We start from the raw sequence: 51,091 nt of genomic DNA on the forward strand, positions 1-51,091 counted from the left end.
CCCTTCACCCTGGTGGTGGTGGGCCTCATGGGCTTTCTGATGGGCTGGATCACCGAGAAGAAAAAGAGCTTCCCCCTGTACATCCTGGCTATGGTGGTGGCTTGTGTGGTGAAGATTGTAGGCTATTACATTGCCGAGGGCTTTATCGTGGGGAACTGGATTGCCCCAGTGGCGTCGATTCCCGGGAATCTGGTGCAGATTGGGGTAGCCGCGGTGATTACCCTGGTTATCATTGAGCCGCTGCGCATCGCTACGGAGCATACCATTTTGAAAAAGGTTTAGGGCAGCAAAAAGCGGTATCCAGCAAGGGACTGGATACCGCTTTGTCTGCGCCATGCCCTTACGCCACTGCGGAGAAGGGGACGCGGGCTTGGTTTTGTTGTTGTTGGGGTTGTTGCTGGGCTTGCTGTTGGGCTTCGGGGTTGGCCTTGGTTACGGTGCGGGTGGTGCCGCCGGAGACATAGACGTCCCCGCACTCCGGGCAGATGCTGGTGTGGTAGGTCACGCTTTGGCTGACCACCCGCCGGTCCTCCTGCCGGGCCTTGGCCTGCTCCCGGGTTACGTGCTCCATCTCATGGCCTCGGACAGCGGAGGCGGCTTGGGAGGGGTCCACGTTGGTGGGGGTCTTGAAGGACACCCCGGGGTCGTCAGAGCCGTCCTGGTATTTGCGCTCCTTACAGGTCTGGCACTCGCCCTCTTCGGCGACCTCCTGGGCAGTCTTGGCCTCATCTCCCGCCTTTCGGCCGGGGATGGCTGCGTCCTCCCCAGGCTGTTGGCCGGGAAGGGTGGGGGTTTGCCCTGCTTTGGGCGCCTGCTGCGCGGCTGCGCCCAGAAGAGAAGCCTGGCCGGCGTTGGCGGCCTGTTGGGCGTCCTCCGGGGTCTGGATGCGCATACGCACCGCCATTTCCGCAGGGTCAGCCCCTTGGCGCTGGGCCAGGGTGATGGCGTCTGTGGCGTTGGCGTTCACGGCCTTCACCGGCGTTACAGGCTGGACAGGCACCTCCGGCTGGGCGGCCTTGTGGGCCGTCATGACCGAGGACATTTGCCGGGCGTTTTGGGCTGCGGCTGTGCGTTCCATCCCCTGGGGCTGGTTGAAATAGGGATGATACGTGACGTTACTGATGCTATTGATGCCGCTGATCATATCTGTCACCTCCAAGAAGAAAGGATTCCTATCTATTGTCTATTATAGCAGATTTTCACCCCTTGGCAAGGGGGATTTTTATAATTTCAGGGAATGTCTGGGGGCTCGATGAGCTCGTCGGGGAAACCATAGTAGAGCTCCTTGGGGTGCCGGGAGGCTTCCAGTTTGCGCATGGTCACCGGCTGGGGGTGGGAATAGATGCCCGGATAGAGGAATTCCGCAAACTGGGGCCGGGGGGGATAGGCCAGGATGGGGTCGCCCAGGGAGAACTGGGCGTCGATGCCCGGCTTGTTCCCCCGGGCGTCCAGGGTTACCCAGTGGCTGCCCAGATACACGGCGTTGAAGGCGTGGGTGCAATAGCCCATGGATTCGTCCTGGGCGGCGTAGGTGATGCGCTGGAAGGAAAAGCCTGTGGGAATGCCCTGGATGCGCAGCAGTGCCGCCAGGAGGTTGGCCTTGGCGTGGCAAATCCCCGTGCGGTGGTGGAGGACCTCCGAGGCCCGGACGGTGACCACATTGGCCCGGCAGTCAAAGGAGTGGAGCATCTCGTCCCGGACAAAGTGGTAGGCGGTGCGGGCCTTTTCCACGTCGGTCATGCCCGGGGCGAAGAGCTCCCTTGCGGCGGCCTGGATGTTCTCCGCTTGGAGGTCTACATAGTATGAGGCTTGCAAAAATCGCTCCATGGGGAACCCCTCCAGGTTGAGAAGATTGGTCAGCGGGCCAGGTATTGGGCGTACTGCATGAAGATGGTGGCGGCTTGGGCGCGGGTGGTGTCGCCGCCGGGGTTGAGGGTGCCGTCGTTGTAGCCGTTGAGAATGCCCTGGGACACCGCCCAGCGCACGGCGTTCTGGGCATAACCGCTGATGGCGGCGGCGTCCTGGAAGGACAGGGTCTGGTTAGAATTTACGCTGGGGCTGCCGGCGTAGCGGTAGAGCATGGTGACCAGCTGCTCCCGGGAAATGCGGCCGGTGGGGTCGGAACCGTCGCTGATGCCGTTGGCTACAGCCCAGGCCATGCCCTTTTCACTCCAAGTAGACCCGCCAGAGGTGTCCACCCCGTCGAAACGGGCCAGGACGGTCATGAGCATATCCCGCCCCATGGGGCCGTCGGGGGTGAAGGCCGTGGTGGAGGTGCCGGAGAAAAGGTCACGGGCGGAGGTAAAGGCAATGGCATCCCTGGCCCAGTGCTGGTTGGTGTCGGCAAAGGTCTTGCCGTTGTCCAGCACCTTGATGCAGGCTCCGTCGGGGACGTCCAGGACCAGGCTGCCGTTTTGAATCACGGAGGTTTTGACCACCGTTTCGCTGCCGTCGGCCTTCATCAGCACGGCCACGGTGCCGGGGCTGGTAGTGCGGGTGGGGATGGCTACCGACACCGGATAGCTGCGGCCGGTGTGGAGGGTGAGGGAAGAGGCGTTTTGGCTGTTGTACGCCACCTGGACGGCGGGGATGGGCAGGGAGACGGCCTGGCTGCCGCCGGTGAGCTGGGCGGGAAGACGGACTTCCCCGGTGGACTTGCCAGAAGCGTCTGTGGAAATATTGGCGGAGAGGCCGTTGGACTGGTTGATGGCGGTATCACTGGAACCGTCGGTGAAGGTGATGGTCTGGGTGGTGGAGCCGTTGGCGGCTTTCTCCGTGGTGACCACGGTGCCGTCCTTGCGGCTCTCCTCCACCCGCTGGGAACCGTCGGGGCGCTTGGTGGTGACGGTGACGGTGCCTGTGGCCTTGTCGGTGGTGGTGGTGACGGTGCTGCCGTCGGGTTTGGTGACAGGCCTGCTGGTAGAGCTGTTGCCACTGTTGCTGCTGCCCGGTTTGTCAGGATTGGGATTGTTGCCGGGATCGCCGGGGTTGGTGGGTTTATCGGGGTTTGTGGGCTTGTCGGGGTTGGTGGGCTTATCAGGGTCTGTAGGGGGTTCAGGGTCTGTGGGGGCGAAGGCCGGGACTGTGACAGTGGCGGCTTTGCCAGCCTCGTGGGTGTCGGTTGCTTTCAGGCGGACATAGTAAGTTCCGGCAGCCAGGCTGGTGGTCACTGTATCGGTGCAGGGAGTGGAAGTGGTAAAGTTTGCGTCGGTGGAATACTCCATGTCGGCGGTGGTGCCTTTGATCGTGCCGTCGTGAACGTCTGGGCCGGTGGGGGCTGTGGTGGAGAAGCCCTCGGGGGCTGCGGGGCCGTTGGCTTTGGCGATGGACCAGGGGATGTCTTTTTCATCTGTGGAACCGTCTATCCACTGGTAGCCATCTTGTAGGGTAGCTTTGGCTGTATAGTTGCCAACATTTGTTCCTGTGTTACCGGTGAGGGTGTAGCCTTCGCCGGTGGAAACGCCGGTTTGTTCGGCGCCCGTCCATTTGAGGCTGAGAGCGGTGGGGATGGTGGCGGTTTTGAGGTTAGGGTCGAGGTCGGCTTTGGTTACAACAAGAGAAATTGTATCGCTGAGGCTTTTCCCGGTTGTGGTGTATTTTCCGGGAATGGAAATTCTGATGCTATATGTGCCATTGGCGGTAGAATCAGGGGTGATGTGAAGGTTATTGGTGTCAATCAACATAGATAGCTCACCAGAAGAATAACTATAGGTGTAGTATGGGTTTTCCTCGCTGGTAATGGGGACGGGGTTGAGTGTAGTGTTGTTGACATCGACGGTTAAAGGGATATCATCCAGATAGAAAAAGGGTTTTGTACCCTCTGGAATGACTTCCAATGGAAGGGTGATTTTTTCCCCAGCGGTGGTTGTTGGATTGGGGTTCGCGTCCTTATTGAAACGGAAGCTCTTTACAAGGGTTACATCACTATCGCCATCGCCGCTTTTGGTGGAGGCTGTCCAAGCGCCGGTTTCGCTACGGACAAGCTTCATGGTGGGTTGATTTTTGTGGGGGAGCAGACGGAAGGACTGCTCGTTGGAATTTGATGCTTGGATATAGGTGAAGTTTTCCTCGGCCTCTTCAGTGGAAGCATTGCTGAAAATTGCGCCGATACCAACGGCTGTTTCGCCTGATACTGTGTCAGTGATATTCAGCAATTTGTTTTTAGCCAGCACCAGAGAGCCGCCGCCGGTAAATTTGGTGATGGAGGAGATATCTGAATCAATGATGTTTAAGAGCGCCCCGCTATTCACAGTCAGCGATTTCGCAAGGCTGGCATCTTTTAGTTTTAGATTGCCGCTTTCTACAATCAGATCATTTAGATCATAGAGTTCAGCGGCCACTTCGTAGCCCTTGCCTGCGTCCTTGTAGGTCACGTTGGTGGCGGTGGAGCCTTTGCCGTATACAGTAACGCCTTTGCTCAGGGTGACGTTGACGGTTCCGTTTACACGGTAAATGTCAGGTTTGGCTTGGATAAACTTACCGTTGTTATCCTTCTGCTGTGCGCCGCAGGCATAGATTTCGCCAACATTGGAGTTCGTATTGCCATCAATTTGAATGGTAGCGGTTCCGGCAAACTCGTTGGCGGGTCCGTCTTCGTTGCTTGTGTTGACATTCATGCTGCCTAAGCACAGATTGCCTGCGTAGATATTGGCAAGGTTTGTTTTTCCTTGGAGATTGGTGCTACCTTTAATGATGATGGTTCCGTCAGTACCGGGATTGAGAAGGTCGGGGCTAAAATCTTCTGTCCCGGAACTCCTGCCTGCATATCCACCGCAAAACAGGTTGATCTCATGGGCGCTTTCATTGCTGGTTACATTCTCTAGTGTCAAGATGTGGCCGTTGGCAAGGATGGCATTTCGGACAGGATTGGGGAAATCAATATCAATGTCACGAAAAGTTACGTCATTATTGAGGGCAATGCCTCCTGTCCGTAGGCTCAACTTACCACCTTGGATAGTTAATTTTTTGCTGATAATCAAGGGGATATCAGAGTTTGCATTGCTTCCATTTAGTGACACTGTAACAGAACCACTTATTTGAATGGTATCTCCATCGTTTGCAGTAGTCAACGCTGTGTTGAACTCTGTATCGCTGGTGACAGTGTGGGTCGTCCCGGTCTCCGCCGCCCCGGCGGTGACGCCGGTGGATAGGGTGGTGGCGGCTAGGCAAAAGGCCAGGAGTACAGCCGTCAATCTGTGTGTTCGCTTCATAAAATTGTCCTCCATTTAGAACGTGGTTTTGTGGGGCTATGATACCAGATTTTTCGCGGGAAAACAAGGGCCCGGGAGATAACAAAGTAAAACGATATGTTTTTGCCCCGCCCAGCTGCCCATTGACATTGCCGGAAAAATATTTTATAATGACTTGTACATTTTATGACCCTGAAAGGAGCTGCGCCTCATGAAGAGAATCCAGACCTTGGAGACCCGCGACCTGGCCAAGAGCCTGCGCACCGGCGGCTGCGGCGAATGCCAGACGTCCTGCCAGTCCGCTTGCAAGACCTCCTGCGGCCTTGCCAACCAGCAGTGCGAGAACGAAAACCGCTGATGAAAGCTGCCGCTACTCTGTCCAGAGGGCGGCACTTTTCATGTTATGGCCAGACAACGAAAGAGAGACACAAAGGTTTATGATTCATCAATATCAATTAAATGGTTATAATATCATCCTGGACGTCTACAGCGGCAGCGTCCACCTGGTGGACGAGGTGGCGTATGATATGATCGCCGGGTATGAGACAACCCCGCCGGAAACCCTCATCCAGACCGTTCTTGAAAAATACGGCCAGCGGGAGGACGTGGACGAAGGGGAGCTGCGGGCCTGCCTGGAAGACATTGCCGCCCTGAAAGACGCGGGCAAGCTGTTCTCCCAGGATTTGTGGAAGGACACGGAACAGTTGGCCTTTGAACGCAGCAAGCCCGTGTTAAAAGCCATGTGCCTCCACGTGGCCCACAGCTGCAACCTAAACTGCCACTACTGCTTCGCCAGCCAGGGCAACTACCACGGGGAACGGGCCCTGATGCCCTTTGACGTGGGCAAGCAGGCCCTGGACTTCCTCATCGCCAACTCCGGGTCCCGGGTGAACTTGGAGGTGGACTTCTTCGGCGGGGAACCGCTGATGAATTGGCAGGTGGTGAAGGATTTGGTGGCCTATGCCCGGAGCCAGGAGCCCATCCACCACAAAAACTTCCGCTTTACCCTCACCACCAACGGCCTGCTGCTGGACGATGAAGTGACCGCGTTCTGCAACCAAGAAATGCACAACGTGGTGCTGAGCCTGGACGGGCGGAAAGAAGTCCACGACCGCCTGCGGAAAAACCTGGCAGGCCAGGGGAGCTATGATATCATCGTCCCCAAGTTCCAGCGCTTTGTGGAACAGCGCCAGGGCAGCTATTACATCCGGGGCACCTTCACCCACGACAACCTGGACTTCTGCGAGGATATCCTCCACATGGCCGACCTCGGCTTTTCCGAGCTGAGCATGGAGCCCGTGGTAAGCGCCCCAGACGAGCCCTGGGCCCTCACCGAGGCGGACAAGCCCCTCCTCTTTGCCCAGTACGAGCGCTTGGCAAAGGAAATGCTCCAACGGGAAAAAGAAGGCCGGCCCCTCACCTTCTACCACTATATGCTGGACCTGGAAGGGGGGCCCTGCCTCCACAAACGCATGTCCGGCTGCGGCTCAGGGACGGAATACTTGGCCGTCACCCCCTGGGGGGAGCTGTTCCCCTGCCACCAGTTTGTCAACGACCCGGACTACTCCATGGGTGACGTCTGGAAGGGCATTATTAAGCCGGAGCTGGGGGAGAAATTCCACCGCTGCAACGTGGTGGCAAACCCAGACTGCCGGGACTGCTGGGCCCGGCTCTACTGCGCCGGAGGCTGCGCCGCCAACGCCTACCACGCCAGTGGGGATATCAATGGTACCTACCACTACGGCTGTGAGCTGTTTAAGAAGCGGGTGGAGTGCGCGATTATGATGAAAGCGGCGCAGGCAGAAAAAGATTAAAGTTTTCGTCAACCTTTTTCAAAAGGTTGCGGAGTGCAGAGGCGGCGCCTCTGCCGGGTGCGGGCAGCGCCCGCAATCGCCAATGTCCCGCAGGGACGAGGCCCCCCATTTAGAACCAACAAAGGAGACCAACCATGGAACAAAAGAAAATCACCTACAGCGGCAGCAACACCGAGGACGTTACCGTCCAGCTAGAGGCCGGCAACGCCAAGCTGGCAGAAAAAGGCTGGCGGGAATACCGGGTGGATATGCTTAGCTCCTCCACCGTGCGGGTGACCTACGTGCGGGGAGAGCTGGAAGAGGACGAAGAATTGGTGCTGGACGAGGAGCTGTAACAGAGAAAGGACAGGGCCTATGTCACAAGGAATCAAAGGTATTGGAGGGAAGATTTTGCTGCTGCTCCTGGTCCTGGCCATTTTGGCCGGGCTGACGCTGGGGCTGAGCGCCTATGTGGTTTCCAGCACCCAAGCCAGCTTCCTGGACCCAGACGGACCTGCCCCAGAGGGGTTGGATTGCGTGCTGGTCCTGGGCTGCGGGGTGCGCCCCGACGGGAGCCCCTCGGATATGCTGGCCGACCGGCTGGAACAGGGCATCGCCCTGTACCAGGCCGGGTGGGCGGACAAGCTGCTGCTCTCCGGAGACAACGGCCAGGAGAATTACAACGAGGTAGGGGTCATGGAGGCCTACGCCCTGGAACGGGGGGTGCCGGGGGAGGATATCGTTTTGGACCACGCGGGCTTTTGCACCTACGACAGCGTCTACCGGGCCCGGGACATTTTCGGGGCCAAACGCCTGGTGATTATCACCCAGGCCTACCACCTCAGCCGCGCCCTGTACATAGCCCAGGCCCTGGGCCTGGACGCCTGGGGGGTGGGGGCAGACCTGCGGCCCTACCGGGGCCAGGCTGTGCGGGAGCTCCGGGAAGTGCTGGCCCGGGACAAGGATTTCTTCTGGGCGCTGGCCCAGCCGGACCCAAAATTTCTGGGGGAAAAGCTCCCCCTGCATCCGCAATGAGCGCCCCCCTGGGAACCGGCTTCCCAGGGGGCGGCTTTTCAGGCTTGACAAAGCCATTGCAGCGGGGCTATACTATAGATAGTTGAATGGATATTCAACTATTGAAAAAATATGGCCCAACACATACTAGGGCAAAGCTCTTGCCCTGGAAGGAGGTTTGCAATGGAGAAATTTTCTGTCAGCGGGATGAGCTGCGCCGCCTGCTCTGCCCGGATCGAAAAGGTGGTGGGGCAGCTGCCCGGGGTGGAGGAGGTGGCGGTGAGCCTGCTCACAAACTCCATGACCGTGGACTTCGCCGCCCCCGCCAGTGCCCAAAGCATCTGCCAGGCGGTGGAGAAAGCGGGGTATGGGGCAGCCCCCGCCACCACCGCCCAGGCCCCGGCCGCCCCGGCGGAAGGGGAGGAGACGGGGGAGTGGAAAAAAGTCCGCACCCGGCTCATCGCCAGCGTGTGCCTGCTGCTGCCGCTGATGTACGTGTCTATGGGCCACCCCATGGCGGGGTGGCCGGTGCCAGAGGCGTTGATGGACCCGGCGGTGTCGGGGCTGTATCAGCTGCTGCTGTCCGGGCTGGTGCTGGTGGTGAACCAGAAGTTTTTCATAGCCGGCTTCGGCGGCCTGCTCCACCGGGCCCCCAATATGGATACCCTGGTGGCCATGGGGGCGGGGGCCGCCTTTGGCTACAGCACCGGGCAGCTCTTCTCCCTGCTCAGCGGGGGGACAGGGGAGCTGTCAGGGCACAGCGGCTACTACTTCGAGAGCGCCGCCACGATCCTTACCCTCATCACCGTGGGGAAGATGTTGGAGGCGTATAGCAAGGGCAAGACCACCAACGCCATCCGCGGCCTGATGGACTTGGCCCCCCAGGAGGCCACCCTGCTGCGGGAGGGACAGCCGGTGACGGTGCCCATTGAGGCCATCCAGCCGGGGGACCTGGTGCTGGTGCGGCCGGGGGAGAGCATCCCTGTGGACGGGGAGGTGGTCTCGGGACAGAGTGCCGTCAATGAGGCGGCCCTCACCGGGGAAAGCCTGCCGGTGGACAAGAGCCCCGGGGACCACGTCACCGCCGCCACCCTGAACCAGAGCGGGGCCCTTACCCTGCGCACCCTCCGGGTGGGGGCGGACACCACCCTCAGCCGGATCATCCGCCTGGTGGAGGACGCCTCCGCCACCAAGGCCCCCATTGCCCGGCTGGCAGACCGGGTCTCCGGGGTGTTTGTCCCGGTGGTGCTGGTATTGGCCCTGATCACAGCCCTGGTGTGGCTGGCCCTGGGGGAGGGCTTGGGCTTCGCCATGGCCCGGGCCATCAGCGTTTTGGTGATCTCCTGCCCCTGCTCCCTGGGGCTGGCCACCCCGGTGGCCATTATGGTGGGCAGCGGCGTGGGGGCCAAGGCGGGCATCCTGTTCAAAACCGCCACCGCCTTGGAGAGCGCCGGGAAGGTGGACACGGTGGTGCTGGATAAAACCGGTACCGTCACCAAGGGGGAGCCGGAGGTCACAGACCTGAGTTGTGCCCCAGGTGTGACGGAGGAACGCCTGCTGTCCCTGGCCGCCGCTGTGGAGGCCCAGAGCGAACACCCCCTGGCGAAAGCCATCACCGCCCATACAGCCCAGCGGGGCCTGGCCCTCCCCACCGCCCAGGATGTGGAAGCCCTGCCGGGCAGCGGCATCCGGGGCCAGGTGGAAGGAGGGGAAGTCCTGGGAGGCAAGACGGGCTGGTTCCAGGACCAGGGCCTGCTGGACCCAGATTGGGTGGCCCAGGGGGAGGCCCTAGCCGCCCAGGGGAAAACGCCCCTGTATTTTGCCCACCAGGGGAAGCTGCTGGGGCTCATCGCCGTGGCGGACGCCATCCGGCCGGAGAGCGCCGCCGCCATTGCCCAGCTCCGGGGGCTGGGGGTGACGCCGGTGCTCCTCACCGGCGACCAGGAGACCACCGCCCAGGCCATCGCCGCCCAGGCAGGGGTGGCGGAGGTCATCGCCCAGGTGCTGCCCCAGGAGAAGGAGGCCCACATCCGCCGCCTAGCCCAGACAGGGCAGGTGGCCATGGTGGGGGATGGCATCAACGACGCCCCCGCCCTCACCCGGGCCCAGGTGGGCATCGCCATCGGCGCCGGGGCGGACGTGGCCCTGGACGCCGCCGATGTGGTGCTGATGAAGTCCTCCCTGGCGGACGTGCCCGCCGCCATCCGCCTGTCCCGGCAGGTGGTGAAGAACATCAAGGAAAACCTGTTCTGGGCCTTTTTCTACAACGTCATCGGCATCCCCATTGCGGCGGGGGCCCTGGTGGCCTGGGGCATCACCTTAAACCCCATGCTGGCGGCGGGGGCTATGTCCCTGTCCAGCCTGTGCGTGGTGGGGAATGCCCTGCGGCTCAACGGCTTCTCTCCCTATGCCAGAGGGCAGGTTCCTCCCGTCCAGGGAGAGGCAGAACACAAACCAACAGGACAACCGGTTCAGCCGGAAGCGAAAGGAGACCATCTCATGAATAAGACTTTGACCATTGAAGGCATGATGTGCAACAACTGCCAGCGGCATGTGGAGAAAGCCCTCAACGCCATCCCCGGCGTCAGCGCCCAGGTGGATTGGCAGGCGGGGAAGGCCACCCTCAGCTGCCCGGAGGGCCTGGCGGACCAGGTGCTCACCGACGCGGTGCAGGAGGAGGGCTACACCGTCACCGCTGTGGAATAAAAAACAGTGGGGGAGAAAAAGCCCCGCCAGGGGGAGCGGCAAATCTGGGGCTTTGTGCGCACGGTGGCGATTTTGATGGCCTGCTTTGCCGCCACGATATTGATCCTACAGCTAGAGCTGGACAAGCGCAACGAGCGGGAAGCCCTGGCGGCCCTGCCCGGGGTGGCCAGCCAGAGCGGGGCGGGGATTGCCAGCCACCTCAGCGGCCTGGTGAGCCATTTGCAGACCGCCGCCCAGGTCCTGCCCGTCCAGGACGGGCAGGACAGCACCACCGCGACGGTGCTGGAAACCTTGACCCGCTCGGTGGACTTCGTCCAGACGGGGCTGCGCCTGCCTGACGGCTCGGCGCTGCTGGACGATGGCCGCCGCCACGATACCTTGGCCTGGACAGAGCGCTCGGCGGGGGAACTCCCCGGCGGGCGCTTCCTCCTGGGGCGGGCGGAGCAGATCGACCTGGGGTCGGGCCCCTTGTGGGTGGTGCGGCTGTTTGTGGAGGTCCCCAACAGTGGCGGCTGCCTGCTCTTTGGCTCTGTGGCCCTGGACAGCCTTTCGGCCAAGGCCCTGCCCTACGCCCAGGATGGAACCCAGAGCTTATTGCTCTTTGAAGCCGCCAGCGGCGCCCTGCTCCTGGACCACCTCCACGACCCCCCAGCGGTGGGGGAGGTGTTTTATGACGCCGTCTGCATGGACCAGGACCAGGCCGGCTTGCTGCGGCAGACAGGGGAGCAGGAGGGGGTCCAGGCCATCAGCCGTCCCGACGGGAAGCGGCTGTACCTGTGCATCCAGCGCACCCAAATCCCCGGGTGGAGCCTGTGCGTGGCCGTCCGGGAGGAGGCGGTGGGCAGTGCGGTGAGCATCCCCTCCACCTTCGCTTACGGGCTGCTGCTGGTGCTCTACGGGGTGGCGGCGGTGGCGCTGCTGCTGTATCAGTCCATGCGGGAGCGCTCTGTCCGGGGGGAGCTGGACCGGGAGGTGGCCCGGCGCAACTCCGTGATGAACGCCGCCCTGCCGGCCTCTGACGTGCAGGTGTTTGAACTGCTGACCACAGGGCTGCTGCGGCTGTTTACCCCCCAGTCGGGACAGCGGGAGCAGCTCAAGGCCACCGTGGGCACCCACAAGGAACTGCTGGCCTACATCAACTGCTCTGGGCAGTGGGAGCCAGCCTTTGCCGCCGCCCTGGAACGGGCCGCCTGGGGGCAGGACAGCGAGGTGGAGCTCCAAACCCAGGGGGACGAGGGGGCATGGCTGCGGGTGCGCATGGAACCTCTGCTCAACAATGAGGAAATCCGGGCCATTGGCACCATCCGGGATATCACCGGGGAGGTGCTGGAACGCCAGCGGCAGGAGACCATGAACAAGCTCCTGGACCGGATGATGGAGGGCACTGTGGCGGGCATCGAGGTGTCCTTGGAGACGGACCAGTGGAAAATGCTCTGGGGCTGGGAGAACTACCGGCATATCCTGGCGGTGGTGGCAGAGGACCAGCCCTACAGCAGCTTCCTCCTAGAGGGATTGCTGCCTACGGTCCACCCCAGGGACCGGGAGGGATACCGCCTGCTCATGGACCGGCGGGCCCTTCTCAGCGCCAGCATCAACGGGAAGAACCGCCTCGCCCACGACTACCGGGTGCGCACGGAACAGGGCCACGGCTATGAGTGGCACTCCACAGAAATCTATTTCTTCCGGGATTCCATGAGCCGCCAGGTGAAGTGCAGCTTCTTCATCCGCCCGGTGAACCAGGCCAAGCAGCGGGAGTTGGAGGAGAAGCGCCGTTTGGAGGAAAAGGAGCAGGCCCTCTTCCTACAGGCCAAACAGCTGGTGGAGTCTGAGGACGAGCTGGACTTCGTCCACGTGATTGCCGACTATTACCAGGCCATTTACGCGGTGAACCTGGATGAGGACCGGGTCCGGGGGATCAAGCTGCCGGAGTATTTCGCCGCGCTCTTGGAGCGCTCGGACAACCGCCTCAGCAGCACCTTTTCCGCCTACTGCCAGGAGCTGTTGGACCCGGAGTATGTGGCCGCGTTCCAGGCCGCCACCGACTTTGACGCCATCCGGGACGCCCTGGACCTGGGGCGGCAGGTGGAGCTGACCTATCGGAAACAGGACGGCACCTGGGTGGGGATGCAGGTCTTCCCCATGCCCGAGTATGGGCCCCAGACCCCGGAGACCTTGTGGGTCTTTGAGGACGAGACGGAGACGGTGAACCTGCGCAAGCAGGAGGAGCGGGCCTCCCTGGCTGCCCGGGCCGCAGAGGCGGCCAACGAGGCCAAGTCCCAGTTTTTGGCCAACATGAGCCACGACATCCGCACCCCCCTCAACGCCATTTTGGGCATGAGCGAACTGGGGCTGCGGGAGGCGGACCCGGAGGGGAAGGACAACTGCTTCCAAGACATCCGGGGCAGCGGGCGGATTTTGTTGGAGAACATCAACAGCATTCTGGACCTGTCCAAGATCGAGGCGGGGAAGGTGGAGCTGCACCCAGTGCGCTATGGCATCCTCTCCACCCTCCACGACTGCATCACCACCCTGCGGATGCGGGCCCAGGAGAAGGGCTTAGCGTTTTCCGCCCAGGTGGAGGAGACCATCCCCGCCACCCTCTTTGGCGACGACGTGAACATCTGCCACATCATCATGAACCTGGGCAGCAACGCGGTGAAGTATACCCAGGCGGGGGCTGTTACCCTGTCGGTGGGCTGGCTGCCAGGGGAGGGGGAGCGTGGCAAGCTGGTGATCCACATGAAGGACACTGGGGTGGGCATCCGCCAGAAGGATATCCCCTCCATCTTCCGCAGCTATTTCCGCCTGGAACAGGGGGGCAACCGCCGCATTGAGGGCACGGGCCTGGGGTTGTCCATCTGCAAGCAGTTGGTAGAGCTTATGGACGGAGAGCTGGGGGTGGAGAGCCAGGTGGGGATCGGCAGCGATTTCTGGGTGCGTATCCCCCAGACGGTGATAGACCCCGCCCCCTGCGGCCCCTATCAGGGGCAGGTGAGCAGGGAGGAGAGCCTCTTTGTCAACCGCTTCACCGCCCCGGAGGGGGTGGTGCTGGTGGTGGACGACCACGAGCTGAACTTGCGGGTGATCCAGGGCCTGCTGGGCCCCTACCAGTTGGAGGTCCACACCGCCCGCTCCGGCCAGGAGGCCTTGGAGCAGGTGACCCAGGTGTGGCCGGACTTGATCTTTATGGACCACATGATGCCGGACATGGACGGGGTGGAGGCCACCCGGCGCATCCGGGAGATGGGGAAGAAGGACCCCTACTTTGCCGTGGTGCCCATCCTGGCCTTGACGGCCAACGCCATGAAGGGCGTCAAGGAATACTTCCTGGCCAACGGCTTCAACGACTTCCTCTCCAAGCCTGTGGAGCTGCCTGCCCTGGATGCCATTCTTCAGGCCTGGCTGCCCCAGGACAAGCAGGAGCCGGTGGAGGCCACTGGCCAGAGGACTCCGGAGCCCCCGCCCCCGGAGCTCACCGGCCTTCCGGGGGTGGACGCCCAGCGGGGGATGGGCTACTGCGGCACGGCGGCGCTGTACCGCAAGACCCTCCTGCTGTTCCGGGACCAGCTCCCAGGCCGGGGGGAGCGACTGCGCACCACCCTGGAAGCCGGGGACTGGGCGGGCTATACCGTGGAGGTCCACGCCCTCAAAAGTGCCGCCCGCTGGGTGGGGGCCATGGACCTGGGGGCCCAGGCGGAAGCCCTGGAGCTGGCCGCCAAAGCCGGGGAGACGGCGCGGCTTCAAAGGGAGACCCCGGCGCTGCTGGAGGCCTGCGGGGCCTTGGAAAAGGCCCTGGGGGACGTGGGGGGCTGAGGGTTCCTGCCACAAGCAGCAGATAGAAAAAGGCCAAGCCTATGGAAAAATAGGCTTGGCCTTTTTGGCGCTTTTGCGTACCCTCATACTGGGGCTGGTCTTTTAGGATAGCTCCCTGTACATCAGGGCGGCATTCTCCTTGCCCTTGAGCTCTGTGGTGGAGAGGACCTCCACCTGGACCGTCCGGGCGCCGAAGCGGATTTCTAGGGTGTCCCCCTCCTTCACGTCGTAGGAGGCTTTCACAACCCGTCCGTTGGCGGAGATGCGCTCGTTGTCGCAGGCCTCGTTGGCCACGGTGCGCCGCTTGATGAGACGGGAGACTTTGAGCCATTTGTCCAGTCGCATGGTGACACCTCCTTATACCAGCATCCGGAAGTCCTGGAAGGGGAGCAGGACGCAGATGGCCCGGCCTAAGATATAGCGGGTGTCCACGGTGCCCAGGTCCGCGTTGCGGCTGTCGGCGGAGGCGTTGCGGTTGTCGCCCATGACGAACACCGAGCCCTGGGGGACCTCCCAATAGGTGCCCCGCTCCTTGTCGCTGCTGGGCATGAGCATGGCCTCGTTGATATAGGGCTCGTCCAGGGGGACGCCGTCCACGTAGACGGTGCTGGTGCTGTAGTCAATCTCCACCGTCTGGCCGCCCACGGCGATGACCCGCTTGACGATGGGGCTGTCAATCTCGGCAAAGGACTTGCGCAGCACCACGATGTCTCCCTGCTCCGGCTCATAGTTGATACATTGGAGGAAGAGCAGGTCTCTGTGGTGGAGGGTGGGGACCATGGATTCGCCATCCACGTTGATGACGCGGGCGAAGAATGCAAACACCACCACCAGGAACACCAGGGCCATGGTGAGGGCTTGGAGCCAGGTGAATAAATCGGTGGCCAGGTCCGTTTTTTTCTTTTTCTCATCCGTTGGAGGGGTGGGAGCTGCGGCGTTGCCGTCGGGCTGGTTGGCCCCCTCTGGCAGATTGGAGCCGTCGGGAAGCTGGGGGTCCTCAGGCAGGGGCGCCGCAGTGTTTTGGGTTTCAGACATAGCGAGACTCCTTCAAATCATATTTGCTCTCATTATACGCCAGTTTCCCGGCAATAGCAATCCCAAGTTGAATGGGTTGTCTGTCTCCCGTTGTCCCCGCTGTCTGGGCAACCGCTCGCTGGCAAGGAAACGCCCCACCGCTAAGAAAATCACCCTCTGCGGGAGTGTTTTGTCTGTTGGGTCAAAAGCCGGGGAGCTTGAGGGTGGTGAGGTCCCGGGCGTTTTCCAGGAGGGCAAACTCCCGGTGCTGGCAGGTGAAGAGGATCACTTGCCGCTGTTTGGACAGCTCCGTGAGCAGCTCCATGGTGATGGCCAGGTGATGGTCGTCGAAGGTCAGCAGGGCGTCGTCCAGGACCAGGGGGGTGGGCTGCCCTGGGGGGAGGAGCAGTTGGGCCACCGCCAGGCGCAGGGATAAGTAGAGCTGGTCCGCGGTGCCCCGGCTGAGATAGGCCAGGGGGCGGTCGCTGAAGCTGCCGGTCTCCCGGACGGTGACGTTCAGGCTGCGGTCCAGGTTGATCTGGTCGTATTTCCCCTGGGTGAGCTTGGAGAAATACAGGGCGGCCTGCTGGCTGAGCTGGGGGGAGAAACGGGCGTGGAGCTGTTCGTCGGCCTGGCTCAACACCTCCCGGGCCAGGGAGATGGCCTCGAAGTCTGTCTCTAGGCGGCTGCGCTCCTCTTGCAGGTTGTCCAGGCGGGCTTCCAGGAGCACAGGGTCCCCCAGGGCGGAGAGACGGCCCTCCAACTGGGAGATTGCCCGCTCTTCCGTGTGGAGGGCCTCCCGGCAGGATTCCGCCTCCGGGGAGCGGGTGGGGGCCTCCTGGCTTTGGGTGGATTCCACGGCCTCAAAGTATTTCCGGGCCTGCTCCCGCTGGGCCAGGGCGTCTTGAAGCTCCTGGTGCTGTTGGGCGTGGTTGCGCTCCTCTTCCAGGAGGTCTTGGAGCTCGTCCAGCTCCTGGCGGTCCCGGCGGTCCTTGCGCAGCTTGAACAGGCCGGTGAGAAGCACCAGCAGCCACAGGGCCCCCACGGCGGCGGCCAGGGGGATCAGGGGGGGCTGGGGCCAGGTTAGGGGATAGTCCGGCAGCAGGGGTTCCAGGTACATGGGATTTACCACAACGTACCAGGCCGCTGCCGCCAGGGTAATCAAGAGGGATAAGAGGACGAAAACCAGGTGATGGCGGCGGCGCAGGCGCAGGGCGTATTGCAGGTCCTCCACGTCCTCCTCCATCTCCCGCTGCCCCTCCACGTCCGCCTCCGCCTGGTATTGGGACTGAAGGGTGCGGACCCGGTGCTCCGCGGCGTCCAGCTCAGTGCTGGCCTGGTCATAGCGCTGGCGGCTGCTGGCTTTGCGCTGGTCCAGCTCCTCTTTCCACAACGCATCCCAGCGGGCTTGCTCCTGGCGCAGGGCATCGGCCCGGGATTGGGCCTGGTCCAGGTCCTGGCGCAGGCCGTTGGTCTGGCGGAGGGTCTCGTTGATCTCCTGCTCCTCCTGTTCCAGCTGGGGGAGCAGGCCGGCGTTGTGGAAGCGGCGGCGGTGCTGCCAGCTTTTCAGGGCTTCGTCCGCCTCGGACCAGGAGCCCTCCTCCTCCCCGGTGGACACCAGGGCGGAAATCCGCCGTTCCAGCTCCTGGCTCTGGGTGACGGCCAGGCTGCTCTGGCGGAGAAAAACCGAGCGGTCAAAGACCTCCCGCCCTACACCGGTGAGGGTTTCCCCCAGGTTTTCCCCGGTGAGGCCGGGGACGGGGCGGCCGCTGTCCACATACACCGCGGAGAAATCCCCCATAGGGACCCCGCCCTGGGAGGTGCGGCGGACCTCAATGACGGAACCGCTATATTCACAGAGCATGGAGCCCTCCATAGGGGCCCCGTTCCAGGGGCGGTAGCGGTTCTTGTCGGCGGGGGCCCCCCGCTTGTCCCGCTGGCGGGTATCCAGGCCGTAGAGCATGGCCCGGAGGAAGGCACACCAGGTGGACTTGCCGCTGCCGTTGGCGGCACCGATGAGGGTCATGCCAGAGCCGAAGGTGAGGGTCTCCCCTTGGAGACAGCCGAAGGTGGCGGTGAGTTTCAATAGCTTCATCGGGGTTCCTCCCTTCCCTCTAGGGCCGCCAGGCCAAAGCGCACCGCCCGCTCCAACAGGGGCCGCTGGGCGGGGGAGGCCTGGGTGAGGCGTTGGTACATGCTTTGCAGGAAGAGGCCGGTGAGGGTATCCTCCTCCATCCGGGCCCAGAGGGCGGCGGCGAGGATGGTGTTGTCATAGAGCTGGGCACTGTAGAAGTGGGAGGAGGCCAGGGCGGTGAGGGCCGTCAAGTCCGGCTCGTTGCCCTCCTCCCGCTCCCCGGTGAGGATGAGGCGGACGATGTCCTTGGAGTCCGCCTGGGCGAAATAGGCTTCCAGCACCTGGCGGGGGTCCTTGCCGGTGATGTCCAGCTTGGGGGCCAGGTAGCGGCGGTGGGCCAGGGGGACGAAGTCCAGGCTCACCCGGCCATCCTCAATCTGACCCAGGTAGACCCCCTTGTCCCCGGTCTCGTCAAAACCACGGCCCTCGGGGCAGCCGGGCCAGGCGTAAAAGCTGTTCCCCACCCGCTTGAGTCCCGACGCGCTGTGGATGTGGCCTAAGGCCAGGTAATCCAGCCCGGAACCGGCGATGTCCTCATAGGAGACGGGGCCGTAACGGCTGTTGGGGGAGCTGGGGTCCCCGTGGAAGCAGCCCACCTTGACGAGGTCCTCCTTCTGGGCCTGGAAGTTTTCCAGGGGGCTGCCCAGGCGGTGGGAGCTGGTAAAGGCGCTGCCGTAGACCACTACGTCCAGGGCCGGCAGGGCCACCCGCTCCGGGTCCTCCTGGGAGAAGATATGTACGTTGTCCGGCCACTGGGCGGTGCGGTAGGGGGAGCGGTCGGTGTAGGGGTCGTGGTTGCCGGGGGCCAGGAATACCACGGAGTCCAGGCTGTCAAAGACATCGTAGAGAATCTCCAGGGTTTCGGGCCGTACCCGCTGGCTGTCGAAGAGGTCCCCAGGCAGGAGGAGCAAGTCGACCTCGGCGTCTTGGGCCAGGTCTGCCATGCGGTAGAGCAGTTGGCGCTGCTCCTGCCGCCGCTGGGCCGCCTGTTCGGGGGAGAGGGCGCGGAAGGGGGAATCTAGGTGAAAGTCCGCGCCGTGAAGAAAGGTCAGCACGTAAGCATCCTCCTTTGATTGGTTGATCGGTGTGGGGTCATTCCCGGATGTCGCAGCGCTGTACATCCACACAGACCCGGCGCTGGGTGTCAATGGTGAAAAGGGCTGCGTTGAGCTTGGCGGCACCGGGGGCGGCCTCGTAGCGGGTGGGCAGCCCACCTAAAAAACGGTTGATGGAGTGCTCCGGGCGGATGCCCAGAACGGAACGGTCCGGGCCGGTCATCCCCAGGTCGGTGAGAAAGCCGGTGCCCTGGGGGAAAATCTGGGTGTCGGCGGTGGGGACGTGGGTATGGGTGCCCCACACCGCCTGGACACGGCCGTCCAGATACCAGCCCATGGCCCCCTTTTCGCTGGTGGCCTCGGCGTGGAAGTCCACCAGGAGCACGTCACACTCCTGCCCCGGACCCGACAAAATCCGGTCGGCGGCCCGGAAGGGGGAGGAGAGGTTGGAGTCCAGCTGGAAGCGGCCCATGAGGTTCAGCACCCCTATGCGCAGGCCCTCCGGCCCGTCATAGGCTCCAAAACCCCGGCCAGGAAGGCCAGGGGCGTAGTTGGCAGGGCGGAGGATGGCGGGGGAGCTGTCCAGATAGTCACAGATCTTCCGCTTGCTCCAAGTGTGGTTGCCCAGGGTAATGACGTCGGCACCGGCGTCCAACATCTCCTCGGCGTGGTGGGGCAGCAGGCCCAGGCCCGCGGCATTCTCGCCGTTGACCACGGTGAAGTGGACCCCGTGCTCTTTTTTCAGATGGCGCAGGTGGCGGCGCAGGCAGTCCAGCCCGGTGTCGGAGACTACATCCCCTACCGCTAGGACACGAAGCAGCATGGTGGCATCCCTCCCTTTCGTTGGGCTCCGCCGGGGGCGGCGGGCCATGTATTAGACCACTATTATATGCCATTTTGGGGGAAATCGAAAGGATAAAAACGAAATTTTGCAAAAATTATCGAATTTCCCCCAGTGATTGCCAAATCCAACCATCCCGCATAGGATAGAGAAACGGAAAAAGGAGGTATTGCGCCATGGATGAACGGCTGAACGCCAGTATGCCGGAGGACCAGAAGGAGGTCTTTGAACGGGTATGGAAGCGGGTGATGACAGGCAGCCGGGAGAGCTGCCCCATCGCCTGGGGGGAAGAGATGGAGCCCAAGGAGGCCCAGCCCCCGGCCACAGAACCCGCGCCGGGACCAGGGGACACAGAGGGGGAGCTCCCCCCGGAGAACGGCCCAGAGGAGGGGACACCCCCCAGCCAGACCCCGGAACCGCCCCAGGAGGTGCTGCCGGTGCCCCCCTGCACGGACCATCCCAACAACGATTTCCCCGGCTGGGAATCCCTGTGTGTGCTGGGGCCCAGCTGTATGGACTGGGTGCCCCTGATCCAAGAGCTGATCCGCCGCTGTATCGGGGATTGGAAGGAGTACCAGCGGCTGTCCCGGCGGGTGGGGGGTGGCCCAGGCCGGGTGTTCGCCACCCTGGGGAAGGAAAAGCTCCGCCAGGCCAAACGGCTCTCGGCGGCAGAGTTCCTCATCTCCGGCGTGCGCTACTGGCCGGAGGGGGAGGGCTTCCCCCCGGCAACTTCGTACTTAGGCACCCTGCGCCGCCGCTTTATGCGGGAGCAGGCGTGCATGGCCGCCTGCCTGGCCGGGGCAGACGGCTGCGGGGACCCCAGCTTGTCCCAGCTGTTTCTGGAATTGGCCAAGGAGGATTGGGACTACGCCGGGCGCATCCGGAGCCTGCTGGAACAGGTTTAAGGCTGGCGGATGTTTTCGGAGATGTCCAGAAGGGCCCGGGAGACCTCCATCTCATAGCGGCCGCATTTGGCCAAATCCCCCAGGGAGACCATCCCCACCACATGGCCCTGCTCCACCACCGGCAGGCGGCGGATCTGCTTGCTTGACATGAGCTGGGCCGCCTGGCGCACGTCGTCCTCCGGGGCGATGGCGCAGGGATAGCGGGTCATGATCTCCCCCACTTTCAGCCCGGAAGGGTCCTCCTCGGTGGCCACGCAGCGCAGGACGATATCCCGGTCGCTGACGATGCCTTGGAGGACCCCCTTGGAAGAGCAGACCGGGAGGGCCCCCAGGTTGTGCCGGGCCAGGAGCCGGGCGGCCAGGGCGGCGCTCTCCCCAGGCTCAATGCTGACCACATTCTGGTTCATAATGTCGCGTACTTGCAAAAAACCACCTCGTTTCCTTTTCCATAGTTTGGACAGGAAACGGGGTGGTTATGCGTGAAGGGGCATCATGGGGCGAGGGGCTTCAGGCTGCGGAGGCTGTTTTGGGCGCCGCAGGCGGTGATGTAGGGGAGAAGCTCCTGATAGGCGGCTTCGGCGCTGCCGGCTTGGGAGGGGTAATAGGCCCACTGGGAGAGGATGCTGTGGGCGTAATTACAGTGAATGCTGCCGTTATAGATTTGCACCACAGGGTCGGTGATCCAGTTGCCGGTCTGGGGGGCGCAGTCGGCCCGGTAGGTGAAATAGCGCTGGCCGTCCTTGACGTAGATCAGGTGGATGGACAGGTCTGCCGGGGTGAGGGACAGGCGCTCCGGCTGGCCGGACATCTCGTTGTAATCATTGGTGGCGGTGACTGTTTGAAAATAGAAGTCCGCCAGATGGGCGGCGAGAAGGTCCGCTTCCTGGCTGCGGTATTGCTCCGGGACCAGGAGGTTCAGGGTGCGGGGGTCTTGGACTAACTGGTCCAGAAGGGGGGCGCCGTCGGCGGTCTCAATGGGATTCTGGGCAAAATAGTTGGGGCTGACCCGGATGCAGTGGCCGTTGGGGGCGATCTCCACAGGGAGGTCGTGGGCATTCATGGTGTAGAGGGGGGTGCCTTGGTCGTCGATGGACTGGTAATTGTAGGCGTCCATAACAAATGTGGCGGTGTGGGCTTCCAGCTGCGCCAGCAGCTGCTGGCTGCGCTGGGCGATGGCCAGGTAGGCGGCGGTGCTCTCGTCCTCGCCGCTGTTGTGCAGGGTGGTGGCGTAGATGCCTTGGCTGTCCGTCCACTTGGCTTGCTGGCTGGGGGCGGGGGTGCAGGCGGCCAGGGCCAGGGAGACAAGGAAGATACCCAATACGGCGGCATCTTGGAGGGTCTTTTTCATGGCGGATGGCTCCTTTTCTCTGGATTGGGGCGGCTGCCCCTTGTTGTGTTTAGTATAGCAGGACAGAGTTTAAGATGATACAGAGGGGAGATGAAGATTTCATGAAGGGGGAAAAATTTACCGGGGCGGGGAAAGTTTCTCTTTTCAATCCGGGGCAAAAGTGCTATGATGTGTTTGCAAAAATTTTCTCACAGAAAGGATGGAACCCCACCATGAATGAAACCGTTGCAAGACTCATCAATGAGCAGATCACCCATGAATTCTACTCCGCCTACCTGTATCTGGACTTTGCCAACTACTATGCCTCCGTCGGCTTGGATGGCTTTGAGAATTGGTACCGCATCCAGGCCCAGGAGGAGCAGTCCCACGCGATGCTGTTCTATCAGTACCTCCACAACAATGGCGAAAAGGTGACCCTGGGGGCCATCAAGCAGCCGGACAAGGTGCTCAAGGACCACATGGACCCCCTGAAAGCCGGCTTGGAGCACGAAAAGCTGGTTACCAGCCTCATCAATGGCATCTATGCCGCCGCCTTTGAGGCCAAGGACTACCGGGCCATGCAGGTGCTGGACTGGTTCGTGAAGGAGCAGGGCGAGGAGGAGAAGAACGCCGCGGACATGATTACCAAGATGGAGCTCTATGGCGGCGACTCCAAGGGCCTGTATATGCTCAACAGTGAGCTGAAGGACCGGGTGTATTCTGCCCCCTCCTTGACCCTTTAAGAAGGGGCAGGCCCCGTCCCCAGGTGGAAAAAAGTGAGGCCCTTTGGGCACACGGAAAACGGCACCCCCGGCGCGTGCGCTGGGGGTGCCGTTTCCATAGAATAATTAGAAAGGGTTAGTGGTTGTTGGTGAGCTGCTGGGAGGACTTCTTGGCGGCGTTGCCCATGTCGTCCAGGGCATCCTCGGTGGCGTCGCCAATGTTTTGGGCGGCGTCCTTCATGCCGTTGGCCACGTCCCGACCAGCGTTCTTGGCGCCGTTGGCGGCATCACGGCCAGCGTTTTTGAGGCTGTCGGTGACGTCACGGCCGGTGTCGTTGCTGTGGGCGCCGTAGCCCTTGACTTGGCCCTGGTTGTCGGCGGCGTAGTGGCCGTCGCCGGTGGCCTCGTAGGTGCGGTCATAGCCGTCTACCCAGTTGCGGGCGGAGGCCCCGGCGTTTTTCGTGCCGCAGCCTGCGGCGGTGAGGGCAAGGGTGAGGATGAGAGCGGCGGTCATCAGTTTGCGAGCCATACGTTCCCTCCTTTCCTGTTTTTTCTCTTTGGTCTCTATCGCGTTTATACGTTGATACAAGTTGGCGGCGGTGCAGCCGCGGGAGTAGTATGTGCGGCTGGGCGCGTTTTAACAGAAAAGAAAAATCCAGCGTTTCCAGTGTTGCGCTGGTATCTGACGGTGGAATATGGTAAACTAAGGGCACCAAACATAAATCAGAGAGCAAAGGAGACAATGGTATGGATAAGATGGAAATCCTCCGCCACGTGGACCACACCCTGCTGAAGCCGGAGTGTACTTGGGAGCAGATCAAGGGCTTGTGCGATGAGGCCATGGAGTTTCAATGCGCTACGGTGTGCATCCCGCCGGCCTATGTGAAGGAGGCTGTGGAGTATGTCCAGGGGAACCTGAAAATATGCACGGTGATCGGCTTCCCCAATGGGTACAACACCATGGCGGCGAAAATTTTTGAGACCAAGGACGCTGTGGAAAACGGGGCCAGCGAGATCGATATGGTCATCAACATCGGCTGGGTGAAAGACCGGGCCTGGAAGAAGCTGGAAGAGGAGATCGCCGGGGTAAAGGCGGCCTGCTTGGGGCGGCCGTTGAAGGTGATTATTGAAACCTGCCTGTTGACGGATTTGGAGAAGCAGAAGCTGTGCCAAATTGTGGCCAAGGCGGAGGCGGACTATTTGAAAACCTCCACAGGCTTCTCCACGGGAGGGGCCACCCGGGAGGATGTGGCCCTGCTGCGGGAGAATTTGCCGGAATCTGTGCTGGTGAAGGCCTCCGGCGGGGTGCGGACCTTGGAGGACGCCCAGGCCTATTTGGAGCTGGGGGCGGAACGGCTGGGGGCCAGCGCCCTGGTGGGCGAGGCGAGGACTTGAGACAAGGGCAATGAGAAAGGAGCGGGGCAGATGAAGTGTATACTGGCGCTGTGCCAAATGCAGGTGACAGAGGACAAGGGTGAGAATTTGCGGCGGGCGGATGCCCTGCTGGAACAGGCGGCGGCCCAGGGGGCCAACCTGGCGCTGCTGCCGGAGATGTTCAACTGCCCCTATGACAACAGCTGTTTTCCAGCCTACGGCGAGGAGGCCGGAGGGGAGACCTGGCAGTTTTTGTCCAACGCGGCGAAGAAGTACCGGCTGACCCTGGTGGGGGGCTCGGTGCCGGAGCTGGAAGGGGGACGCATCTACAACACCAGCTACATCTTCTCCCCCCAGGGGGTGGAGCTGGGGCGGCACCGGAAGCTGCACCTCTTTGACATCGATGTCCCCGGCGGGCAGCGGTTCCGGGAGTCGGATACCTTGAGCCCGGGGCAGCAGATCACCGTGGTGGACACGGAGTTCGGGCCCCTGGGGGTGGCAATCTGCTTCGATATCCGCTTTTCTGAGCTGTTCCGGGTGATGGGGCAGCGGGGGGCGAAGCTGATCCTTGTCCCGGCTGCCTTCAATATGACCACAGGGCCTGCCCACTGGGAGCTGAGCTTCCGGATGCGGGCGTTGGATAACCAGTGCTTCGTGGCGGGGTGTTCTCCCGCCAGGGATACAGACGCCGCCTATGTGGCCTATGGGCACTCCCTGTTGTGCGACCCCTGGGGGGCCGTGCGGGGCGCGCTGGATGAGAAGGCGGGGGTGCTGGTGCGGGAGGTGCCCTTGGAGGAGTTGGAGCACTACCGGAGGCAGATCCCGATTTTGATGGGGAGAAGGACGGACTTGTATGGGACCCGCGAGGTGTACGAAGGAGGGGCTTGAAGGATGAGATTGTATACGGTGGAAGAACTGGGGAAGGAATGGGTTTGCTTGGAGGCCTCGGAGGGGCGGCTGGTGAAGCTGCCCTATGGGGACATGAATGCACTACTTATGGATGCGCCGGAGCGGCGGGATCAGGTCTTGAAGGCTGCGGCGGAGAAACCCGGGGAGCTGGCGTTGGAGGCAGTGCGGGTGCTGGCACCTATCCCACGGCCCAGGCAGGATGTGATCTGCCTGGGGATGAACTACCAGGCCCACAAAAGCGAGGCAGAGGCCTTTGACCCCGAGGCCTTTACCCGGCAGAAAGGGCAGGCGGTGTATTTTTCCAAGCGGGCCACGTACTGCCCGGGGCCTGTGGGGGTGATCCCCGGCCACTTTGACTTGGTGGACAGCCTGGACTATGAGACGGAGCTGGCGGTGGTCTTAGGGCGGGACGCCAAGAATGTCCCCTTGGAAGGGGCCTTTGACTATGTGTTTGGATACACCATCGTCAACGATGTGTCTGCCCGGAACTTGCAGACAGGGCACAAGCAGTGGTACTTTGGCAAGGGGTTGGATGGCTTCACGCCTATGGGGCCGTGTATCGTTACCAAGGACGCCTTTGCCCAGCCGCCGGCGCTGCCGCTTCGTACCTGGGTGAATGGGGAATTGCGGCAGGAGGCGGTGACAGACCAGTTGATTTTCTCCATCCCCCACATCATCCATGAGCTCTCCCAGGCAATGACCTTGCAGGCGGGGACGGTGATCGCCACCGGGACCCCGGCAGGGGTGGGGATGGGCTTGGAGCCCCCCCAATTCCTAAAGAAGGGCGATGTGGTGCGGTGCCAGATTGAGGGCATCGGGGAACTGGAACACCGGGTGGAGGACTGAGATCATGGACCAGCGGCTTGAGAAACAGCTTGCCTTTGCACTGGAAATCGACAAAGAGAAAAACGTGCTGCGGCAGACCCATCTGTCCGGCCACGGCCGGCGGGAGAACGACGCGGAACACGCCTGGCATATGGCCGTGATGGCCTACCTGCTGCGGGAATATGCCAACGAGGCGGTGGACATCGGCAAGGTGATGCTGATGTGCTTGATCCACGACATTGTGGAAATCCAGGCGGGGGACACCTACGCTTACGACGCCCAGGGCTTGGAGACCCAGAAGGCCCGGGAGGACGCGGCCAAGGAGAGCCTTTACGGGATGCTGCCAGAGGACCAGAAGGCAGAGCTCATCGCCCTGTTTGACGAGTTCGAGGCGGGGGCGTCGGCAGAGGCCCGGTTCGCCCACGCCATGGACAACTTACAGCCCCTGCTGCTCAACCACAGCAACCAGGGCGGGGACTGGAAAGCCCATGGGGTAAAAGCAGAGCAGGTGTACCAGCGGCAGCGGGGCACCCGGTTGGGGTCCGAGAAACTATATGAAGTGACGGATCAGCTTTTGCAAGAGAACATCCGGCGGGGGACGCTGGAGGTGTAATCCAAACAAGAAAAACCGCTCCGGTCGTGGGATGACCGGAGCGGTTTGTTTGCTTAGCGATGGCCGGAACGGCGGGATGAGCGCTTTTCGCTCATGCGCAGGTCGGAGAGCTTGCTGTCGGAGGCCTGCATGAACTGCTTCAAGCGGGCCTCAAAATCCGGGGGGCCGGCGGGCTGGGGAGCGGCGTTGCGGGGTTCCCGGAAGTGGGGATGGCCACCGCCGCGGTTGGGACGCTCGCCGCCCTCTCGGCTGTCCGGGCCGGGGCGCTTCCTAGGGGCGCTCTGGGGACGGGGAGGGGGAGGGGTCGCCTTCTTGATGGACAGGTTGATGCGACCGGCATCGTCGATGCCCACGACTTTTACCTTCACCGTCTGCCCGTCGGTGAGATGGTCGTGGACGTCGGAGACGTAGGAATGGGCGATCTCAGATATGTGGACCAGGCCGTTGCGGCCGCCGGGCAGGGAGATGAAAGCACCAAAGTTGGTGATGCTTTTGACGCTTCCCTCCAAAATTGAACCTACACTGATTTCCATCTGTTCAGAAAATCCTCCTCGTTGTAATGCGCCCTGCTGGGGTGAGGGCGAAATCCCCCGGGATGGGGGCGTTTAATCGGCGATGTAAAAGACCCAATCGTCCTGGGAGACCAGCCCCAGGCGCTCCCGGGCGATGTCTTTCAAATAGTTGGGGTCATCGCGGTTTTCGATGGCGTTGGATAATTCGGTGTTTGTTTGGAGCTGCTGGGAGACCTGGGCGGTGAGCTGGTCCAGGTCGTTGGAGGCTGTCGTGATCTGCCCCCGGACCCGGACCAGCATAATGACCATGTAGGCCAGAAGGACCAGGAGAAGGAGCCGAAGGATCAGACCACCCTTTTTGCTGCGCGGCATGGTGCGACACCTCCTTTTTTCTGCGGGACACGCGCCGGTGCAGACAATGAAACTGACTCATTGTACTCCATCTTTGGGAAAAAGAAAAGGATTTTTTCCAATTTTCCAGGCGGGGGCGGATAAATTTTGCCCACTGGGCCGTGAGAACACTGCCCAGGCGGCGCAGAGGGGAGAGCAGGAAGCCCAGCAGCCGGGCCACCAGGGCGGCGAAGCGGGACAGGAGATGGCGCACGGCGGGGCTGAGCAGGAAGAAATAGGCCAGGCTGCCGCACAAAAGGGCCAGGGCCAGGTAGAGCCGGACGCGCCCCCCCTCTAGCCAGGTGGCGCAGAGGAAGAGCAGGAAGAAGGCCCCCAGCCAGAAGAGCAAGTCCAGCAGCTCTTGGGCCCAGCGGGGAGGGAGCAGCAGCCGGGGCAGGCGCAGCAGGTCATAGTAGAGGCCCAGGAGGGCCCCCATGCCCAGGGTGAGCAGGAAGGCTTGGCCCTGGGCTTCCAGGGAGATGGTCATCCCCGGAAGAGGCGGGAGAGGAAGCTGCTGGGGACCTCCTCTTCATAGGTCAGGGCATCTACCTCCCCCTGGACCAGGAGGTCCCCGCCGTCCAGGCTGAGCTTTTCAATGTGCAGGTCACTGCCGTGGATGATGAGGCTGCCGTCCTGGGTGCGCATGACGATGGAGGACTCGTCAAAGCTCTCCACCTCCTCCACCCCCGAGACGGTGAGGCGGCGGCGCTGGTCCAGGGTGATGCGGTGGGTGGGCGCAGGGCTTGGGTTCTTTTCGTCAAAGGGCATAGAGATCCCGTCCTTTCACTAGGGTGTGTGCTGATACAAAAGGATATGGGAAAGGACGGGAAAATATGTTTCACACTTCGGAGAGGGTGAAGGTAAATTCGGTATAGCCGTTTTCGCTGGTGGCGGTGATCTCCTCCTTGTAGGCATTGAGCAGGGTCTTGACAATGTAGAGGCCCAGGCCCACGCCCTCCTTGTGGGAAGAGCGGGAGGTGTCGGCCTTGTGGAAACGGTCGAAAATGTAGCTGAGCTGTTGGGGGGGGATGGTCTCCCCTTGGTTGCCGATAGAGACATAGGCCTTGCCGGCCCGGGTGGTGATCTTCAGGGAGAGGCGGCCGCCGGGGGTGGAGAATTTCACCGCGTTGTCCAGGAGGTTATAGCACACCTGGGTGACGGCGTCGGGGTCCCCCCAGACCATCACAGGGCCGTCGGGGAGGGTGGTCTCCACGTCCAGCTCCTTTTCGGTAATCTTCTGCTCTAGGCTCACCAGGACCCGGAGGAGGAGCTCCACGGCGTCGAACTGCTCCTGGGCGGAAATGCGCTGGTCAGACTGCATCCGGGACAGGTCCAGCATCCGGCGCACCAGGCGGGAGAGGCGGCGGGTCTCGGAGGAAATCACTTGCAGGGATTCCCGCTCCTTATCCGGGGGGATGGTGCCGTCCAAAATCCCCTCGGCAAAGCCGGCGATGGTGGTCATGGGGGTCTTGAGCTCATGGGAGACGTTGGCCACAAACTCGCTGCGCTGGCGCTCGGCCTGGGCCAGGGAGTCGGCCATGGCGTTGAAGGCGGCGGCCAGCTCCCCAATCTCGTCGGTGCGGTTGGCGTATTGGGTGACCCGGGTGTCCACCTCCCCGTGGGCAAACTGGTAGGCGGAGCGGGACATGACCTTTAAGGGGTCCACCAGGCGCTGGACGGTGATGGAGCAGATCACCAGGGAGATCAGCAGCACCGCCACGGCGGTGAGGAAGAAGAGCTGGAAGGAGTTGCGCAGGAAGGCCAGCATAGAGGAGGCGTCGGAGGCGATGAAGAGGATGCCGGTGGGGTCCCCCATGGCGATGGTCTCCCCGGTGATGGGGTTCAGGGTGACGGGGATGATGGGGACGCCGGAGACGAAGCTCTCGGTGGTGAGGATGCTGTTGAGGGTGGTGGTGCCGCTGTAGCTCTTGTCGGTGAGCAGCTCCCCCACAGCCCAGGAGGGGACGAAGTCACCCACCACGGAGCGGTCCTTGGGCAGGGCATCCCCGGCGGCGTAGACGATGCAGCCATCGGACTGGCACAGCAGGACGGTGGCGCTGGTGATGGTGGCAATGGAGGAGAGGTAGCGGCGGAACTGGTCGGAGAACAGGGGCATGCCCTGGCTCACCAGGGCGTTGGCGTATTGGGAGATGGAATTGATGTCCCGCTGGATGGCCTCCTGGACCTGGTTCTTATTGTAATGATAGGACAGGGAGAGGAAGCCCGCGCCCAGAAGGGAGATGCAGAACACGATGAGGGCGAGCATGACCCCCATCTGGCGCAGGTACATGGTGGTTTTCCGCAGCTTCATGGGGGGCCTCAGCTGGTGGAGCCGTGGAGCTCGAACTTATAGCCCACGCCCCAGACGGTTTTCAGGGACCACTGGCCGCTGACCCCTTCCAGCTTTTCCCGCAGGCGCTTGATGTGGACGTCTACGGTGCGGGAGTCGCCAAAGTAGTCAAAGCCCCAGACCTCGTCCAGGAGCTGGTTGCGGGTGAACACCCGGTTGGGGGAGGAGGCCAGGTGGAAGAGGAGTTCCAGCTCTTTGGGGGGGGTGTCGATGCGCTTGCCCTGGACTTCCAGCTCGTAGGAGTCCAGGTTGATCACCAGGCCGTCGAAGCTGAGGCGGCGGGCCTTGCCCTCGTCGGTGCCCAGGCGGCGCAGGACCGCGTGGACCCGGGCCAGGAGCTCCTTCATCTCAAAGGGCTTGACAATGTAATCGTCGGCCCCCATCTCCAAGCCGGCCACCTTGTCGATGGTCTCGCCCTTGGCGGTGAGCATGATGATGGGGGTCTTGTCCGTCTCCCGGATCTTGGCGCAGACGGCCCAGCCGTCCATCACCGGGATCATGATGTCCAGAAGGACCAGGTCGGGGCGGAAGAGGCGGTAGAGCTCCAAGGCCTTGCCGCCGTCCTCGGCAACCTTCGTCTCGTAGCCTTCTTTTTTCAAATAGAGATTCAAAAGCTCGGCGATGTTGCTCTCGTCCTCTACAATGAGTACCTTTCTTGCCATGGTGGGCACCTGCTTTCTTTTTTGCGCGGGGCGCGATTCGGTTGAACATTCAAGTATGGACATTATGGCATGGAACGTTTTTTTCGTCAAGTGTATAACTTTTCGCCCAGGGGACATATTAAGAGCGAATCCCATGGAAAGGAGATGAAAGCTATGAGCCAGAAGAACAACAAGCCCTGCAACGAGTTCGGCTCCCAGCAGGCCCAGCAGAAGGGCCAGAGCAAGCAGGCCAACGGCAAGAACAGCGGCTCCGGCGTGTCCGGCAAGTCCAATAGCGAGTTCTCCAGCAACAACAACGGCTAACCATCGCCGGAAAGACAGCCCCCGGGGCGCCCTTTTTATCTGGGGCGCCCCGGGGGCTGCGCTATGCCCTGGGGAAAAGATGGGACTGGGAAAGGCAGGGCGGGGAAAAAAGTTTTTTGCAAGGTGTATGGGACTGTACATAAATCGGGGGAATCCCACCAGGGGTGTCAGGCGCTTGTTGCAGGCGCGGGCCTTGGAAAAAGGAGGGATGCCTTTGAAACAGAAAAAGAACGTGGAGCGCCAGGAGGTGCTGCGCAGGATGTTGGAGCTGGCGGCGGGGTCCGCCAACGACGCGGTGAAGCTGGCCTACCTCAGCGGGGAGGACCGGGAGGCCATCGATGGCTTGGAGCTGGGCTGCTTGACGGAGTTCCGGCGCAACAGCAACGGCACGGTAGAGGTGAAGCTCACAGACCGGGCGGCGGTGCTGGTGAAGCTGCTGGAACAGATGAAGGAGGAGGGGGGCGAGGGGCCGGCGGCCTTCCTCCGGGCCCTGGAAGAGGGCGGGGCCGGTGAGGGGGGATGATCCAACGCTTTTCCCCCAAACAGCGCCAGGTGCTGCGGTGGTGGAGCGACAGCGCCCCGGAGCGGGGGATGGACGCCATCATCTGCGACGGGGCGGTGCGCAGCGGCAAGACCATGTGTCTGGGGCTGTCCTTCTTCCTCTGGGCCATGGCCCGGTACCGGGGGCAGCAGTTCGCCCTGTGCGGCAAGACCACGGAGTCCGTGCGGCGCAACCTGCTCTCCAGCGTGCTGCCGCTGCTGGGGGAGCTGGGCTTCCAGTGGGAGGAAAAGGTCTCCCGGAACAAGCTGCTGCTGCGGCTGGGGGGACAGGAAAACACCTTCTTCCTCTTCGGCGGCAAGGATGAGGGCAGCGCGGCCCTGATCCAGGGGGTGACCCTGGCGGGGGTGCTGCTGGACGAAGTGGCATTGATGCCCCGCTCCTTTGTGGAACAGGCCTGCGCCCGCTGTTCGGTGACGGGGGCCAAGTTCTGGTTCTCCTGCAACCCGGAGGGGCCGGGGCACTGGTTCTACCGGGAGTGGATCTGCCGCTGCCAGGCGCGCAACGCCCTGCACCTGCGCTTTTTCATGGAGGACAACCCCAGCCTCAGTGAGGAGACCCGGGCCCGATACCAGCGGGCCTTCCAGGGGGCCTTTTACCGGCGCTTTGTGCTGGGGGAATGGACGGCGGCGGAGGGCTTGGTGTACGACTTCTTTGACCAGGGCATGGTGGAGGCGGTGCCTGCAGGGGAGGCCCAGCGGTGGGTGATCTCCTGCGACTACGGCACGGTGAACCCCACCTCTCTGGGGCTGTGGGGGAAGTTCGGGGACCGGTGGTACCGGGTGAAGGAGTACTACTACGACGCCCGGGAGGCCAAGCGGCAGCAGACGGACCAGGAATACGCCCAGCGGCTGGGGGAGCTGGCCGGCGGGCGGGAGATTGAGGCGGTGGTGGTGGACCCCTCGGCGGCCTCCTTTTTGGAGCTGCTGCGCCGGGAGGGGTGGCAGGTGCGTAAGGCCAAGAACGATGTGCTCTCAGGCATCCGCATGACGGCGGACGCCCTGAAACATGGGCGGATCGTCATCTGTACCCCCTGCGGCGACGCCATCCGGGAGTTTGGGGCCTACTGCTGGGACCTGAGCGCCGGGGACCACGACAAGGTAAAAAAACAGTTCGACCACGCCATGGATGAAATCCGCTACTTTGTGGCCACGGTGGTGGCCCCGGAGGAAGGGGCGGGGACGGGATTTTTTGCCGGGTTTGTGGAGAGAGATGCGTAGAAAGGAGACGCGATGGGAATTTGGAAACGGAGACGGAAGGAGGAGAGCCTGCCGGCCCAGGTGCAGATCCGGCCGGAGCAGCGGCACCCCTTCCAGCTCATCGACGGGTACATCCCCATGCACCGGCCGGAATTCAGCTTGTACCGGGCCATCCGGGAGGCGGTGCCGGTGGTGGACGCCGCCATCTTGAAGCTGGTGCGGCTGTCCGGGGGGCTGAGGGTGCTGTGTGAGGACCAGGGGGCCCAGGCAGGGCTCAACGAGTTTTTGCGCACGGTGCCTGCCGGGTGGAACCAGCGGGGCATCCAGGCCTTTCTGGACAGCTATCTGAACTGCCTGCTCACCTGCGGGCGGGCGGTGGGGGAGATCGTCCTCAGCCGGGACGGGCGGGAGATCGCGGCGGTGCTGTGCGGGGATGTGTCCAGCATCCAGGTGAAGGAGAACGGCTCGCCCCTGGATATTTTGCTGGCGGTGAAGGAGAGCAACGGGGAGAGCCGGGTGCTGCCCCGGCAGGAGCTGTTGTTGTTTACCCCCTACCACCCCAGCCCGGAGAACCCCTATGGGGTGTCGCTGCTGCACAGTATGCCCTTTTTGGCCAATGTGCTGCTGAAAATCTACCAGACCCTGGGGGCCAACTGGGAGCGGGCGGGGAATGTGCGCTTTGCAGTGACCTACAAGCCAGGGGAGGAGGAGTGGAACAGTGGTCGCCTCCGGGAGCGCAGCAGGGAGCTGGCCCGGGGGTGGAGCGAGGCCATGCAGAGCACCCGGGCAGGGGCCGTGCGGGACTTTGTGGCGGTGGGGGACGTGGAGATCAAGGTCATCGGGGCGGAGTGCAGCATCCCGGACTGCCAGGCGCCGGTGCGGCTGCTCATTGAACAGCTGATCTCCCAGACGGGAATCCCGCCCTTTTTGCTGGGGCTGACCTGGTCCTCCACCGAGCGGATGAGCAGCCAGCAGGCGGACATTATGACCAGCGAGCTCACCGCCCTGCGGCGGACCCTGACGCCGGTGGTGGAGAAGGTCTGCACAATGTGGCTGCGGATGCACGGCTATGACTGCCCCTTCCAGTTGGAATGGGAGGAGATCAACCTCCAAGACCAGGTGGAGGAGGCCAAGGCGGCGCTGTACCGCCAGCAGGCCAGGAAGCTGGAAGGGGGAGAGGATGCGCCCACCCAGGCGGAGGATGCGTCGGGAGACCCAGAGGAAAACACAGAGGATGAGGATAAGGAGGCGTGCCCATGAAAACAGTGACCAAGCAGGCCCAGGGCCAGGCGGTTCAGGGGATGGAGACGGCGGGGCTGCCGGAGCAGGAGCTGGCGGCCATCAACCGGTTGAGCCGGGGGAATCTCAGCGGGGAGGAGGTGTACTGCTTCCCGGTGCGGCTGTGTGACAACCAGACAGACCGGGACGACGAGTACTTCGACCGGCGGGGATTGGAGCTGTTGGCGGAGCTCTTTGTGGGAAAGACCGGCATCTTTGACCACAGTTGGAGCGCCAGGGACCAGACGGCCCGGCTGTACCGCACGGAAATCGTGGAGGAGCCAGGGGCGGTGAGCGAGGCCGGGGAGCCGGGGTGCTACCTGAAGGGTTATGCTTACATGCTGCGCACCCAGGAGAACGCGGGGCTGATTGCGGAAATCGAGGGCGGCATCAAAAAAGAGGTCAGCGTGGGCTGCGCGGTGCGCAGGAGCGTGTGCTCCATCTGCGGCAACGACATCCACGACCGGGAGCTTTGCAGCCATGTGAAGGGCCGGGTGTATGAGGGCAAGCGCTGTATCGTGCGCCTGGAAGAGCCGGTGGACGCCTTTGAGTGGTCCTTCGTGGCGGTGCCCGCCCAGCGGCTGGCGGGAGTGGTGAAGGGCTACCAGCCCGAGGGCTTGTGGCAGGCCCTCAAGCGGGCGGACCCGGAGGGCGCCTGGCAGGAGGACTTGAAGGGCCTGGAACAGCAGGCGGCGGTGGGCCGGCACTATCTGGAACGGCTGCGCCGGGATACCCTGCGGCTGGGGCTGATGGTCCAGGAGGAGCTGGACGGAGGGACCCTAGGGTCCATTGTGGAGAAATTGGAGGTGCAGGAGTTGGAGGCCTTACAGGAGAGCTACCAGAAGCGGATGGAGAAGCGCTTGGCCCTGCCGGTGCAGCTGCCCTACGGCGGCGGAGACGGGGAGGACGCGCCGTTGGATGAGGCGGCGTTCCAAATTTGACAGCAGGAAAACATCAAACAAAGGAGGAAAACGGGATGGTATCGTTTGAGGGAATCGAGATGGCAGTGGTGACCTTCCAGGAAAAAGACGTGACGGCGGGGGTCCCGGTGGCCATGGACAGCGACGGCACGGTGAAGAATGCCGGAAACGGGGCGGCCCTGGTGGGGCTGGCGCTGAATGTCCGGGGGGGCTGCGCGGCGGTGCAGGTGAAGGGCTACGCCCAGCTGCCCTATACCGGCACCGCCCCGGCCCTGGGCTGGGCAAGGCTGGCGGCTGACGGCAGCGGCGGCGTGACGGCGGCGGAGAGCGGCCGGGAATACCTGGTGGTCCAGGTGGACAGCGGCAGCAAGACCTTGGGCCTGTTCCTTTGAGAACAGAGAGAAAGGACGGTAATGGTACATGGCATATCAGTTTGAGACGGTGAAGCTGGAGAAGGGGATGTACAACGAGGCGGGGCGCTCCTTCACCAAGGTGCTGGAAAAGTGCGACCCCTCGGAGCAGTACCAGGGCACGCCCCTGGAAAAGCTGGACGCCTTCCAGCGGCAGTTGAAGCGCTTTGACATCAAGGTAAACGGGCCGGCGTCGGATGTGGTGGCAAAGTTCTTCGCCACCTGGGAGTCTGCGGTGCTCTTCCCCGAATACGTGGCCCGGGCGGTGCGCCAGGGGATGGAGGAAAGTGACATCCTGCCGCTGATGACCGCGGCGGAAACCACCATCAACGGGATGGACTACCGCTCTATTGCCTCCCAGCCCTCCGACGAGGGCAAGAGCCTGAAAATGGTGGCGGAAGGGGCGGAGATCCCCCAGACCAAGGTGACCTCCCAGGAGAATTTGGTGAAGCTCCACAAGCGGGGGCGGATGCTGGTGGCCTCCTATGAGGCCATCCAGTTCCAAAGATTGGACCTGTTCTCTGTGACCCTGCGGCAGATCGGGGCCTACATCAACCGGATGCATGTGGCGGATGCCATTGATGTGATCACCAAGGGGGACGGCAACAGCAACGCCGCCCAGCGCTTCACCATTGGGGACGGGGTGATCTCCGGCACCGCCGGGACCCTGGACTATGGGGCCCTGGTGGACTTTTGGAGCCAGTTTGACCCCTACACCATGAATACCCTGCTGGTGGGGGACGCCATGGCCCAGGTGCTGAAGCTGCCGGAGCTGCGGGACGCGGCGGCGGGGCTGAGCTTCCAGGGCACCGGGAAGATGGTGACGCCGATGGGGGCCACCCTGCTGCGCAGCAGTGCGGTGCCCGCCCATACCATCATCGGCCTGGATAAGAATTACGCCTTGGAGCTGGTGCGCACCGGGGATGTGCTGGTGGAGTATGACAAGCTCATCGACCGGCAGTTGGAGCGGGCGGCCATTACGTCCATCTCCGGCTTCTCTAAGATTTTCCAGGAGGCGTCTAAGGTGTTGGAGCTGGGACCGGCTAAGGCTGGACAGTAAACAGAAATGGAGGGGTGCGGATGGAGACACAGGAGATCGTGACAGTGGCCCAGTGTTTTGCAGGGCGGGAGTTCAATGAACAGGAGCTGGCGGTGCTGGCGGATTTGTGCGCGGAGGCGGCAAAGCAGTGGCGGGAACAGCTCCGGGAGGGGGTGGAACCGGAGGACTGCCGGGGGGTGTTCCTCACCGCCAGCGCATGGACGGCCCTGGCGGCGATGTCCCAGGCCCTAGAGGCCAGCCAGCCGGTGCCCCTGGCCTTTACCGCTGGGGAGCTCAGCGTCCGGGGCGGGGCGGAGGGTTCCGCCTGCGCCCGGAGCTTGGCAAGGCAGGCCCGGCTGCTGTTGGAGCCCTATTTGCAGGACAGCGCCTTTGCCTTTTTGGAGGTGAGGGGATGAGCTTTGGCAGCGCCTTTTCCGCCATCGCCCGGCGGTATGGCCGCCTTGTGGCCTTGGAGCGGGACGGGGTGCCCCTGGGGGAGGGCTTGGCCCTGGTCCAGCCCCTGGCAGACCGGGAGCGGCAGTTTTTGCCCACGGCCCTGGGAGTGCGGCGGCGGGAGTTCTTCCTGTGCTTGGGGGAGAGGGGCTTGCCCTTCTCCCCGGCGGCGGGGGACACGGTGCTCATCCAGGGGGCGGTGCGCTATGACGTGGTGAACGTCCGGGAAGTCCTGGTGGGGACGGACCGGGTGTATTGGCGGGCGGTATTGGAGCGGAGAGAGGAGGATGTGGAATGAGTACACTGGCGGCCTTGCAGGAGGCCATGGTGGCCTTTTTGCAACGGCAGGGAATCCAGGCCCTGAGCGCTTGGCCCCGGGAGGGCCGGGGGCGGTGGAAGGAGCCCTTGGCGGTGGTGGCGGTGAAGCGGGTGGAGGGGAGCCCCGCCGGTTTTGGGGGCTACCTGGGGGAGGTCTATGACCCGGTGGACCGGGGGTGGCAGGAGGCCTATGGACAGCAGGTGGGGGTGGGCTTTGCCCTGGCGCTGTACAGCCCGGAAAAGGCCGGGGAGGAGGGCTGCCGCCTGCTGTTGGACCGGGTGGTGGAGACCCTGGAAAGGGAAAAGCCCGCGGGGCTGACGGTGGAGAAGTGGTCCATGGAGGAGACGGGATTCCAGGAAGAGAACAGGATGTTTTGTGGGCGGTTGCAGCTCCAATGCAGGGGGATGCTGCTGGCCAAGGCAGAGGAGACAGGGGCCTTTTTGGGCTTTGAAGTGAAAGGTGGTTTTTTACTTGACAGCAATCACGAGACATGAGCGGCCGGGGGTCTATTCCATTTACACGGCTTCCGGCGTGGTACGGGGAACAGGGGGCCGGGGGACGGCGGCCTTGGTGGCCCAAAGTGACGGGGGGACCCCGGGGGAGCCGCACATACTCAACAGCTACAGCGACGCCGTGGCGGCCTTTGGCGGGGAGGACAGCTTCACCGCCCTGGCGAGGCTGTTGCTGGAAAACGGCGCGGCCCGGGTGCTGGCGGTGCCGGTGGCGAAGGAGGCGGATGTGGCGGCGTATACGGCGGCGTTTCAGGTCTTGGAGAACCAGGACGAGGTGAAGTTGGTCTGCTGTGACAGTACAGCGGCGGCGGTTCATGGGGCGCTGCGGGAGAGCGTGGAGCGCGCCAGCCACCAGCGGCGGGAGCGCATCGGCGTGGTGGGCTGTGAGGCGGCGGCCACGGTGAGTGCGCTGACGGCGGCGGCCGGTGAGCTGAACAGCGAGCGCATGGTGCTGGTGGCCCCCGCCGGGGACGGGACCGCCACCCCGGGGCCCTGGGCGGCGGCGGCGGTGGCCGGGGCCATCTGCGGCCAGAGCGACCCGGCGGTGCCCTTGGGTGGGGCACAGCTGCAAGGGATAGGCGGCTTGGCGGCCCAGTATACAGAGGAGGAATTGGACGCTCTCATCCGTGGAGGGGTGACCCCGGTGGAGCTGGCGGCGGGACGCTGCACGGTGGTGCGGGGGGTGACCACCCGCACCAAGACCAACGGCGCATCCGACAGCAGCTGGCGGGAGCTGGGGACCATTCTGGTCATTGACGACGTGATCCCGGGCATCCGCCAGGCCTTGCAGAGCCGCTTTGCCCGGAGCAAGAATACCCGGCAGGTGCGGGGGGCCATCCGCTCCCAGGTGGTGATCTTGCTGGAACAAAAGCTGGGGGCGGAGATCATCACAGGGTATGACGACGTGACGGTGGAGGCCTTGGAAGAGGACCCGTCGGTGTGCCTGGTGCGCTTCGCCTTTACGGTGGCCCACGGGCTGAACCAGATCTGGCTGAGTGCCCAGATCACGCTTTGATGGGAGAGAAAGGGGGAAGAACTATGCGGGGAATCCCGAGCAGCAGCGACATTTACTTAGAGGTCAACGGACGGAAGGTGGCGGTGGTGCAGAGCTACAGCGCCCAGAGTACCCGGGCCAGTACGGTGATTGAGGCTTTTGGAGAGACAGAGCCGGTGGCCACCATCACGGGGCCCAAGGAGCACTTGTTGGAGCTCAGCCGCATCTATGCCACCGATGAGGCCTTGACCGACGGGCTCAATTTCCACGAGTTGGAGGATTTCAGCCTGGTGATCTGTAAGCCGGACCGGCGGATCATCTATAGCAACTGCCAGTGGAGCAAGCTCTCTGAGAGCGGGACCCTGGGGGCTTCGGTGCTGGAAAAGGTGACGGTGGTGGCCGGGAAGCGCTTGGAGACCGGGCCATGAGTGCCTTTGCTTGGCTGAAGCTGTGTACCCAGCCGGGGCGGCTGACCCTGGGGAAGGGGTACAGCATGGGGCTGCTCCGGGCCCAGGAGGTGTTGGAGGCCCGGCGGGAGGCGTTGGCGTTGGCCCAGGAAGGGCGGGAACGGGCGCTATGCGCCAACGCCTGCCTGATTGCCCGCTTCCTGCGGAAACGGGGACGGCGGGCGTATGCCTCCGGAGCGGCGGTGTTGGAGGCGCTGACCGTGGAACAAATCCAGGACCTGGCGGGGCGCTGGGCGGCCTTTTGCCGGGAGGAGGACCCTGGGCTGGGGACGGAGAGAGGACGGTTAGAGACGTTAAAAAAAGCTTGGAGCACGCGCCGGAGGAACGGCTGCGGTGGCGCGTGCTCCGGGCGTTCCAGGCCCTGCCCACAGAGGCGCGGGTGAAGGAGATGAGCCAGAGGGACTATCTCTGGTGCGCCCTGAACCTGCTGCTGGATGAGGAGGAGGCCGCTGCCCTGCTGTGCCCAAGCTGCCGGGCGGAGGCTTCCCTCCCGCGCTGTCCGGTGTGTGGGCGGGAGACGGGGGAGCGCCTAGAAGAGGAAAACCCCGGCTTTGACATGGAACGGTTTTTGCAGCTGCGAGAGGGGGAGGCACCATGATGGACTATTTGGAAGAACTGCTCCCAGAAGAGGACGGGGAGGCGTTGGCGTTGGAGCTGGGACAGCAGGTGGTTCCGCGCCGTATGGAGGAGCCAGGGGCGGGGCAGGAACTGTCCCCCCCTGCCCCCGGGGAGGGGGCGGAAGTGCCGGTGGTCCAGCCGATGGGCAGGGCGGATGCGGATGAGCTGTGGGCTCCGTTGGAGGAGAAGGGACGGCGGACAGCTTGGCTCCGGGAGGCGGCCCAGGGGAAGCCGGGGACAGATGTTCCAGAAACGGCCTTGCCGGCGGCGGCGCTGGGGGAGGAGATGGCCTCTAGCCGGCGGACGGTGGGGGCGGCGGCGCTGTTGGAGGACTTGTCCCGGGCCAGACAGGTGGCGGAATATGGGGCAAGTACCGGCGGGGGCCCGGTGCGCCTGAGCGTGCCCCAGGCGGGGCCTGCCGTAGGCGGCGGGCTGGAATTGGAGGCCTTGGACCGGGCGGTGCAGCGGGACGCCCGGCGGTATGATGGGGGCTTTGCCCTATTTTGAGAAGGGGAGGTGGAAGCTTTGGAATTGACCCCTATGCAGTATAAGGACTATGTGTGGCCCCATAACCCCAGGACCTACCGCATCCGCTATGAGCGGCAGGTGGCGGTGCATAAGGTCCCCTTTGGGAACTACGCCACCCAGGACCTGGGGCTCACCCGGCGGGTGATGGACGGGGAAGGGGAGTTTTTCGGCCCGGAGGCGTATACGGAGTTCAAAAAGCTGGCCTCGGTGTTTTACAGCGGGGGGCCGGGGAATTTGGTCCACCCGGTGTGGCAGAGCGCCAAGGCGTATTTTGTCAGGCTGTCTCTGGCCCAGGAGCCCAGGAAGGACTATGTGCGCTACCGCTTTACCTTCTGGGAGGACTATGACCGCTACAGCCAGGGGCTGCGCCGGGAGAGCCTTCCGGCGGCGGAGAAGCCCGGCGGCGGGGACAGCGGGGCGGCGGAGTACTATGTGGTCGTCCGGGGGGATACCCTGTGGGGCATCTCCCGGCGGCGGGGGATTACCTTGGGGGCGCTGTTGGCCCTGAACCCGGAAATCCGCAACCCCAATGTGATCTATGTGGGACAGAGGGTCCGAGTGAGGTGAGAGAATGGCAGAGTGGAAGATGGGCTGTTATGACGGGGAGCGGTTTGCGCTGCCCACCCCCCTGGCCTGGGAATTGAACTACGGCCTAGGGTCCCCCTGTGACAGCTTTTGGGTCAAGACGTTGTGGACCCCAGGGCAGGAGGAGCGCTTGGCGGCGGGAACCAGGATGCAGGTGATGGAGGGGGGCGGGACGGTGTTCACCGGGGTGCTGGACGAGTGCCAGTGCCAGTGGTCCCAGGAGGGCTGCGTGGCGGAGTTCAGCGGACGGGGGATGCAGGCCCTGCTCCTGGACAACCAGGCGGGGGCTGTGGACTATGGACAGGCCAGCTTGGGGGAAATCCTGCGGGGGTATGTGAGCCCTTACGGCATCAGCTTGGAGAAAGAGGTTTATTTGCCCCCGGTTTGGGGGTTTTCTGTGGGCTCCGGAAGCAGCTGCTGGAAGGTGCTCTATGACTTCGCCCGGTACCACGGGGGTGTGACCCCCCGCTTCACCCGGGAGGGGAAGCTGGCCCTCCACGGCTGGGAGGACGGGGCCCCGGTGGTGCTGGATGAGACGGCCCCGGTGGAAAGGCTGCTGTGGCGCTGCCAGAGGTACGGGGTGCTGTCCCAGGTGACGGTGCGGGATGTGACCGGCTGGAACCCCCAGACAGTGGTAAACGAGGACTTCCGCAGCCGGGGCGGGCAGTGCAGCCGGGTGATGCTGCTGCCCAAGAACACGGGCTACCAGGCCCGGCGGTATAACGCCCAGTTCCAGTTGGACCGGTCGGCGGCAGAGTGGGAGGCCATTGAGGTGACGGTGGCCCTGGGCTTTGCCGCCTGGCCGGGGGAGCTGGTAAAGCTCCAGCGGGGGGACTGGGGGCGCAACGGGGTTTACCGGGTGCGGGAGAGCAAGGTGGCCTGGGACCAGGAGGGCCTGCGGACCACCCTGGTGCTGGGGGACCCCAAGGCGGTACTTTGAAAAAGGAGAGAGGACCATGTGGATGGCAAGACAGCAGGGACAGGAATTTTTGCAGGAGAGCGCCGCGGACTGCGGCCAGGTGACGGTGGACGGCCCGGAGCTGGCGGTGGCCCTGGCAGGGGAGCGGCGGCAGGTGGGCCGCTGGCTCCCTGGCGGCTACCATTGGAGCCCCAGGCGGGGGGACACCGTGCTGGTGGTGAAGAGCGGGGCGGAGGGCAGCCCCTGCCTGGTGGGGATGCAGGACGAAACGGTGTTGGAGCCGGGGGAGGTGGTGCTCTCCACAGCCCAGGGGACGGGCATCCACTTAAAACCCGATGGGCGGATCTTGCTCAAAGGGACAGTGGAGGTGGAGGGGACGCTGACAGTGAATGGACAGGAGGTGTGAGCCTTGGCAGTGAACCGGCTGAGGGATGGGGACTATGTGCCCGACGGCGTGGGGGGCTTCCTCCAGGCGTCGGGGGCGGAGGCGGTATTGGAACGGGTGCTCTTCTTGCTCACGGCCCGGCGGGGGAGTTTTCCTCTGCTGCCGGAGGTGGGGAGCCGTTTGTACCTGCTGCCCAGGGAGAAGGCCTCCGCCCGGCAGGCCCTGGGGGCCAGCTACGCCGCCGAGGCCTTGGCGGGGGAGAAGGACTTGCAGGTGACGGGGGCGCTGTGGGAGGAGGGCCAGCAGCGGCTGACGGTGTTCCTGACCTGGCGGGGGGAGCCCTTGGAGGCCCAAGTGGGCGTATAGAGAGGAGGAACCATGAAAACTGTGGAGGAAATCTACCGGGAGATGGTGGAATTGTTTGCCCAGGAGACCGGGGTGGAACTGGCCGGGACCGGGGAGATGGCGGTGCGGCTGTATGCCCTGGCAGCCCAGGTGTACGGCTTGTACGAGGAGGCGGCGTGGACCAAGCGGCAGTGTTTTCCCCAGACGGCCACAGGGGAGGACTTGGAAAAGCACGCGGCGCTCCGGGGGCTGCACCGGACCCCGGCGGCCAGGGCCACGGGGGTGCTGCGCTTTTCCCTCCGGGAGGCCCTGGGGCAGGGGGTCCCCATTCCGGCGGGGACGGTGTGTATGACCGTGGGGCTGGTGGCCTTTGCCACCACCCAGGCGGCGGAGCTGGCGGCGGGGGCGCTGTATGTGGACGTGCCTGCCCAGGCGGTGGAGCCCGGGCCCGGGGGGAATGCCGCAGCGGGGACGGTGCGGACCATGGCGGTGGCCCCGGTGGGCATTGCCGCCTGTACCAATCCCGTGGCCTTTTCTGGGGGCCGGGAGGAGGAGGACGACGGGGGGCTTCGGGCCCGGGTGTTGGCCTCCTACCGGGGGCTGCCCAATGGGACCAATGCCGCCTATTACGCCCAGGCGGCCATGGAGGTGGAGGGCGTGGCGGCAGTGAGTGTGCTGCCCAAGAACCGGGGGCTGGGGACGGTGGACGTAGTGATCGCCGCCGCCGGGGGTGTTCCGGACAGTGCCCTGGTTCAGTCCGTCCAGAAGCTGTTGGAGGAGCGGCGGGAGGTGGCGGTGAGCCTAGAGGTGAAGGCCCCCGTCACGGTATCCGTGGACGTGGTGGTGGCGGTGAAGCCTGCGGCGGGGCTGTTGGCGGCCACGGTGGTGGAACGGGTGCGCCAGGCGGTGAGTGCTTGGTTCGACGGGAGCCGCCTGGGACAGGACCTGCTGGTGGCTCAGATGCGGCAGTTGATTTTCCAGGTGGAGGGCGTGGCCAACTATAACCTGGGGGCCCCGGCCAATGATGTGACCATGCGCCGGGACGAGCTGCCGGTGCTGCGGGGCCTGACGGTGGAGGTGTTGACGTGAGCTGTGGAGGGCAGCTGCGGGACTTGCTGGAACCCCTGGGGGTCTACCGCTGGGAGGGCTCCTTCCAGTGGGGGGAGCTGAAGAGCGCCGGGGCGGTGCTGGATGGAGTGGGGGAGACCTTGGCCCTGCTCCGCCAGGAGATGAACCCCGCCACCGCCCAGGGGGAGGGCTTACAACTGCTCAGCAGCCTGCTCAGCCGGGAGTATGAGGACAAGGACAGCCAGGGGCTGCGGGACTGCCTCACGGCCCTGCTGCGGGTGAACCAGGGCTGCTTTACCCTGGCGGCGGTGAACGACGCCCTGAAGGGCTGCGGCATCCCCGCCCAGGTGGAGGAGGGGCCGGGGCCCCTGCGGCTGACGGTGTATTTCCCCCAGAATAAAGAGCCGCCGAAGCATTGGGCCCTGGTGCGGGGGTTGATCGAGGACCTCTTGCCCTGCCATGTGGAGATCAGTTACCGCTTCCGCGCGGTCACTTGGGAGAGCGTGGAGGCGGCGTATCCCAGCTGGGCGGCCCTAGAGGCTGCGGGGCTGCTGTGGGAGGCGTTGGACTGAAAAGGGGAGAAAAATTTTTTTCTGGGTGATTTCGTCACCCTCCCCCGGCGGCGGGCTGTGGTAACATAAGAACATACAAGGGTTTCCGGCTACTATAGCTTGTGTTTCATCCCATCCCAGCCCACTAAAACTTGGTGGATTTTTTCAGGCTGGCTCTTGACGGGGCTGGGATGGGGTGCTATCATAGGGATGTTCCTTTTCAAGAACACACAAGATGCTGTGCCAAATGGAAAGGATACCCACAAGAAATCGTTTTTTCACACCAGAGTAAGAAGGGAAGGCGCTCCATGACAGTATTACAGCAGATCCGTAAGCGGGACGGCAGGGTGGTCCCCTTCCATGAGAATAAAATCGCCGACGCCATCAATAAGGCTTTCCAGGCCACCTACAAGCCCGACCACAACGAGACCGCTGCCAAGCTGGCCCATGAGGTGGGCTCCATCCTGGAGGTGGAGGGGGACAAGTGCCCCGACGTGGAGCATATCCAGGATATCGTGGAGCGGGTGCTCATGGACAATGGCTACATCCAGACGGCCAAGGCCTACATCCTCTACCGCTCCGAGCGCAACCGGGCCCGGGAGATGAACACCCGGCTGATGAAAATCTATGAGGACATCACCTTTTCCTCCGCCAAGGACAGCGACATCAAGCGGGAGAACGCCAACATCGACGGGGACACCGCCATGGGTACCATGCTGAAATACGGCAGCGAGGGCTCCAAGCAGTTTTACCAGATGTTCGTCATGAAGCCCGAGCACGCCAACGCCCACAGCAGCGGGGATATCCACATCCATGACATGGACTTTGCCCCCATGGGGACCACCACCTGTACCCAGATCGACTTGATCCAGCTCTTCCACGGGGGGTTCTCCACCGGCCACGGCACCCTCCGGGAGCCCAACGACATCGCCTCCTATGCGGCCCTGGCCTGCATCGCCATCCAGTCTAACCAGAACGACCAGCACGGCGGGCAGTCCATTGTGAACTTCGACTACGGCATGGCTGTGGGGGTAGGCAAGACCTTCAAGCGGGTGTACCGCCAGAACCTGGCGCGGGCCCTGATGCTGGTGAGCGGACAGAAGGACCTGGAGAGCGAGATCAAGGCCAACATCCAGCGCCTAGAGAAGGAGACGGGCTTGTTCCCCAAGCTGGACGGCTGCGAGGATTACTTCCAGGCGGAGCTGCCCTTCCTGCTGGAGCGCTGCGGAGGGGACCAGGAGCAGGTGCGCAAGTGCCAGGAGTTCGCCCACTACCGGGCGGTGAAGGAGACGGATCGGGCCACCTACCAGGCTATGGAGGCTTTGATCCACAACCTGAACACCATGCACTCCCGGGCTGGGGCCCAGACCCCCTTCTCCTCTATCAACTACGGTATGGATACCTCCCCGGAGGGGCGGATGGTGATGAAGAACATCATGCTCTCCACCGAGGCGGGGCTAGGCAACGGTGAGACCCCCATCTTCCCCATCCAGATTTTCCGGGTGAAGGAGGGGATCAACTATAACCCCGGGGAGCCCAACTATGACCTGTTCCAGCTGGCCATGCGCTGCTCGGCCAAGCGCCTCTTCCCCAACTTCTCCTTTGTGGACGCCCCCTTTAACCTGCAATACTACAAGCCCGGCCACCCGGAGACGGAAATTGCCTATATGGGCTGCCGCACCAGGGTCATCGGCAACGTGGTGGACCCAGAGCGCCAGATCTGCAATGGCCGGGGCAACCTGTCCTTTACCACCATCAACCTGCCACGGCTGGGCATCAAGGCCAAGGGGGATATCAACCTCTTCTTCGAGAGCTTGGACCACATGCTGGACCTGTGCGTGGAACAGCTGTTGGAGCGCTTTGAGTTCCAGTGCCGCAAGAAGGTGAAGAATGCCCCCTTCCTTATGGGCCAGGGGGTGTGGATTGACTCCGACCAGTTGGAGTGGGACGATGAGGTCCGGGAGGTGCTGAAGCACGGCACCCTCTCCGTGGGCTTCATCGGCCTGGCGGAGACCTTAAAAGCCCTCATCGGGGAGCACCACGGGGAGAGCGAGAAAGCCCGGGTCCTGGGCCGGGAGATCATCAGCCACATGCGGGCCCGGATGGACCAGGAGAGCGAGAAACAGCACTTGAACTTCTCCCTGCTGGCCACCCCCGCCGAAGGGCTGTCTGGCCGCTTCGTGAAGATCGACAGGGAGAAATACGGCACCATAGAGGGGATCACCGACCGGGATTACTATACCAACTCCTTCCACGTGCCGGTGTATTACGACATTTCTGCCTATGATAAAATCGCCATCGAGGCCCCCTACCACGCCCTCACCAACGCGGGCCATATCAGCTACATCGAGATGGACGGCGACCCCACGGAGAACCTGGACGCCTTTGAGAAGATCATCCGCTGCATGAAAGAGAAGGGCATCGGCTACGGCTCGGTAAACCACCCTGTGGACCGGGACCCGGTGTGCGGCTTCTCCGGCATCATCGCCGACCAGTGCCCCGGCTGTGGGCGCAGGGAGGACGACGGGGTGGTCTTCGAGCGCATCCGCCGGATCACCGGTTACCTGGTGGGGACCCTGGACCGCTTCAACAACGCCAAGCGGGCGGAGGAACGCGACCGGGTGAAGCACAACGTTTGAGAAGAGAAGGGAGCCTGCGGTATGCAGGCTCCTTTTCATTGAGACAGACGTTTTGCAGGATTTCCGTTAAAGTCCCGAGGAAAGAACAATAGTGGGAATTCCAGACCAGGAAAACTATGGAAAAAAGTAGAAAAAACAGAACAGTCCAGGCGAAAAATAGACTTGAAAACCGACAGTGATTGTACTACAATAGACCAGTAGCGCATACGATTCTGAGATTAGCACCAAAGCCTCGCTTTTTGTCACGAGAGAAAAATGAAAGACAGGACAAAAAAGCTGCAAAACTACATTGACCTCCCAGTCGATCAAAGGAGTGAAGGAAATGACCGAGTTTATGTCAGGCGTCGATCTCTCCATGATGGAGGGCGTACTGCGCAAGTACCAGGACGACTCCACCAGCCTGATTATGATCCTCCAACAGGCACAGTCCATTTATGGATATCTGCCCCAGGAAGTGATCTACCACGTGGCCGAGCGGACCGGGAACAGCCCTGCCAAGGTGATGGGTGTAGCTACCTTCTATAGCTACTTCCGCCTGGCCCCCATGGGCACCTATCAGATCATGCTCTGCCAAGGCACCGCCTGCCACGTCAACGGTGCGGACCGCATCCGCCTGGCCATTACCCAAGAGTTGGGCATCAACAACGGTGAGACCACCGAGGACGGGATGTTTACCCTCAACGAAGTGGCCTGCATTGGCTGCTGTTCTCTGGCCCCCGTTATGATGATAAATGGCGAGACCTACGGCAACTTGACCCCAGAGAAAACCATCAAAATCCTGCGGGATTTGCGCAAGCTAGAGTCTGGCGGCGGGATCCGGCTCTTGGTGGGCCAGGGGAGTTGCGGTGTGTCCGCAGGTGCGGCCCGGGTGGCCAAGGTCCTCTCCGGGCACATGACCGCCACAGACAACTTTACCGTGCAGAAAACCGGCTGCATCGGCATGTGTTACTTAGAGCCTATCGTGGACATCTATGAGGGGGACACCTTCCTCCACCGCCTGGTGCGGGTGACGGAGACCGATGCCCTGGCCATCGTGGAGGCTGTGCGGAAAAAGGACTTCAAAAAATTGGAGCCCATGTTCATCAGCGACGACGACGCCCGCTTCCTGAAAAAGCAAAAGCGGGTGGCCCTGCGCCACTGCGGCGTTATCGACCCCACCAGCATCGACGACTACATCAAGAACGACGGCTATAAGGGCCTGGATAAGGCCCTGCAAAGAGAGCCGGAGGAGATCATCGAGGAGATCAAGGTCTCCGGCCTGGCCGGGCGTGGCGGCGCCGGCTTCCCCACCTGGTTCAAGTGGGACGCTGCCCGGAAGGCAGAGGGGGAGGAAAAGCACCTCATCTGTAACGCCGACGAGGGCGACCCCGGCGCATTTATGGACCGCGCCGTCATCGAGTCCGACCCCCACAACCTCATTGAAGGTATGCTCATTGCAGCCTACGCCATTGGGGCCACGGATATGTTTGTGTACATCCGTGCCGAATACCCCTTGGCCGTGGAGCACTTGGGCAAGGCCATCGAACAGGCCCGGAGCCGTGGCCTGTTGGGGGAGAACATCTTGGGCAGCGGCTTCTCCTGCGACTTGTCCATCAAGATCGGCGCCGGCGCGTTCGTCTGCGGCGAGGAGACAGCCCTCATCGAGTCCATGGAGGGTAAGCGGGGTATGCCCCGGCTGAAGCCCCCCTTCCCCGCCCAGAACGGTTATCTCAACGAGCCCTCCAACATCAACAACGTGGAGACCTTCGCCAATGTGCCCTGGATCATCCAGAACGGCGGCGCGGCCTTCTCTGCCATGGGTACGGAGAACTCCAAGGGCACCAAGGTGTTCGCCCTTACCGGTAAGGCCAAGCGGGGCGGCCTGGTAGAGGTGCCCATGGGCAACAGCCTGAAGGACATCATCTTCGACATCGCCGGCGGCATCAAAGAGGACCGGCAGTATAAGGCTGTGCAGATGGGCGGCCCCTCCGGCGGCTGTATCCCTGCCGCCCTGGCAGATACCCCCATCGACTACAAGGCCCTCTCCGCCACAGGTGCCATCATGGGCTCCGGCGGCATGGTGGTCATGGACGACAGCACCTGTATGGTGAACATGGCCCGCTTCTTCCTGGACTTCACCGCCCGGGAATCCTGCGGCAAGTGCGTCCCCTGCCGGATCGGTACCACCCGTATGAAGGAAATCCTGGACCGGATCTGTGAAGGCCAAGGCCAGGAAGGGGACATTGAGCTGTTGGAAGAGCTGTGCCTGGCCATCCGGGACGGCGCCCTGTGCGGCCTGGGCCAGACGGCCCCCAACCCGGTGCTTACCACCATCCGCTACTTCCGGGATGAGTATGAGGCCCACATCCGGGATAAGAAATGTCCCGCCTGCGAGTGCTCTGCCCTCATCACCATTGCCATCGACCCGGAGAAGTGTACGGGCTGTACGGTCTGCTCCAAGAAGTGCCCGGTGGAGTGCATCAGCGGTACCCGGAAGGAGCCCCATGTGATCAACCAAGAGGCTTGCATCAAGTGCAAACAGTGCATCAGCTCCTGCAAGTTCGACGCGATTTTGGTACAGTGAGAGAGGAGGGCGCAGGACTATGAAAAAACGAATCAAAGTAACCATCAATGGGAAAAGCTGCACCGGCCTTGCCGGCCAGACCCTCCTGGAGATCGCGGAAAAGAACGGCATTGAGATCCCCAATCTCTGCCACAACGAACAGCTCAAGCACTATGGCGGATGCAGCCTGTGCGTCGTGGAGGCCGAGGGCAGCCCCAAGCTGCTGCGGGCCTGCTCTACGGTGGCCCAGGACGGCCAGGTGATCTATACCGAGTCTGAGCGGGTGGTGCGCACCAGAAAGACCAGCATTGAGCTGCTCATGAGTGACCACGACGGCGACTGCCGCGGCCCCTGTGTGTTGAAGTGCCCCGGCAGTGTCAACGCCCAGGGCTATGTCCAGGCCATTGCCCGGGGGGACGACAAGGAGGCTGTGCGCATCATCAAGGAGCGCCTGCCCATGCCCGCCTGTATCGGCCGGGTCTGCCCCCACCCCTGTGAGGACGGCTGCCGCCGCCAGATGGTGGAGGAGTCCATCTCCATCGCCTATTTGAAATACTTCGCCGCCGACCGGGTCATTGCCGACGGTGGCTATCTCCCCGCCAAGGCTGCCGCCAGCGGCAAGCGGGTGGGGATCATCGGCGGTGGCCCCGGCGGCCTCACCGCGGCCTATTTCCTCTCCCTCCAAGGCCACCGGGTTACCGTTGTGGACGCCATGCCCCAGATGGGTGGTATGCTCCGCTACGGCATCCCCGAATACCGCCTGCCCAAGAAGGTCCTGGACGAAGAGGTGGCGGAGATCGCCTCCTTGGGTGTGGAGATGAAGAACAACTTCCGCATCGGCCAGGATGCCTCCTTTGAGGAGTTCAAGAGCCAGTATGATGCGGTGATCCTGGCCATCGGTGCCTGGAAGAGTATGCCCATCGGCTGCCCCGGCGAGGAGATGGAGGGCGTGCTGGGCGGCATCGACTTCCTGCGCCAGGTTGCCCTGGGGGAGAAGCCGGACATCGGGGACAAGGTGGCCATCGTCGGCGGCGGCAACACCGCCATGGACGCCTGCCGTACCGCTGTGCGCCTGGGGGCCAAGGACGTGTACGTGGTCTACCGCCGTACAGAGAAGGAAATGCCTGCTGAGCAGTTGGAAATCGACGAGGCCAGGGAAGAGGGCGTGACCTTCAAGTTCTTGACCAACCCCGCCGAGATCATCGGCGAGAACGGTAAGGTCAAGGAGATGAAGTTGGAGATCATGGAGCTGGGCGAGCCCGACGAGAGCGGCCGCCGCCGTCCCATGCCCACGGGCAAGTATGAGACCCTGCCTGTTACCTGCGTCATTGCCGCCATTGGACAGAAGGCCAACGTCACCGGCTTCGATGCTGTGGAGCTGAACCGCAAGGGCATCATCGCCGCCGACGAGACCAGCTACCGTACCTCTGTGGACGGGGTGTTCGCCGTGGGCGACGCCACCAACCAGGGGGCCGGGATCGCCATTGAGGCCATCGGCGAGGCACGCCGCTGCGCCAAGGTGGTGGACTTGTTCCTGAAGGGGCTCCGGGTGCCCTATCACAAGACCTACCTGTCTGTGAAGAGCGTGTCCCCGGAGGCGTTTGAGGAGTACAGCAAACTGCCCCGGACTAAGATGCCGACCCGTCCTGCGGAAGAGCGGAAGCACGACTTCCAGGCGGTGAACCTGGACTTCAGCGAGTCCCAGGCCCGGTCTGAGGCCGCCCGCTGCTTGGACTGCGGCTGCCATGATTTTGCCGAGTGTAAGTTGATCCGCTGCGCTAACCTGTATGCCCTAGAGCCAGAGCGTATTGCCCGGATCAAGGGCAATGGTAAGACGCACCTGAGCTTTAAGGAGAAGCGCTTGGTGGCCATTGAGCGGGACCAGGGAAAATGTATTCTCTGCGGCCAGTGTACCCGTACCTGCGACGAAGTGGTGGGCAAGGGTATCATCGACCTGGTGGGCCGTGGTTTCGACACCACCATTCGCCCGGAATTCCTACAAAGCGATGTGATCCAGGAGTGCGTGGACTGTTTGGAATGCGCCAACGCCTGTCCCACCGGTGCGTTGCGGATTCGAGAGAACGAGCAGGTGGACGAGTAAGCCCTGTTGCGTGAGTTTTGTTGATATGGTAGGAGGCCCCCCAGCGGTGCTGGGGGGCCTCTTTTGTGGGTGAATATGCAAAATTCTTTTTATTTTTGGGTAATTATACAATCCAGGGATTTCCTTTTCTGGGAGGGTAATTTTTAGGGCACACCGCCAGGTGTGCCCTTATCGTTTGCCCCGCACGCGCCATGCAACCAGCAGAAGGT

General features: G+C 62.9%; 53 protein-coding genes and 1 pseudogene. 37 read left to right on the top strand and 17 right to left on the bottom strand.

The window, feature by feature from the left end:
• Positions 1-282: ECF transporter S component (locus tag ACTOZL_RS03770; protein ID WP_482476751.1), on the top strand; the 282-nt coding region annotated here is incomplete at its 5' end.
• 58 nt (positions 283-340) lie between these two features.
• On the opposite strand, the gene ACTOZL_RS03775 is transcribed toward ACTOZL_RS03770, so the two are convergent.
• From ACTOZL_RS03775 to ACTOZL_RS03785, 3 genes are all read right to left on the bottom strand, one after another.
• A complete protein-coding gene (locus tag ACTOZL_RS03775) occupies positions 341-1,144 on the bottom strand; it encodes a hypothetical protein (RefSeq protein ID WP_482476752.1) in 804 nt (267 codons plus the stop codon).
• 86 nt (positions 1,145-1,230) lie between these two features.
• Complete coding sequence (locus ACTOZL_RS03780; RefSeq protein WP_482476753.1) at positions 1,231-1,827, bottom strand: transglutaminase-like domain-containing protein; 597 nt, start codon at positions 1,825-1,827, stop codon at positions 1,231-1,233.
• A gap of 29 nt (positions 1,828-1,856) precedes the next feature.
• The gene (locus ACTOZL_RS03785; protein ID WP_482476754.1) at positions 1,857-5,210 is read right to left on the bottom strand and encodes an S-layer homology domain-containing protein; all 3,354 of its coding nucleotides are present in this window, start codon (positions 5,208-5,210) and stop codon (positions 1,857-1,859) included.
• A 190-nt stretch (positions 5,211-5,400) separates the two neighbouring features.
• Here ACTOZL_RS03785 and scfA point away from each other — a divergent pair, with 190 nt between their 5' ends.
• From scfA to ACTOZL_RS03815, 6 genes are all read left to right on the top strand, one after another.
• Positions 5,401-5,547, top strand: coding sequence for a six-cysteine ranthipeptide SCIFF (scfA, locus tag ACTOZL_RS03790; protein ID WP_482476755.1), 147 nt, complete (start codon positions 5,401-5,403; stop codon positions 5,545-5,547).
• A gap of 79 nt (positions 5,548-5,626) precedes the next feature.
• A complete protein-coding gene (scfB, locus tag ACTOZL_RS03795) occupies positions 5,627-7,003 on the top strand; it encodes a thioether cross-link-forming SCIFF peptide maturase (RefSeq protein ID WP_482476756.1) in 1,377 nt (458 codons plus the stop codon).
• Positions 7,004-7,137: 134 nt separating this feature from the next.
• The gene (locus tag ACTOZL_RS03800) at positions 7,138-7,338 is read left to right on the top strand and encodes a hypothetical protein (protein WP_482476757.1); all 201 of its coding nucleotides are present in this window, start codon (positions 7,138-7,140) and stop codon (positions 7,336-7,338) included.
• Between the two features lie 55 nt (positions 7,339-7,393).
• Positions 7,394-8,017 carry a SanA/YdcF family protein gene (locus ACTOZL_RS03805; RefSeq protein WP_482476758.1) on the top strand — a complete coding sequence of 208 codons (624 nt, stop codon included), beginning with the start codon at positions 7,394-7,396 and terminating at the stop codon, positions 8,015-8,017.
• Positions 8,018-8,179: 162 nt separating this feature from the next.
• On the top strand, positions 8,180-10,702 hold the full coding sequence (locus ACTOZL_RS03810) for a heavy metal translocating P-type ATPase (protein ID WP_482476759.1): 2,523 nt from the start codon (positions 8,180-8,182) through the stop codon (positions 10,700-10,702).
• 6 nt (positions 10,703-10,708) lie between these two features.
• Complete coding sequence (locus ACTOZL_RS03815) at positions 10,709-14,515, top strand: response regulator (protein WP_482476760.1); 3,807 nt, start codon at positions 10,709-10,711, stop codon at positions 14,513-14,515.
• Positions 14,516-14,617: 102 nt separating this feature from the next.
• Here the strand turns inward: ACTOZL_RS03815 and ACTOZL_RS03820 are convergent, their stop codons facing one another.
• From ACTOZL_RS03820 to ACTOZL_RS03840, 5 genes are all read right to left on the bottom strand, one after another.
• Entirely contained in the window at positions 14,618-14,860 is a 243-nt protein-coding gene (locus tag ACTOZL_RS03820) for an RNA-binding S4 domain-containing protein (RefSeq protein ID WP_482476761.1), read from the bottom strand.
• Positions 14,861-14,872: 12 nt separating this feature from the next.
• Positions 14,873-15,550 carry a signal peptidase I gene (gene lepB / locus ACTOZL_RS03825; protein WP_482476762.1) on the bottom strand — a complete coding sequence of 226 codons (678 nt, stop codon included), beginning with the start codon at positions 15,548-15,550 and terminating at the stop codon, positions 14,873-14,875.
• A gap of 181 nt (positions 15,551-15,731) precedes the next feature.
• A complete protein-coding gene (locus tag ACTOZL_RS03830) occupies positions 15,732-17,624 on the bottom strand; it encodes an ATP-binding protein (RefSeq protein WP_482476763.1) in 1,893 nt (630 codons plus the stop codon).
• Positions 17,621-18,718 carry a metallophosphoesterase family protein gene (locus tag ACTOZL_RS03835; protein ID WP_482476764.1) on the bottom strand — a complete coding sequence of 366 codons (1,098 nt, stop codon included), beginning with the start codon at positions 18,716-18,718 and terminating at the stop codon, positions 17,621-17,623. Before ACTOZL_RS03835 ends, ACTOZL_RS03830 begins: the two co-directional genes overlap by 4 nt.
• A 37-nt stretch (positions 18,719-18,755) precedes the next feature.
• Complete coding sequence (locus tag ACTOZL_RS03840) at positions 18,756-19,541, bottom strand: TIGR00282 family metallophosphoesterase (RefSeq protein WP_482476765.1); 786 nt, start codon at positions 19,539-19,541, stop codon at positions 18,756-18,758.
• A gap of 194 nt (positions 19,542-19,735) precedes the next feature.
• Between ACTOZL_RS03840 and ACTOZL_RS03845 the strand changes: the two genes are divergently transcribed.
• Positions 19,736-20,464 carry a rubrerythrin gene (locus ACTOZL_RS03845; RefSeq protein WP_482476766.1) on the top strand — a complete coding sequence of 243 codons (729 nt, stop codon included), beginning with the start codon at positions 19,736-19,738 and terminating at the stop codon, positions 20,462-20,464.
• On the opposite strand, the gene ACTOZL_RS03850 is transcribed toward ACTOZL_RS03845, so the two are convergent.
• Positions 20,461-20,871, bottom strand: a complete 411-nt coding sequence (locus ACTOZL_RS03850; RefSeq protein ID WP_482476767.1) for a CBS domain-containing protein — start codon at positions 20,869-20,871, stop codon at positions 20,461-20,463. The two genes, ACTOZL_RS03845 and ACTOZL_RS03850, sit on opposite strands and share 4 nt — an antisense overlap.
• An 83-nt stretch (positions 20,872-20,954) precedes the next feature.
• Entirely contained in the window at positions 20,955-21,812 is an 858-nt protein-coding gene (locus tag ACTOZL_RS03855; RefSeq protein ID WP_482476768.1) for a hypothetical protein, read from the bottom strand.
• Between the two features lie 212 nt (positions 21,813-22,024).
• Here ACTOZL_RS03855 and ACTOZL_RS03860 point away from each other — a divergent pair, with 212 nt between their 5' ends.
• Positions 22,025-22,534 carry a ferritin gene (locus ACTOZL_RS03860; RefSeq protein WP_482476769.1) on the top strand — a complete coding sequence of 170 codons (510 nt, stop codon included), beginning with the start codon at positions 22,025-22,027 and terminating at the stop codon, positions 22,532-22,534.
• Between the two features lie 115 nt (positions 22,535-22,649).
• Here ACTOZL_RS03860 and ACTOZL_RS03865 read toward each other — a convergent pair whose 3' ends face one another.
• Positions 22,650-23,042 (bottom strand): hypothetical protein, encoded by a 393-nt coding sequence (locus ACTOZL_RS03865; RefSeq protein WP_482476770.1) that lies wholly within the window; start codon positions 23,040-23,042, stop codon positions 22,650-22,652.
• A gap of 218 nt (positions 23,043-23,260) precedes the next feature.
• Between ACTOZL_RS03865 and deoC the strand changes: the two genes are divergently transcribed.
• From deoC to ACTOZL_RS03885, 4 genes are read left to right on the top strand one after another with little or no spacing between them, the layout of a single operon-like run.
• Positions 23,261-23,908 carry a deoxyribose-phosphate aldolase gene (deoC, locus tag ACTOZL_RS03870; protein WP_482476771.1) on the top strand — a complete coding sequence of 216 codons (648 nt, stop codon included), beginning with the start codon at positions 23,261-23,263 and terminating at the stop codon, positions 23,906-23,908.
• Positions 23,909-23,938: 30 nt separating this feature from the next.
• Positions 23,939-24,775, top strand: coding sequence for a carbon-nitrogen hydrolase family protein (locus ACTOZL_RS03875; protein WP_482476772.1), 837 nt, complete (start codon positions 23,939-23,941; stop codon positions 24,773-24,775).
• Positions 24,776-24,778: 3 nt separating this feature from the next.
• Positions 24,779-25,642, top strand: a complete 864-nt coding sequence (locus ACTOZL_RS03880) for a fumarylacetoacetate hydrolase family protein (protein WP_482476773.1) — start codon at positions 24,779-24,781, stop codon at positions 25,640-25,642.
• Positions 25,643-25,646: 4 nt separating this feature from the next.
• Positions 25,647-26,234, top strand: coding sequence for an HD domain-containing protein (locus ACTOZL_RS03885; protein WP_482476774.1), 588 nt, complete (start codon positions 25,647-25,649; stop codon positions 26,232-26,234).
• Positions 26,235-26,287: 53 nt separating this feature from the next.
• Here ACTOZL_RS03885 and ACTOZL_RS03890 read toward each other — a convergent pair whose 3' ends face one another.
• The 6 genes and pseudogenes from ACTOZL_RS03890 to ACTOZL_RS03915 all read right to left on the bottom strand — a co-directional run bounded on the left by ACTOZL_RS03890 (position 26,288) and on the right by ACTOZL_RS03915 (position 30,148).
• Positions 26,288-26,767 carry a S1 RNA-binding domain-containing protein gene (locus ACTOZL_RS03890; protein WP_482476775.1) on the bottom strand — a complete coding sequence of 160 codons (480 nt, stop codon included), beginning with the start codon at positions 26,765-26,767 and terminating at the stop codon, positions 26,288-26,290.
• A 72-nt stretch (positions 26,768-26,839) separates the two neighbouring features.
• The gene (locus ACTOZL_RS03895) at positions 26,840-27,118 is read right to left on the bottom strand and encodes a septum formation initiator family protein (protein WP_482476776.1); all 279 of its coding nucleotides are present in this window, start codon (positions 27,116-27,118) and stop codon (positions 26,840-26,842) included.
• A gap of 247 nt (positions 27,119-27,365) precedes the next feature.
• A pseudogene (gene yabQ / locus ACTOZL_RS03900) lies at positions 27,366-27,623 on the bottom strand (spore cortex biosynthesis protein YabQ); the annotation flags it as partial.
• On the bottom strand, positions 27,620-27,904 hold the full coding sequence (gene yabP, locus ACTOZL_RS03905) for a sporulation protein YabP (RefSeq protein ID WP_482476777.1): 285 nt from the start codon (positions 27,902-27,904) through the stop codon (positions 27,620-27,622). The gene yabP and the pseudogene yabQ, both read right to left, overlap by 4 nt.
• Before the next feature lie 70 nt (positions 27,905-27,974).
• Positions 27,975-29,447, bottom strand: a complete 1,473-nt coding sequence (locus tag ACTOZL_RS03910) for a sensor histidine kinase (RefSeq protein WP_482476778.1) — start codon at positions 29,445-29,447, stop codon at positions 27,975-27,977.
• A gap of 8 nt (positions 29,448-29,455) precedes the next feature.
• Positions 29,456-30,148 (bottom strand): response regulator transcription factor, encoded by a 693-nt coding sequence (locus ACTOZL_RS03915; RefSeq protein ID WP_482476779.1) that lies wholly within the window; start codon positions 30,146-30,148, stop codon positions 29,456-29,458.
• Between the two features lie 153 nt (positions 30,149-30,301).
• Between ACTOZL_RS03915 and ACTOZL_RS03920 the strand changes: the two genes are divergently transcribed.
• The 24 genes from ACTOZL_RS03920 (at position 30,302) to ACTOZL_RS04035 (ending at position 50,882) form a co-directional block, all read left to right on the top strand.
• Positions 30,302-30,451 carry a hypothetical protein gene (locus ACTOZL_RS03920; RefSeq protein WP_482476780.1) on the top strand — a complete coding sequence of 50 codons (150 nt, stop codon included), beginning with the start codon at positions 30,302-30,304 and terminating at the stop codon, positions 30,449-30,451.
• Positions 30,452-30,665: 214 nt separating this feature from the next.
• Positions 30,666-30,974 carry an XRE family transcriptional regulator gene (locus ACTOZL_RS03925; protein ID WP_482476781.1) on the top strand — a complete coding sequence of 103 codons (309 nt, stop codon included), beginning with the start codon at positions 30,666-30,668 and terminating at the stop codon, positions 30,972-30,974.
• The gene (locus ACTOZL_RS03930; protein ID WP_482476782.1) at positions 30,971-32,230 is read left to right on the top strand and encodes a PBSX family phage terminase large subunit; all 1,260 of its coding nucleotides are present in this window, start codon (positions 30,971-30,973) and stop codon (positions 32,228-32,230) included. Before ACTOZL_RS03925 ends, ACTOZL_RS03930 begins: the two co-directional genes overlap by 4 nt.
• A gap of 12 nt (positions 32,231-32,242) precedes the next feature.
• Positions 32,243-33,469, top strand: a complete 1,227-nt coding sequence (locus tag ACTOZL_RS03935; protein ID WP_482476783.1) for a serine/threonine protein phosphatase — start codon at positions 32,243-32,245, stop codon at positions 33,467-33,469.
• A complete protein-coding gene (locus ACTOZL_RS03940) occupies positions 33,466-34,428 on the top strand; it encodes a hypothetical protein (RefSeq protein WP_482476784.1) in 963 nt (320 codons plus the stop codon). The genes ACTOZL_RS03935 and ACTOZL_RS03940 overlap by 4 nt, the downstream gene beginning before the upstream one ends.
• A 35-nt stretch (positions 34,429-34,463) precedes the next feature.
• Complete coding sequence (locus ACTOZL_RS03945; RefSeq protein WP_482476785.1) at positions 34,464-34,799, top strand: hypothetical protein; 336 nt, start codon at positions 34,464-34,466, stop codon at positions 34,797-34,799.
• Between the two features lie 28 nt (positions 34,800-34,827).
• Complete coding sequence (locus tag ACTOZL_RS03950) at positions 34,828-35,877, top strand: phage major capsid protein (RefSeq protein WP_482476786.1); 1,050 nt, start codon at positions 34,828-34,830, stop codon at positions 35,875-35,877.
• Positions 35,878-35,897: 20 nt separating this feature from the next.
• Positions 35,898-36,272 carry a hypothetical protein gene (locus ACTOZL_RS03955; RefSeq protein ID WP_482476787.1) on the top strand — a complete coding sequence of 125 codons (375 nt, stop codon included), beginning with the start codon at positions 35,898-35,900 and terminating at the stop codon, positions 36,270-36,272.
• A complete protein-coding gene (locus tag ACTOZL_RS03960; protein ID WP_482476788.1) occupies positions 36,269-36,607 on the top strand; it encodes a hypothetical protein in 339 nt (112 codons plus the stop codon). The genes ACTOZL_RS03955 and ACTOZL_RS03960 overlap by 4 nt, the downstream gene beginning before the upstream one ends.
• Positions 36,604-37,122, top strand: coding sequence for a hypothetical protein (locus ACTOZL_RS03965; protein ID WP_482476789.1), 519 nt, complete (start codon positions 36,604-36,606; stop codon positions 37,120-37,122). The genes ACTOZL_RS03960 and ACTOZL_RS03965 overlap by 4 nt, the downstream gene beginning before the upstream one ends.
• The gene (locus ACTOZL_RS03970) at positions 37,100-38,155 is read left to right on the top strand and encodes a phage tail sheath subtilisin-like domain-containing protein (RefSeq protein WP_482476790.1); all 1,056 of its coding nucleotides are present in this window, start codon (positions 37,100-37,102) and stop codon (positions 38,153-38,155) included. Before ACTOZL_RS03965 ends, ACTOZL_RS03970 begins: the two co-directional genes overlap by 23 nt.
• A gap of 23 nt (positions 38,156-38,178) precedes the next feature.
• On the top strand, positions 38,179-38,562 hold the full coding sequence (locus ACTOZL_RS03975) for a hypothetical protein (protein WP_482476791.1): 384 nt from the start codon (positions 38,179-38,181) through the stop codon (positions 38,560-38,562).
• Positions 38,559-38,984, top strand: coding sequence for a hypothetical protein (locus ACTOZL_RS03980; protein WP_482476792.1), 426 nt, complete (start codon positions 38,559-38,561; stop codon positions 38,982-38,984). The genes ACTOZL_RS03975 and ACTOZL_RS03980 overlap by 4 nt, the downstream gene beginning before the upstream one ends.
• Positions 38,985-38,989: 5 nt before the next feature.
• Positions 38,990-39,199: a molybdopterin oxidoreductase gene (locus ACTOZL_RS03985; protein WP_482476793.1), complete on the top strand. Its 210-nt coding sequence runs from the start codon at positions 38,990-38,992 to the stop codon at positions 39,197-39,199.
• Entirely contained in the window at positions 39,196-39,726 is a 531-nt protein-coding gene (locus ACTOZL_RS03990) for a hypothetical protein (RefSeq protein WP_482476794.1), read from the top strand. Before ACTOZL_RS03985 ends, ACTOZL_RS03990 begins: the two co-directional genes overlap by 4 nt.
• A 9-nt stretch (positions 39,727-39,735) precedes the next feature.
• Positions 39,736-40,314, top strand: a complete 579-nt coding sequence (locus tag ACTOZL_RS03995; protein WP_482476795.1) for a LysM peptidoglycan-binding domain-containing protein — start codon at positions 39,736-39,738, stop codon at positions 40,312-40,314.
• A 4-nt stretch (positions 40,315-40,318) separates the two neighbouring features.
• On the top strand, positions 40,319-41,272 hold the full coding sequence (locus tag ACTOZL_RS04000) for a hypothetical protein (RefSeq protein WP_482476796.1): 954 nt from the start codon (positions 40,319-40,321) through the stop codon (positions 41,270-41,272).
• Between the two features lie 16 nt (positions 41,273-41,288).
• On the top strand, positions 41,289-41,657 hold the full coding sequence (locus ACTOZL_RS04005; RefSeq protein WP_482476797.1) for a hypothetical protein: 369 nt from the start codon (positions 41,289-41,291) through the stop codon (positions 41,655-41,657).
• Between the two features lie 3 nt (positions 41,658-41,660).
• Complete coding sequence (locus tag ACTOZL_RS04010; RefSeq protein WP_482476798.1) at positions 41,661-42,002, top strand: hypothetical protein; 342 nt, start codon at positions 41,661-41,663, stop codon at positions 42,000-42,002.
• Between the two features lie 12 nt (positions 42,003-42,014).
• Positions 42,015-43,070: a baseplate J/gp47 family protein gene (locus tag ACTOZL_RS04015; RefSeq protein WP_482476799.1), complete on the top strand. Its 1,056-nt coding sequence runs from the start codon at positions 42,015-42,017 to the stop codon at positions 43,068-43,070.
• The gene (locus ACTOZL_RS04020; RefSeq protein ID WP_482476800.1) at positions 43,067-43,621 is read left to right on the top strand and encodes a DUF2313 domain-containing protein; all 555 of its coding nucleotides are present in this window, start codon (positions 43,067-43,069) and stop codon (positions 43,619-43,621) included. The genes ACTOZL_RS04015 and ACTOZL_RS04020 overlap by 4 nt, the downstream gene beginning before the upstream one ends.
• Before the next feature lie 287 nt (positions 43,622-43,908).
• The gene (locus ACTOZL_RS04025; RefSeq protein ID WP_482476801.1) at positions 43,909-46,239 is read left to right on the top strand and encodes an anaerobic ribonucleoside triphosphate reductase; all 2,331 of its coding nucleotides are present in this window, start codon (positions 43,909-43,911) and stop codon (positions 46,237-46,239) included.
• Positions 46,240-46,561: 322 nt separating this feature from the next.
• Entirely contained in the window at positions 46,562-48,802 is a 2,241-nt protein-coding gene (nuoE, locus tag ACTOZL_RS04030; RefSeq protein ID WP_482476802.1) for an NADH-quinone oxidoreductase subunit NuoE, read from the top strand.
• Positions 48,803-48,821: 19 nt separating this feature from the next.
• Entirely contained in the window at positions 48,822-50,882 is a 2,061-nt protein-coding gene (locus ACTOZL_RS04035) for an FAD-dependent oxidoreductase (RefSeq protein WP_482476803.1), read from the top strand.
• Positions 50,883-51,091: the final 209 nt, after the last annotated feature.

Source organism: Evtepia sp. (assembly GCF_056797215.1).

Coding starts and splice junctions, on each gene's coding strand:
- ACTOZL_RS03960 (WP_482476788.1), top strand. CDS start 36,269: ATGAGCTTTGGCAGCGCCTTTTCCGCCATCGCCCGGCGGTATGGCCGC.
- ACTOZL_RS03840 (WP_482476765.1), bottom strand. CDS start 19,541: ATGCTGCTTCGTGTCCTAGCGGTAGGGGATGTAGTCTCCGACACCGGG.
- ACTOZL_RS03950 (WP_482476786.1), top strand. CDS start 34,828: ATGGCATATCAGTTTGAGACGGTGAAGCTGGAGAAGGGGATGTACAAC.
- ACTOZL_RS03855 (WP_482476768.1), bottom strand. CDS start 21,812: ATGAAAAAGACCCTCCAAGATGCCGCCGTATTGGGTATCTTCCTTGTC.
- ACTOZL_RS03980 (WP_482476792.1), top strand. CDS start 38,559: ATGAGTGCCTTTGCTTGGCTGAAGCTGTGTACCCAGCCGGGGCGGCTG.
- ACTOZL_RS03875 (WP_482476772.1), top strand. CDS start 23,939: ATGAAGTGTATACTGGCGCTGTGCCAAATGCAGGTGACAGAGGACAAG.
- ACTOZL_RS04000 (WP_482476796.1), top strand. CDS start 40,319: ATGGCAGAGTGGAAGATGGGCTGTTATGACGGGGAGCGGTTTGCGCTG.
- ACTOZL_RS03860 (WP_482476769.1), top strand. CDS start 22,025: ATGAATGAAACCGTTGCAAGACTCATCAATGAGCAGATCACCCATGAA.
- ACTOZL_RS04005 (WP_482476797.1), top strand. CDS start 41,289: ATGTGGATGGCAAGACAGCAGGGACAGGAATTTTTGCAGGAGAGCGCC.
- ACTOZL_RS03850 (WP_482476767.1), bottom strand. CDS start 20,871: ATGAACCAGAATGTGGTCAGCATTGAGCCTGGGGAGAGCGCCGCCCTG.
- ACTOZL_RS03955 (WP_482476787.1), top strand. CDS start 35,898: ATGGAGACACAGGAGATCGTGACAGTGGCCCAGTGTTTTGCAGGGCGG.
- ACTOZL_RS03885 (WP_482476774.1), top strand. CDS start 25,647: ATGGACCAGCGGCTTGAGAAACAGCTTGCCTTTGCACTGGAAATCGAC.
- ACTOZL_RS03785 (WP_482476754.1), bottom strand. CDS start 5,210: ATGAAGCGAACACACAGATTGACGGCTGTACTCCTGGCCTTTTGCCTA.
- ACTOZL_RS04025 (WP_482476801.1), top strand. CDS start 43,909: ATGACAGTATTACAGCAGATCCGTAAGCGGGACGGCAGGGTGGTCCCC.
- ACTOZL_RS03775 (WP_482476752.1), bottom strand. CDS start 1,144: ATGATCAGCGGCATCAATAGCATCAGTAACGTCACGTATCATCCCTAT.
- nuoE (WP_482476802.1), top strand. CDS start 46,562: ATGACCGAGTTTATGTCAGGCGTCGATCTCTCCATGATGGAGGGCGTA.
- ACTOZL_RS03845 (WP_482476766.1), top strand. CDS start 19,736: ATGGATGAACGGCTGAACGCCAGTATGCCGGAGGACCAGAAGGAGGTC.
- yabP (WP_482476777.1), bottom strand. CDS start 27,904: ATGCCCTTTGACGAAAAGAACCCAAGCCCTGCGCCCACCCACCGCATC.
- ACTOZL_RS03865 (WP_482476770.1), bottom strand. CDS start 23,042: ATGGCTCGCAAACTGATGACCGCCGCTCTCATCCTCACCCTTGCCCTC.
- ACTOZL_RS03990 (WP_482476794.1), top strand. CDS start 39,196: ATGATGGACTATTTGGAAGAACTGCTCCCAGAAGAGGACGGGGAGGCG.
- ACTOZL_RS03940 (WP_482476784.1), top strand. CDS start 33,466: ATGAAAACAGTGACCAAGCAGGCCCAGGGCCAGGCGGTTCAGGGGATG.
- ACTOZL_RS03890 (WP_482476775.1), bottom strand. CDS start 26,767: ATGGAAATCAGTGTAGGTTCAATTTTGGAGGGAAGCGTCAAAAGCATC.
- ACTOZL_RS04015 (WP_482476799.1), top strand. CDS start 42,015: ATGAAAACTGTGGAGGAAATCTACCGGGAGATGGTGGAATTGTTTGCC.
- ACTOZL_RS03880 (WP_482476773.1), top strand. CDS start 24,779: ATGAGATTGTATACGGTGGAAGAACTGGGGAAGGAATGGGTTTGCTTG.
- ACTOZL_RS03895 (WP_482476776.1), bottom strand. CDS start 27,118: ATGCCGCGCAGCAAAAAGGGTGGTCTGATCCTTCGGCTCCTTCTCCTG.
- ACTOZL_RS03930 (WP_482476782.1), top strand. CDS start 30,971: ATGATCCAACGCTTTTCCCCCAAACAGCGCCAGGTGCTGCGGTGGTGG.
- ACTOZL_RS03910 (WP_482476778.1), bottom strand. CDS start 29,447: ATGAAGCTGCGGAAAACCACCATGTACCTGCGCCAGATGGGGGTCATG.
- ACTOZL_RS03965 (WP_482476789.1), top strand. CDS start 36,604: ATGAGTACACTGGCGGCCTTGCAGGAGGCCATGGTGGCCTTTTTGCAA.
- ACTOZL_RS03810 (WP_482476759.1), top strand. CDS start 8,180: ATGGAGAAATTTTCTGTCAGCGGGATGAGCTGCGCCGCCTGCTCTGCC.
- ACTOZL_RS03820 (WP_482476761.1), bottom strand. CDS start 14,860: ATGCGACTGGACAAATGGCTCAAAGTCTCCCGTCTCATCAAGCGGCGC.
- ACTOZL_RS03985 (WP_482476793.1), top strand. CDS start 38,990: ATGAGCCAGAGGGACTATCTCTGGTGCGCCCTGAACCTGCTGCTGGAT.
- scfA (WP_482476755.1), top strand. CDS start 5,401: ATGAAGAGAATCCAGACCTTGGAGACCCGCGACCTGGCCAAGAGCCTG.
- ACTOZL_RS03920 (WP_482476780.1), top strand. CDS start 30,302: ATGAGCCAGAAGAACAACAAGCCCTGCAACGAGTTCGGCTCCCAGCAG.
- ACTOZL_RS03945 (WP_482476785.1), top strand. CDS start 34,464: ATGGTATCGTTTGAGGGAATCGAGATGGCAGTGGTGACCTTCCAGGAA.
- ACTOZL_RS03975 (WP_482476791.1), top strand. CDS start 38,179: ATGCGGGGAATCCCGAGCAGCAGCGACATTTACTTAGAGGTCAACGGA.
- ACTOZL_RS03780 (WP_482476753.1), bottom strand. CDS start 1,827: ATGGAGCGATTTTTGCAAGCCTCATACTATGTAGACCTCCAAGCGGAG.
- ACTOZL_RS04035 (WP_482476803.1), top strand. CDS start 48,822: ATGAAAAAACGAATCAAAGTAACCATCAATGGGAAAAGCTGCACCGGC.
- ACTOZL_RS03830 (WP_482476763.1), bottom strand. CDS start 17,624: ATGAAGCTATTGAAACTCACCGCCACCTTCGGCTGTCTCCAAGGGGAG.
- scfB (WP_482476756.1), top strand. CDS start 5,627: ATGATTCATCAATATCAATTAAATGGTTATAATATCATCCTGGACGTC.
- lepB (WP_482476762.1), bottom strand. CDS start 15,550: ATGTCTGAAACCCAAAACACTGCGGCGCCCCTGCCTGAGGACCCCCAG.
- ACTOZL_RS03800 (WP_482476757.1), top strand. CDS start 7,138: ATGGAACAAAAGAAAATCACCTACAGCGGCAGCAACACCGAGGACGTT.
- ACTOZL_RS03915 (WP_482476779.1), bottom strand. CDS start 30,148: ATGGCAAGAAAGGTACTCATTGTAGAGGACGAGAGCAACATCGCCGAG.
- deoC (WP_482476771.1), top strand. CDS start 23,261: ATGGATAAGATGGAAATCCTCCGCCACGTGGACCACACCCTGCTGAAG.
- ACTOZL_RS03935 (WP_482476783.1), top strand. CDS start 32,243: ATGGGAATTTGGAAACGGAGACGGAAGGAGGAGAGCCTGCCGGCCCAG.